Origin of the sequence: Streptomyces sp. NPDC001507, from assembly GCF_042894765.1 — a bacterium.
Taxonomy (GTDB): domain Bacteria; phylum Actinomycetota; class Actinomycetes; order Streptomycetales; family Streptomycetaceae; genus Streptomyces.
In genome coordinates this window covers 397,502-453,948 of the sequence record NZ_JBIAVV010000002.1, presented here as the reverse complement: position 1 = coordinate 453,948, position 56,447 = coordinate 397,502, and the positions used below count along the sequence as shown (strand labels likewise).

The window sequence follows — 56,447 nt, the reverse complement described above, 5'->3', positions numbered from 1 at the left end:
CCCTGCGCCTGGTGTCGGTCGCCGCCGACCCCTCCCGGTTCCCGTACATCGCGCCGCCGAACTGGGTGAACGTCGTCGTCAACGTGCTCAGCACCCTCCTCTTGCTAGCCGTCCTCTACGCCGCCTTCCGCTCCCGCCGCGCCGTCGACCCGATCACCGAGGACGACGAGAAGCAGCTGCGGGCCCTGCTGGAGCGGCACGGCGAGCGGGACTCGCTCGGTTACTTCGCGTTGCGGCGGGAGAAGAGTGTCGTGTGGTCGCCGACCGGCAAGGCGGCGGTCGCGTACCGGGTGGTGGGCGGGGTCTCGCTCGCCTCGGGGGATCCGATCGGGGATCCGGAGGCGTGGCCTGGGGCCATCGTGCCGTGGCTCGGCGAGGCGCGGGCGCACGGGTGGATCCCGGCGGTGATGGGGGCGAGTGAAGAAGCGGGGACCGTGTACGCGCGGCACGGTCTGGACGCGCTGGAACTCGGCGACGAGGCGATCGTCGAGGTCGCCGAGTTCACGCTGGAGGGCCGGGCGATGCGGACCGTCCGGCAGGCGTACAACCGGGTCGGGCGGGCCGGGTACCAGGTGCGGATCCGCCGGCACGAGGACATCCCGGCGGACGAGATGTCGTACCTGGTCCGGCATGCGGACGACTGGCGGGACGGGGCCACCGAGCGCGGTTTCAGCATGGCACTGGGGCGGCTCGGGGACGCCCGGGACGGGCGGTGCGTGATGCTGGAGTGCACGGACGGGGCCGGTGAGCTGCGGGCCCTGCTCTCCTTCGTGCCGTGGGGACCGGGCGGGCTGTCCCTCGATCTCATGCGGCGGGACCGGGACTCCGACAACGGGCTGATGGAGTTCATGGTCATCGAACTGCTCCGGCGGGCCGGGGAGATCGGGATCACGCAGGTCTCGCTCAACTTCGCGATGTTCCGCTCGGTCTTCGAACGTGGCGCGCGGCTCGGCGCCGGGCCGGTGCTGCGGCTGTGGCGGTCCCTGCTGAGCTTCTTCTCCCGGTGGTGGCAGATCGAGTCCCTGTACCGGGCGAACGCCAAGTACCGGCCCATCTGGGAGCCCCGGTTCCTGCTCTTCGAGAAGAGCGCGGACCTTCCGCGCATCGGCCTGGCCTCGGCGCGCGCCGAAGGGTTCCTGGAGGCTCCGGGGCTGCCGAAGTGGGTGCATCGCAGGCACCTGGACACGCAGCGAGGAACGCAGGGATGAGGGCCACCTGATGACGCCGCTCGCCCGCTGGGCCCGCGTCGAGTGGGGGCTGCTGTACGCCACCGTGCGCGGCCCGCTGGCGAAGCGCCGGCTGCGGGCGGTGCCGATGACGGTGGGGGCGGTGTGCCTGACCGCGCTGCTCCAGTTCGCGCAGAACCAGTCGTGGGGCTACGGCTTCGTGCAGGGCGTCGGTGCGGTGCGCGCCGCCGGCCCCCTCTGGGCCTCCCTGCTGCGCACTCCCCTGTCGCTGTTCGTGCCGGCCCTGGACCTGCCGGTGTGGGGCGCGCTGACCCAGGTCCTGGTGGTCTTCGGCATCGCCGAGGTGTGCCTGGGCTGGTGGCGGACCCTGGCCGTCGCGTACGTGGCGACCCTCGCCGGCACCCTGTACGCGCGGACGGGCATCGCGATGGGGCCGCACGGTCCGCTGGGGCTGCCGGCCTCGGACGCCCGGGTGGTGGACACCGGCCCCTCGGCCGCCGTCGTCGGGCTCGCGGTCTACCTGGGCTGGCGGTACGGCGCCTACGTCACCGCCGGCGCGGTGGCGGCCGCGATGGCGGTCGAGGTGGCGCTGAAGGACAACTTGGCCGGGAAGGAGCACCTGGCGGCGATCGCGGGGACGGCGGCGCTGTGCGCGGCGGTGCCGGCGGGACGGCGGCTGTGGCACCGGTGGCGGTGGCGGTGGCGTCACCGGCGGCCGGGGTCCGGTCCGGGTCCGGGCCCGTGGCCGGGGAGTCGCAGCGGTTCGGGGCGGTCGGGTTTGCCGCCGATCCAGTCCTGAAGGGTCAGGCTGAGCCGGGACCAGCGCCGGTCGTGGTGGTAGGTGCGCAGCCGGGCCTTGGCGCGGGCGCGCGGCCGGTTGCCGTAGAAGCGGCGGGCCCAGGCCGAGCCGGGGCGGGCGAGCCGGGCGGCGCCGACGATCGCGACCAGCGGGACGATCACCCCGAAGATCGCGGTGCGCGTCTTGCCCTTGCTCAGGGCGACGAGGGAGAAGGCGAAGTTGGCCACGACGTTCGCGATGACCGTCCCCCGGTCCTGGAGTTCGCCCGGCGAGAGGTCGTTGACGCCGAACGGCGAGAAACCGGCGAGCAGCAGCCCCACCAGCGCGGCCGTGATGACGACGGCCTCGACGCTCTTGCGGCCCTCCTCGGTCCAGTAGACGTCGCCGAGGTGCAGGATGAGCGCGAACTCGTCGAGGACGAGCCCCGCGCCGATCCCGAAGACGATCGCGGCCAGGGCCGCGCCGAGGCCGTTGCGGGAACTGGCGACCGCGCCGAAGCCGCCGATGACGACGAGGACGACGCCGGGGACCACGTGGTGGATGTGCAGACCGCCCGCCCGTACGTTGCCGAACGGGCCCTTGCCGGCGCGGATCAGCCTGGTGATGACCCGGGTGACCACGAAGGTCAGGACGAAAGCGGTCAGGGCGAGCAGCAGCGGGAGTTTGCCCGGCTCGACGATGTTCCGCTCCAGCCAATGTCCCATGTGCGCACTTTATCCCTGGCGGGGACCCGCGCCTGGAGTCGAGCCCGGAGTGCGGCCGGGCGGCGGCTTCCTGACCACCAGGTAACCTGCGCCGGTGGCTGTGACCTCTGCGACTCCCTGGCTGGACGGCGTCCGCTTCGCCTTCGGCACCCTCACCGTCTTCCCCGTGAAGGTCACCCGCTGGGACCGGGAGGCGGCTCGCGGAGGCATGCTGTCCGCCCCGCTCGCCGGCCTCGCGGTCGGCGCCTGCGCGGGGGCGGTCGGCGCGCTCGTGCTGGCGGCCGGGGCGAGCGCGCTGCTGGCCGCGGTCGCCGCCGTCGCCGTACCGGCCGTGCTCACCCGGGGGCTGCACCTGGACGGCCTCGCCGACACCGCCGACGGCCTGGGCAGCGGCAAGCCCGCCGAGGACGCCCTGCGGATCATGAAGCAGTCGGACATCGGGCCGTTCGGGGTCGTCACCCTCGTCTTCGTCCTCCTCGGACAGGTGGCGGCGCTGGCCCAGGCGTACGGCGACGGGTGGCAGCGCGGTGCCCTGGCGGCCGTCGTCGCGGCGACGGTGGCCCGGCTGGCGCTGACGCTGGCCGCGGTGGACGGGGTGCCGGCCGCCCGTCCCGAGGGGCTGGGGGCGGCGGTGGCCGGGGTGGTGCCCAAGGTGGGGGCGACCGTGGTGACGTTCGCGGTGATGCTGCTGGCGGCGGGGGCCGGGGCGCTGGTGGGGGCGGGCGACAGCCTGCGGGCGCTGCTCGCGGTGGTGGTGGCCGAGGCCGCGACGGACGGGCTGCTGCGGCACTGCCGGCGCCGGTTCGGCGGGGTGACCGGGGATGTGTTCGGGGCGCTTGCGGAGACGGCGGCGACGGCGGCGCTCGCGGTGTTCGCGCTGGGCGGCGGCTGACGAGGGCGGGCGCGCCTTGTCCGCCTCGATGAACGGCTTCAGGTCGTCGCACCCGCCGTACCGGGCGCACCGCTCGACGCCGGGGACCGCCCGGACACCGAGGCCCGGTGCGGGAAAGTGACTACGACCCCGCCCCCAGGTGAACACCCGCAGGAATGAGCGAACGCATGCACACGCGTAGGCTCGTCCCGGGTGTTCGCCGACGCGGGGTGAAGGCCCCGGTCGCAACGCGGCCCGAGGGCACTCCTCAGGGTCGCTTCCCGGGCCCGGTCGACCCACCCGCTCGGCCACTGCAACTCAACATCGGAAGCGAGATTTCACCACCGTGACTGCTCTCACTCTCAGCACCGCAGCGGCGCCCGGCCTCCGGGCCGACGCGATCGTGATCGGTGTCGCCAAGGGCGCCAAGGGCCCGGTCGTCGCCCCGGGCGCCGAAGCCGTGGACACGGCCTACGACGGCAAGCTGGCGGCCGTCCTGGAGACCCTCGGAGCCTCGGGTGCCGAGGGCGAACTGACGAAGCTGCCCGCCCCGGCCGGCTTCAAGGCCCCGCTGGTCATCGCGGTGGGACTGGGCGCCGAGCCCGGCCCGGACGCGGAGTACGACCCCGAGGCGCTGCGCCGGGCGGCCGGTGTCGCCGCCCGCGCCCTGACCGGGGCCAAGAAGGCGGCCTTCGCGCTGCCCGTCGAGGACGCCGCCGCCGTGGGCGCGATCGGCGAGGGCGTGCTGCTCGGTGCCTACTCCTTCGACACGTACAAGGACAACGGTGCCGGCACCGGCAAGAGCCTGAAGGCGAAGAACGACCGGGCGCCGCTCGCCGACGGCGTGCTGCTCGGCGGCAAGCCGCGGGACGCCGCCCACAAGGCGGCCCTGGCCCGCGCCACGGCCGTCTCCGAGGAGCTCAACCGGGCCCGCGACCTGATCAACACCCCGCCGAACGACCTCACGCCGGCCGCGTTCGCGGCGATCGCCCAGGGCGCGGCCAAGGAGCACGGCCTCAAGATCCAGGTGCTCGACGAGAAGGCGCTCGCCAAGGACGGGTACGGCGGCATCCTCGGCGTCGGCGGTGGCTCGGCGGCCACCCCGCGGCTGGTGAAGCTGTCGTACACGCACGCCGACGCGGACAAGCACCTCGCGTTCGTCGGCAAGGGCATCACCTACGACTCGGGCGGCATCTCGCTCAAGCCGGCCGGCCACAACGAGACGATGAAGTGCGACATGAGCGGCGCGGCGGCGGTGTTCGCGGCCGTCGTGGTGGCGGCGCGGCTCGGCCTGCCGGTCAACGTGACCGGGTGGCTGGCGCTGGCCGAGAACATGCCGTCGGGCACCGCCGTGCGCCCCGGTGACGTGCTGCGCATGTACAGCGGCAAGACCGTCGAGGTGCTCAACACGGACGCGGAGGGCCGGCTGGTGCTCGCCGACGCGCTGTGGGCGGCGTCGGCGGAGCAGCCGGACGCGATCGTGGACGTGGCGACGCTGACCGGCGCGATGATGCTGGCGCTGGGCAGCCGGACGTTCGGGATCATGTCCAACGACGACGCGTTCCGCTCCGCGGTGCACGAGGCCGCGGAGGAGGTGGGCGAGCCGGCCTGGCCGATGCCGCTGCCGGAGCACCTGCGCAAGGGGATGGACTCCCCGACCGCCGACATCGCGAACATGGGCGAGCGGATGGGCGGCGGGCTGGTCGCGGGGCTCTTCCTGCGCGAGTTCGTGGGCGAGGGGATCACCTGGGCGCACCTGGACATCGCGGGACCTGCCTTCAACGAGGGGGGCGCCTTCGGCTACACGCCGAAGGGGGGCACGGGGTCCGCGGTGCGGACGCTGGTGCGGCTGGCCGAGCTGACGGCCGAGGGTGACCTGGGCTGACGTCGGTTTTTGTGGACGGGACCTCGCACGCGGGTAGGGCGGGGTCCCGTCGCCCATTGACTCGGTCCGGTCCGTCGCCCGGCGACTGCGCGTGGTTCGTCGCTGGTCGCGCAGTTCCTCCCCCAGCCTTCGGCCGGGGGTACCCCCAGCGCCCCTTGCGGGGCGCTGCGTGTGGTGTCTCACACCCCAGCCCCGCGTCTCGTTCACCTCCGACAAGTGCGAAGATGGGGCTCGGCAGGACAGGGCCCCACCCACAGGGCCGAAGAAGAGCGGCCGGACACCAGCCGCCGACCGGTCACTGGAGACCGGCGTACGGCGCACATGCATGGAGGACGTGACGTGGCGAACGACGCCAGCACCGTTTTCGACCTAGTGATCCTCGGCGGTGGTAGTGGCGGTTACGCCGCGGCCCTGCGCGGGGCGCAGCTGGGCCTGGACGTCGCCCTGATCGAGAAGGACAAGGTCGGCGGTACCTGCCTGCACCGGGGTTGCATCCCCACCAAGGCCCTGCTGCACGCGGGCGAGATCGCCGACCAGGCCCGCGAGAGCGAGCAGTTCGGCGTCAAGGCCACCTTCGAGGGCATCGACGTGCCGGCCGTGCACAAGTACAAGGACGGCGTCATCGCCGGTCTGTACAAGGGCCTGCAGGGTCTGATCGCCTCGCGCAAGGTGACGTACATCGAGGGCACCGGGCGGCTGTCCTCCCCCACCTCCGTGGACGTCAACGGCCAGCGGATCCAGGGGCGCCACGTGCTCCTCGCCACCGGCTCCGTGCCGAAGTCGCTGCCGGGCCTGGAGATCGACGGCAACCGGATCATCTCCTCCGACCACGCCCTCGTCCTGGACCGCGTGCCGAAGTCCGCGATCATCCTGGGCGGCGGTGTCATCGGCGTCGAGTTCGCCTCCGCCTGGAAGTCCTTCGGCGCCGACGTCACCGTCGTCGAGGGCCTCAAGCACCTCGTCCCGGTCGAGGACGAGAACTCCTCCAAGCTTCTTGAGCGCGCCTTCCGCAAGCGCGGCATCAAGTTCAACCTGGGCACCTTCTTCTCGAAGGCCGAGTACACCGCCGACGGTGTCAAGGTCACCCTCGCCGACGGCAAGGAGTTCGAGGCCGAGGTCCTGCTCGTCGCCGTCGGCCGCGGCCCCGTCTCCGCCGGTCTCGGCTACGAGGAGCAGGGTGTCGCCATGGACCGCGGCTACGTCCTGGTCGACGAGTACATGCGGACGAACGTCCCGACCATCTCCGCCGTCGGTGACCTGGTCCCGACGCTCCAGCTCGCGCACGTCGGCTTCGCCGAGGGCATCCTGGTGGCGGAGCGCCTGGCCGGTCTGAAGACCGTCCCGATCGACTACGACGGTGTCCCCCGGGTCACGTACTGCCACCCGGAGGTCGCCTCCGTGGGTATCACCGAGGCCAAGGCCAAGGAGATCTACGGTGCGGACAAGGTCGTCGCGTTGAAGTACAACCTTGCGGGCAACGGCAAGAGCAAGATCCTCAACACCGCGGGCGAGATCAAGCTCGTCCAGGTGAAGGACGGTGCCGTGGTCGGCGTCCACATGGTCGGCGACCGCATGGGCGAGCAGGTCGGCGAGGCCCAGCTGATCTACAACTGGGAGGCCCTGCCCGCCGAGGTCGCCCAGCTCATCCACGCCCACCCGACGCAGAACGAGGCGCTCGGCGAGGCCCACCTGGCCCTGGCCGGCAAGCCCCTCCACTCGCACGACTGACCCTCGGTCGACCAAGCGACGACTCAGACTTCCGCAATTCGTAAGGAGCAACCGAAACCATGGCGGTTTCCGTAACCCTTCCGGCGCTCGGCGAGAGCGTCACCGAGGGCACCGTCACCCGCTGGCTGAAGGCCGAGGGTGAACGCGTCGAGGCCGACGAGCCGCTGCTCGAAGTCTCGACCGACAAGGTCGACACCGAGATCCCGGCCCCCGCCTCGGGTGTGCTGGCCTCGATCAAGGTCGCCGAGGACGAGACGGTCGAGGTGGGCGCCGAGCTGGCGATCATCGACGACGGCACCGGCGCGCCCGCCGCCGCTCCGGCCCCGGCCGCCGAGCCCGCCGCTCCCCCGGCTCCGGCCGCCGAGGCCCCCGCCCCGGCCGCGGAGGCCCCCGCTGCCCCCGCCCCGGCCCCCGCTGCCGCCGCCCCCGCCGCTCCGGCCGGTGGCGCGTCCGGTACGGACGTGGTCCTGCCCGCGCTCGGTGAGTCCGTCACCGAGGGCACCGTCACCCGCTGGCTGAAGTCGGTCGGCGACTCCGTCGAGGCCGACGAGCCGCTGCTGGAGGTGTCCACCGACAAGGTCGACACCGAGATCCCGGCGCCCACCTCGGGTGTGCTGCTGGAGATCACGGTCGGCGAGGACGAGACCGCCGAGGTCGGGGCCAAGCTCGCCGTCATCGGCGCCCCGGGTGCCGCTCCGGCGGCCGCGCCCGCCCCGGCCGCTCCGGCCCCGGCGCCCGCCGCTGCTGCCCCCGCCCCCGCGGCTCCGGCTCCGGCCCCCGCTGCGCCGGCCCCGGCGCCCGCCCCGGCCGCTCCGGCTCCGGCGCCCGCCGCCGCTGCCCCGGCTCCGGCCGCCCCGGCTCCGGCCCCCGCGCCGGCCGCCGCCCCCGTCACCCCGGCGCCGGCTCCGGCCGCTCCGGTCGACGAGGGTGCCTACGTCACCCCGCTGGTGCGCAAGCTCGCCGCGGAGAACGGTGTCGACCTGGGCTCCGTCAAGGGCACCGGCGTCGGCGGCCGCATCCGCAAGCAGGACGTGCTCGCCGCCGCCGAGGCCGCGAAGGCCGCCGCTGCCGCTCCGGCTCCCGCCGCTGCCGCCCCGGCCGCCGCCGCTGCCAAGAAGGCTCCTGCCCTGGAGGTCTCCCCCCTCCGCGGCCAGACCGTCAAGATGACCCGCATCCGCAAGGTCATCGGCGACAACATGGTCAAGGCGCTGCACGAGCAGGCCCAGCTCTCCTCGGTCGTCGAGGTCGACGTGACCCGCCTGATGCGCCTGCGCACCCAGGCCAAGGACTCGTTCGCGGCCCGCGAGGGCGTCAAGCTCTCCCCGATGCCGTTCTTCGTCAAGGCCGCCGCCCAGGCGCTGAAGGCCCACCCGGTCATCAACTCCCGGATCAACGAGGCCGACGGCACCATCACCTACTTCGACACCGAGAACATCGGTATCGCGGTGGACTCCGAGAAGGGCCTGATGACCCCGGTCATCAAGGGCGCCGGCGACCTCAACATCGCCGGTATCGCCAAGGCCACGGCCGACCTGGCCGGCAAGGTCCGCGCCAACAAGATCACCCCGGACGAGCTGTCCGGCGCGACCTTCACCATCTCCAACACCGGCTCGCGCGGCGCGCTGTTCGACACGATCATCGTGCCGCCGAACCAGGTCGCGATCCTCGGCATCGGTGCCACGGTCAAGCGTCCGGCGGTCATCGAGACGGAGGACGGTACGGTCATCGGCGTCCGCGACATGACGTACCTGACCCTGTCCTACGACCACCGCCTGGTGGACGGCGCCGACGCGGCCCGTTACCTGACGGCCGTCAAGGCGATCCTGGAGGCGGGCGAGTTCGAGGTCGAGCTCGGTCTCTGATCCCCAGCGGGTTCCACGGTGCCCCGTCCGGATTTCTTCCGGGCGGGGCACCGTCGTCTCTCCAGGCAGCATGTAAGTCTCGTCTCACCTGCGCGAAAGCGCCCCCGTGCGCCTCTCCCGAAAGACGGTCCGGCCTTATTGTCTAAACGTCAAACGCCCTTAAGGAGCTCTCATGACCGCGCCCGTCGTCCACTCGCTGCGCGAACAGATCCGCGAGCACATCGTGGAGGGGATCGTCAGCGGGCGCTGGAAGCCGGGCGAGCGGATCGTGGAGCGGCGGATCGCGACGGAGCTGGAGGTCAGCCAGACGCCGGTCAGGGAGGCGCTGCGCGAGCTGGAGTCCCTCCGTCTCATCGAGTCGGCGCCGAACAAGGGCGTGCGGGTGCGGAACCTGACGGCGGCCGACCTGGAGGAGAGCTACCCGGTGCGGGCCGGCCTGGAGGCGATCGCGGCGGAGCTGGCGGCGGAGCGGCTGGCCGAGGACTGCTCGGCCCTCGAACCGCACGTGGCGGCCCTGTACGACGCCGACCGGAACGCCGACGGCACGGCCCAGGTCCGCCACACGGTCGGCTTCCACCGCGAACTGGTCCGGGCGGCCGGCAACTCGGTGCTGCTGCACACCTGGGAGGGCCTCGGCATCGAGGTCTTCACGGCCCTGTCGATCCGCTGGCTGGGCACGGTCCAGCAGTCGTACGCCGAGGAACACGAGGAACTGGTCGCCGCCTTCCAGCGCCGCGACCCCCGCATCGCCGACATCGTCAAGTCCCACGTCCTGGGCTGCGCCCCGAGACCGTGAGCCCACAGCGCCCCCCGAAGGGGCGCGGGGAAAGGGGCGCGGGGAACCGCGCGACCAGCCACGACGGCGCAGCACCAGGCCGACAACCGCCGCCCGCAACGGCGCGGCGGAAATGGGATAGCCGCAGCCCCGGCCCACACAAGAGCGCTTCCCCGCTCAAACACCGCCTCACCTGCGCAAACGTCGGCTGGATCACGTCACCCGGTGCCATCGCCGAAGGCACCCCGTGCCGACTTTCTCGGAATCGAGAGGTTTTGCCCTTGTAACCTTTGATCGATCATCGATCAGGGAGTTAGAGTCACCGACGGGCTCGCACCCGGGCCCTTCGCCCTGTCCTGCCAAAGACCAAGGGCACCCCCGAAGAACCCCTTACCGATGAGGGAACCCCCTTCGACTGAGGAAGGCGGCGACATGACCGACCCCCAGGCCATCCAGCCGAGCGCGCTCGACCAGCTCCCGGACCGGGACCCGGAGGAGACCGCCGAATGGCAGGCCTCACTGGACGCCGTGGCCAGGGAGGCGGGGCCGCACCGCGCCGCATACCTGATGCGCCGCACGCTGGAGCGCGCCGAGGCGGACGGCGTCGCGCTGCCGAAGCTGCTGGAGACCGACTACCTCAACACCATCCCCACCGCCGCCGAGACACCCGTCCCCGGCGACGAGGAGATGGAGCGGAAGATCACCGCGTGGAACCGCTGGAACGCGGCCGCGATGGTCACCCGGGGCAGCAAGCACGGCGTCGGCGGCCACATCGCCACCTTCGCCTCCGCAGCCTGGCTCTACGAGACCGGCTTCAACCACTTCTTCAAGGGGAAGGAGGGGGACGGCTCGGGTGACCAGCTGTACATCCAGGGCCACGCCTCCCCCGGCATCTACGCCCGCGCCTTCCTCGACGGCCGCCTGACCGAGGCGCACCTCGACAACTTCCGCCAGGAGGCCGGCGGCAACGGCCTCCCGTCGTACCCGCACCCCCGCCGCCTGCCCTGGCTGTGGGAGTTCCCGACGGTGAGCATGGGCCTCGGCCCCCTGTCGGCCATCTACCAGGCCCGCTTCAACCGCTACCTGACCGCCCGCGGCATCAAGGACGTCTCGTCCTCGCACGTCTGGGCCTTCCTCGGTGACGGCGAGATGGACGAGCCGGAGTCCACGGCCGCCCTCGCACTCGCCTCCCGCGAGGGTCTCGACAACCTCACCTTCGTCATCAACTGCAACCTGCAGCGCCTCGACGGCCCGGTGCGCGCGAACTTCAAGATCGTGCAGGAGCTGGAGGCCCAGTTCCGCGGCGCCGGCTGGAACGTCGTCAAGTCGCTGTGGGGCAGCGCCTGGGACGAGCTGTTCGCGCTCGACACCACCGGCGCGCTGGTACGGCGGCTGCGCGAGGTACCCGACGCGCAGGTGCAGACGTACCAGACCCGCGACGCCGCCTACATCCGCGCCGACTTCTTCGGCAAGGACCCGGCGCTCGCCGAGATGGCGAAGCTGCTGAGCGACGACAAGATCATCGAGTGCTTCCACCTCTCGCGCGGTGGTCACGAGGCACGCAAGGTGTACGCCGCGTACAAGGCCGCCGTCGAGTTCAAGGGCGCGCCGACCGTGATCCTGGCCCAGACGGTCAAGGGCCACACCCTCGGCGAGGGCTTCGCGTCGAAGAACGCCAACCACCAGATGAAGAAGCTGACGGTGGACGAGTTCAAGACGATGCGCGACCTGCTGGAGCTGCCGATCCCGGACAGCGCCTTCGCCGACGGGGTCGTGCCCTACGGCCACCCGGGCGCCGACTCCCCCGAGATCCGTTACCTCCAGGAGCGCCGCGCCGCCCTCGGCGGTCCCGCCCCGGCCCGTCGCACCCACGCCCTGGCGCCCCTGCCGGCCCCCGCCGACAAGGCGTTCGCCTCCTTCGACAAGGGCTCCGGCTCGCAGAACGTGGCCACCACCATGGCCTTCGTCCGGCTCGTCAAGGACCTGGTCCGGGACAAGGAGACCGGGAAGCGCTGGGTGCCGATCGTCCCCGACGAGGCGCGCACCTTCGGCATGGAGAGCCTGTTCCCGTCGCTGGGCATCTACTCGCCCAAGGGGCAGACGTACGAGCCGGTCGACCGTGACCAGCTGATGTACTACAAGGAGGCCAAGAACGGCCAGATCCTCAACGAGGGGATCACCGAGGCCGGTTCGATGGCCGACTTCATCGCCGCGTCCACCGCGTACGCGACGCACGGCGAGGCGATGATCCCGTTCTACATCTTCTACTCGATGTTCGGCTGGCAGCGGACCGCCGACCAGATGTGGCAGCTCGGCGACCAGCTCGGCCGCGGCTTCCTCGTCGGCGCGACGGCCGGCCGCACCACCCTGACCGGCGAGGGCCTCCAGCACGCCGACGGCCACTCCCCGGTGATCGCCGCGACCAACCCGGCCGCGCTGTCGTACGACCCGGCGTTCGCCTACGAGATCGCGACGATCGTCAAGGACGGCCTGCGCCGCATGTACGGCGAGCCGGCGCCGGGCGAGGACCCGAACGTCTTCTACTACCTGACGGTCTACAACGAGCCGCTGCCGCAGCCCGCCAAGCCGGCCGGGCTCGGCATCGACGAGGGCATCGTCAAGGGCCTGTACCGCTTCAACACGGCGGAGTCGGCCGGGCTGTCCGCGCCGGCGAACGCCCCGCGCATCCAGCTGCTCGGCTCCGGTACGGCGATCCACTGGGCGCTGAAGGCGCAGCGGCTGCTCGCCGAGGACTGGGGCGTGGCCGCGGACGTCTGGTCCGCCACCTCCTGGACGGAGCTCCGCCGGGACGCCATGGAGGCGGACGCGGCCCTGCTGCGCGGCGAGGAGCGGGTGCCGTACGTCCGCCAGGCGCTGCACGGCGCGGAGGGCCCGGTGCTGGCCGTGTCCGACTACATGCGCCAGGTCCCGGACCAGATCGCGCAGTGGGTCGAGCAGGACTGGTCCTCCCTCGGTGCCGACGGCTTCGGCCTCTCCGACACCCGGGACGCGGCCCGCCGCCACTTCGGTGTCGACGCCGAGTCGGTCGTCGTGGCGGCCCTGGCCCAGCTGGCCGGGCGCGGCGAGGTCAAGGCGACCGCGGTGAAGGAAGCACGGGAGCGCTACGGGCTCTGAGCCGTTGACGGGGTGTCGCACGGCGGGGTGACGGTGGATAACAATCCGCCGCACTCCGCGTGCGCCCCCGGCGCCCAGGCACGATGCTGGACCCGTGATGGACGAGACGGAGTTCTGGGAGCTGGTCGACAGCACCCGCGAGGCCGCCGAGGGCGACCCCGAGGAGCAGGCCGACCTGCTCGTGGAGCGGCTGCTCCAGCTGGAGCCCGATCTGGTCCTGGACTTCGCCCGGCACTTCGAGGCCCGCTACAACCGGGCCTACCGCTGGGACCTGTGGGGCGCCGCCTGGGTGCTCCTCGACGGGGCCAGCGACGACGCGTTCGACTTCTTCCGGTGCTGGCTCATCGCCCAGGGCCGGGAGGTCTTCGAGGGCGCCCTGCACGACCCGGACTCCCTGGCGGACCTGCTGCCCGACTTCGACGAGGAGATCGACGGCGACGGCGAGGAGCTGGGATACGCGGCGGACGAGGCGTACGAGCAGCTCACCGGGACGGTGGCGCCGGACCTCGGCATCGCACCCGCGCCCTCCGAACCCGAGGGCACCCCGGTCGACTTCGAGAACGGCCAGGTGCTCGCCGAGCGGTTCCCCAGGCTGTGGGACCGCTTCAAGGCATAGGGCTGCTCAGGCCGCGGTGCGGCGGCGGGTCGCGTCGGACGGGATGTAGGCCTGGGTCTGCTCGGCCTTGACCGCGTGGTGCATCGGCGCCGCGTTGGCCTGGTCGAGGGCGGACGCGGTGACCGCGGCCGGGCCGAGGACGACCGTCGCGACCGCGCACACCACGGCCCAGGGACCCCTGGACGACCAGGCCCGACCGGCCTTCTCCGTGGCCTGCGTACGGCCTTCGGCACGGGCTTCGGTACGGGCATCGGCACGGGCTTCGGTACGACTGCTGTTCATGATCCCCGCCTCCAGTCGGCTGCTGATGTCCCTGACGGTAGGGGGCGGGGATCTGAACGGCCTGCGTGCCGCCTATGGCGTTCCTGTGGGCGCCTTCGCGGGTGGTCCGAGGGCGCTCGCCGGAGGCGTTTCCATGAGTGTGCGCAGCGGGGTTCCCGGGAGGGCCCCCCTGCCCTGCAGCCGGGCCGCCGTCTCCCTGATCTCCGGGAGACGGTCGGTGAGGGCGGCTCCTGGGCAGTTGGTGCGGTAGCCGTCCTGGTGGCCGGCAACGGCGGGCAGGGCGACGGTGGTGCCCTCCCGGTACCGGCTGAGGCCGTTGCTGGAGACCAGCCGGGCGGTGCCGCGCGGGTCGACGTCGGCGAGCCCGAGTTTCCAGGCGGCGACGGCGGCGATCGCGTCGGTCATGGCGCGCGGCACGGGTACCCCGGCGGTGAAGGTGCCGAGGGCGGCGATGCCTGCGGTGCGGTGGTTGAAGCCCTGGGTGTGCGCGCCGGTGACGGCCCGGTCCGCGCCGCCCGCGCGGCCCTCGTAGATGGTGCCGCACCGGTCGACGAGGAAGTTGTAGCCGATGTCGTCCCAGGCGCGGTCGCCGGTCTGGCCGGTGTACAGGCGGCGGATGATCTCGGGGGTCTGCGCACAGGAGTAGCCGTTGGGCGAGTCGGTGTGGTGCACGAAGACGGCGACGACCTGGTCGTCGTAGCGGGGCGGCGGCTGGGTGCGGCGCACGGAGGCGTCCAGCCAGGCCGAGCGCGGCACGATGGGCGGCCGGGGCGCCCGGTAGCGGGTGGCGGGGCTGGCGGGCGCGGGCGCGGCCAGGTGGATCGCTACGGGCCGGTCGGCGCCCTGGTCGCAGAGCACCAGGACGAGGGCCGCGGCGAGGCCGGGCAGGCAGCCGAACAGTGTCAGGGCGGTGATCCGGGTGCGCCGCCCCGCTCTTGGGAAGACACGCATGACAATCACTCTCGGGGTGATCGACTGCGCCCGCGATGTGTGCTGTGCCACCTGGTGGAACCATCGTCCTGGTCCGGGGCGTTTCAGGGGGTACACGTGCGCGTGGCCGGTTCCCGGGGCCCCGGGCGCGTGAACTGATCACTGGACCTGTCCCGACCGTATTAAGGGCACCGAGAGAAAGGCGGCTCAGTGGACCTGCTCGACCTGGTGCTCGTACTGGTGGTCCTCGTCTACGCGGCGTCCGGTTACCGGCGCGGGCTGGTGGCCGGCTGCGTGTCGCTGGCCGGGTTCGTGGGCGGCGCGGTGATCGGCGTGTGGGTGCTGCCGTGGGTGATGGAGCTGGTCACGCGCGGGACGGCGACGGCGACGGTGGTCGCGGTGCTGACGGTGCTGGTGCCGGCGGTGGTGGGGCACGAGCTGGCCGGGCGGCTGGCGCTGCGGCTGCGCCGCGAGCTGGACGAGGGGCCGCTCCGGGTGGCCGACGGGATAGGCGGCGCGGTCGCCAACTCGGTGGCGGTGCTGATCGTGGCCTGGGTGGCGGCGAGCGTCCTCGGCGCGTCCTCGTCGCCCGCGGTGACGACGGCGATACGGGACTCGAGGCTGCTCGGCGCCGTGCAGGACACCATGCCGGACACCACGCCCGCCTGGTTCTCGCGGGCCACCTCGGCCCTGACCGAGGCGGGTTTCCCGCAGGTCTTCAACCCGTTCGAGAACGAGTCGACGGCCCGGGTCGCCAAGCCCTCCGGGGACAACGTCACGGCGGCGGCGACGAACGCGGCCAAGCGCAGCACGGTCAAGATCGAGGGCTCCTCCGGCACCCAGGGCCGCGAGGGCAGCGGCTTCGTGTTCGCGCCGGAGCACGTGATGACCAACGCGCACGTGGTGGCCGGCATCGACAACCCGAGCGTGCGGATCGGCGGGGTCGGTCCGTCGTACGACGCGCAGGTCGTCCTCTTCGACCCCGACCGGGACGTGGCGGTGCTGTACGTGCCGCACTTGCGGGCTCCGGTGCTGAAGTTCGACACGAGCGCGGCGCGCGGGAACTCCGCGGTGGTGGCCGGCTATCCGCAGGACGGCAACCTGAACCTGCAGGCGGCCACCGTGGCGAACACGGTGCAGGCCACCGGCCAGAACATCTACAGCGACGCCACGGTGACCCGGGAGATCTACTCGATCCGCTCCACGGTCCGCCCCGGCAACTCCGGCGGCCCGCTGCTGACCACCGGCGGCAAGGTGTTCGGCGTGGTGTTCGCCCGCTCCACGTCCGACGACGAGACGGGGTACGTGCTGACCGCCGACGAGGTGGCCACCGACGCCGGGCGCGGCGCGCACGCCACCTCGCCGGTGGACACGGGCGAACTGATCACGTCCTGATCACGTCCTGACGGTCACGTCCTGACGGTCACGTCCTGACCGTCACGTCCTGACCGTCACAGCGCCCGGCCCATGATCACGTCGTCGACGTACTCGCCGTCCAGGAAGAACTCCCCCGGCAGCACGCCCTCGACGGCGAAGCCCTCCGACTCGTAGAGCCTGCGGGCCGGGGCGTTGTGCCCGAGGACGCCGAGCCGGATCCGCCGGGCGCCGCGGCGGCGGGCCTCCTCCATCGCCGCCCTCAGCAGCGCCCGTGCCACGCCCCGCCCGCGGGCCTCCTCGGCGACCGCGAGGCCCTGGATCTGCCGGACGTGCGCGTTGGAGGCGATCTTGTAGGCGAGGCCGAGGCGGACGTAGCCGACGATGCGCCGGTCGACCTCGGCGACCAGGGTGTCCTCGGGGACGTGCCGCTCGCCGAAGAAGGGGTCGTACGGCGGCTGCGGCCGCGGCAGGACCGCGTGCTGGTAGGACCAGGTGGCGCGGTCGAGGGCGGAAAGCTCCTCGTCGTCGTCGGGCAGGGCGGTGCGTATGTACGGTTGCGGCATGCGGTCACCCTAAGTCGGCCGGCACCGGGGCCCCACGGGTTTTCCCGCGTCCTTCCCGGCATGCTGGGACCCATGGAACGTTCTCGTATCGCGGTGGCCGGCGCGTCCGGCCTCATCGGCAGCGCCCTGGTGCGGTCCCTCCGGGCGGACGGGCACGAGGTGGTCCGCCTGGTGCGGCGCGGCGCCCACGGCGCCGGAGAGGTCTGCTGGGATCCCGGCGGGCAGTACGTGGACACCGCGGGGCTGGCGGGCTGCGACGCGGTGGTGAACCTCGCCGGGGCGGGGATCGGCGACCGGCGCTGGACGGCCGCCTACAAGCAGGAGATCCGGGACAGCCGGGTGCTCGGCACCGCGGCGCTCGCGGAGGCCGTGGCGGCGATGCCGGAGCCGCCGCGGGTGTTCGTGAGCGGCAGCGCGATGGGCTTCTACGGCGACACCGGCGACCGGGTCGTGGACGAGGACGCGCCGCCCGGGGACGGGTTCCTGCCGTCGCTGTGCGTGGAGTGGGAGGAGGCGGCGGCCCCGGCGCAGGAGGCGGGCGTCAGGACGGTGTTCACGCGCACGGGACTGGTGGTGGCTCGCGGCGGCGGGGCGTGGGGCCGGCTGTTCCCGCTCTTCAAGGCGGGGCTGGGCGGCCGGCTGGGGGACGGCCGGCAGTACTGGTCGTTCATCGCGCTGCACGACGAGGTGGCCGCGATCCGGTTCCTGATGGAGACTGAGGGTCTGTCGGGGCCGTTCAACCTCACCGCGCCCCACCCCCTGACGAACGGTGAGATCACGGCGGCGATGGCCCGGGTGCTGCGCCGCCCGGCCCTCTTCCCGGTGCCCTCTCCGGTGCTGCGCGCGGCGCTCGGCGAGATGGCCGGGGACGTGCTCGGCAGCCAACGGGTGGTGCCGAAGCGGCTCCTGGAGTCTGGGTTCACCTTCGCGTTCCCGGGCATCGAGGACGCGATCCGGGCGGCCTGACGGTCCCTGTGACCGTATGCGACCGGCGTGCGACCGTGCCCTGTTCATGCGCGACTGTCCTTGACCGATCACGGCCCTAACCTCGACCCGAACTCGGGTATCCCCGGAGCTTGTTGGGGGCATCACGTCTCCACCGGACGCGCAATCGAGGAGGGGCCTCGTGCATGAGCCCGCGTACCAGGCGGACGTCGTCGTCGTGGGAGCCGGTATCGCCGGACTCTCCGCGGCTCATCGGCTGAACAGCGCAGGAGTAACGACCGCGGTCCTGGAGGCCGCCCCTTACGTCGGCGGACGCATGTCGACCGAGAAGGTGGACGGCTTCCGGCTCGACCGGATCGGGCAGCTCCTGTCCACGTCCTATCCGGAGCTGCGCCTCGCCCCGGGACTGGACGCCCTGGTTCTGCGCCGGTACGCGCCCGGCGTGCTGCTGCATCGCGACGGGCGCAGGCACCGGGCCGGCGCTCCGGCGGGCGGCGGGAGCGCGAGGGGCGCACTGTATGCCGTGCGCGCCCTGGCAAGCGCCCCCAGGGGCGGCTCGCCGGTGGCGCCGCCGCGCTCGACCGCGCCGATGGGCGGTGCCGTCGACCAGGCCCGCCTGGTCGCGGCACTGGGCCGCATCGCCACCACGCCCGTCGAGCGCATCCTCGCCCGCCCCGAACTCCCCGCCGCCCACGCCCTCGCGGAGCGCGGGGTGCCCACCCGCACGATCGACGGCTTCCTGCGGCCGCTGCTCGCGGCCCTCCTCTGCGACCCCGGGCTGACGACGTCCAGCCGGTGCGCGGACCTCGCCCTGCGCTCCTTCGCTAGCGGGCGGCTGTGCCTGCCGGAGGGCGGCGCCGAGGTCCTCCCCGACCTCCTGGCCCGCGCCCTCCCGGCCGGCACCGTGCACACCGGCGTACGGGTCACCTCGGTCTCCACCACCTCGGTGAAGACGGCCGAACACGGCGAGATCCGCTGCCGGGCGGTCCTGCTGGCCACGGACGCGAGGGCCGCCGCCGAACTGCTCCCGGGCCTGCGCGTGCCGGACTTCCACCAGGTGACGGTGGTCCACCACACCACGGACGAACCGGTGACCCTCACCACCGGCACGTCCCTCCTCCTGGACGCCGACCGGGGCGGCCCCGTCTCCCACACGTCCGTCGTCAGCAACGTCGACCCGAGCCGGGCCCCCCAGGGCCGCGCCCTGATCTCCTCGACCGTCCTCGGCCCACCCCCCTCGGACATCGACACCGCCGTCCGCATGCATCTCACCCGCCTCTACGGCACGTCCACCCGCCGCTGGGAGACCCTCGCCGTCCACCACACCCCCGAGGCCATCCCCGCCATGCGCCCCCCGCACGACCTCCGCCGCCCCGTCCGCCTCCTCGCCGGCCTCTACGTCTGCGGCGACCACCGCGACACCAGCACGGTCCAGGGAGCCCTCCACTCAGCCCACCGAGCAACCGCCGCCATCCTGACCGACCTCGGCACCTCACCCTCCATGAACACCGCAGAACCCACACAACGCCGAGCCGCATGACGCGCCCCTGAGGGGCCGCCGCACAGCGCCCCCTTGGGGGCGCGAGGAACTGCGCGACCAGCCACGACGACGCGGCACGGGACCCACGTGCGGCCGATCATCGCTGCGGCGGAAAAAAGGGGCGGCACCCGGCGCCCCCTCAGGGGCGCGGGGAACTGCGCGACCAGCCACGACGACGCGGCACCGGACCCACGACCGAAGCCCGCAACGGCGGGCCCGGCACCGCCGGACAACAGCGTCGTGGCTGATCACCGTTGCGGTGGAAGAGGGCAGCCACAGCCCCGCCCTGCAGACCGTCGGCCGCAGGCCCGCGCAGCGGACCCGCAGGGCGTCAGTTCATTGCGGCGACCTTCTCCCGGTATCCCTTCACCGGCGCCGCGTCCTTGTACGGCTCGAGGCGGCGTTCGAAGTCCTTGACGTACTCGATCGCGCGGACCGAACGCATCTCCGCCGCCGCCCCCGCCGCCTCGACGCCCAGCGCGCACGCCTGGTCGAGTTCGCCGAGGCCCAGGCGGGCCGTGGCGAGGACGACGCGGCAGAAGAGGCGGCTGCGGGCGTAGGAGGGCGCACGCAGCTGCAGCGAGCGCTCGGCGTGCTGCGCGGACGCGCGGAACTGCTGGAGATCCCGGTGGCAGTGGCCGAACTCGTCGGCCAGCTGCGCCTCGTCGAAGAAGCGGGCCCAGTAGGGGACCTCGTCGCCGGGACGGGCCGTCTCCAGGGCGCGTTCGGCGCGGACGAGCGCGCCCGTGCAGGCGCGCACCTCCCCGAGCACCCCGTGGGCGCGCGCCTCGGCCGCGTGCAGCAGGGCCTGGACGATCGGCGGCGCGCTCGTGCCCACCCCCTGCTGGGCGACGCGCGCGAGCTGCACCGCCTCCCGGCCGTGGCCGAGGTAGACCGCCTGGCGGCTCATGGTGACGAGGACGTAGGAGCCGTAGGACCGGTCCCCCGCCGCCTGGGCGAGCCGCAGCGACTGGACGAAGTAGCGCTGGGCGAGCCCGTGCGCGGCGATGTCGTACGACGTCCAGCCCGCGAGCCGGGTCAGGTCGGCCGCCGCCCCGAACAGCCTGCGGCCGGTCTGCTCGCCGTACGTGCCGCGCAGCATCGGCTCGCACTCGTGCTCCAGGTACCGGACGAGAGCCTGCCGGGCGTGGCCGCCGCCGTACTGGTCGTCGAGGGAGCGGAAGAGCTCGCCGACCGAACGGAGCGCGGCGATGTCGCCGCCGGTCACCTTCTGGCCTGGCCCGCGTTCGGCCTGCCCGCGCGGGCGCACCGGTGCGAGCGGCACCGGCCTGGGCAGGGCGGGCCGGGTCTGCGCCGGCACCCGGACGGTGCCCGCCGGTGCCGGCGGCTCGCCGCGGGCCACCTTGTCGTCGGCGCGGCCGATCAGCCAGTCCCGGCTGGGGACGACCAGCCCGGCCGGGGTGAAGGCGATCTTGCGGAGCTCCGCGTGGCTGCCGGAGTCCTTGCGCCACAGCCCGCTGACGATGTCGACGGCCTCTTCGGGGGTGGCCGCGAACTCCAGCCCGGCGTAGACCGGGGCGCAGGCGTCGAGGCCGAGGTCCTGGGCGGTGAGCCGGCGGCCGAGGCGCCGGGTGAAGACCTCGGCGATCAGGGCGGGGGTGGTGCCCCGGGGCTGCTGGCCGCGCAGCCACCGGGTGACCGATGTCTTGTCGTATCTGAGATCCAGCCCGTGTTCGAGTCCGAGTTGGTCGACGCGCCGGGCCAGACCCGCGTTGGAGAACCCCGCTTCTGCGATGAGCGCGGCGAGCTGGCGGTTGGGGGTGCGCTGCGCGGGTCGGTCCGTCATCTGGGGTGCGGTCTCCTGCCTTCTGGCTCAGCTCGGTCGCTTGTGCCCGGATTGCCGGTGAGCAGCCCTTTTGGCGCTCGTGGACGGCGCGAATGTAGCGGAGAGTGAGCAGTCGATCGCACATCTCGACGTTCATTCATCCGATCGTGTGAGAATTGGCCCCGGGGCTGACGCGCGACGGGCGGACGTACAGTGGCTTGGGCGCGTTACGCGCCTGACGCACTTATCGCCTTATCGCCGAGGGAGGCGCTTGCCGTGAGTGAGTTGCGGTTCGTCCGCATGGGGTTCGGCGCGGACGCCGTCGAGTACCAGGAGGCCTGGGACGAGCAGCGCCGGGTGCACGCGGCGCGGTTCGCCGACGAGGTGCCCGACACGGTCCTGCTGCTCGAACACCCCCCGGTCTACACGGCGGGCCGCCGCACCGCGGACAACGAGCGGCCGCTCGACGGCACCCCCGTCATCGACGTGGACCGCGGCGGCAAGATCACCTGGCACGGCCCCGGCCAGCTGGTGGGCTACCCGATCCAGAAGCTCCCGCGCCCGGTGGACGTGGTCGCGCACGTACGGCGCCTGGAGGAGGCCCTGATCCGCGTCTGCGCCGAGTTCGGCCTGGAGACCACCCGGGTCGAGGGGCGCAGCGGCGTGTGGGTGCTCGGCGACCCGGTCGAACAGCGCCCGCAGGCCCTCGGCGAGCTGTCCCTGGACTTCGACCCGCGGCTGACGGACGAGGAGTTCGACCCGCGCCTCAACGGCCCGGAGTACGCCCCGTCCAACGCCGGCCAGCGCCGCGAGGACCGCAAGATCGCCGCGATCGGCATCCGCGTCGCCAAGGGTGTGACCATGCACGGCTTCTCGTTCAACGTGAACCCGGACAACAAGTGGTTCGACCGGATCATCCCGTGCGGGATCCGGGACGCAGGCGTCGCCTCCCTCGCGGCCGAACTCGGCCGGGACGTGACGATCGAGGAGGTGCTGCCGGTGGTGGAGCGGCACCTGAAGGACGTCCTGGAGAACGCGGATCCGAAGCCGAGGGTGATCGAGAAGGCACCGGCGGCATAAACCGGCCCGGCCGGCACTTGAGGACGAGGGGCACATAAACAGCCCGTCCGGCGCTTGAGGACGAGGCCGTTCAGGCCGAAGCGGGGGTCCGGGGGCGGCAGCCCCCGGCAAGGCCAGCATCCTCACCGGGCAACAAATCAACGGGCGTACCCTTGGGATCGCCGAAGAATCAATCGCTAGGGAGCCGGTCGTGTCCGCAGTCTCACCCGACGGACGCAAGATGCTGCGCCTGGAGGTCCGCAACAGCCAGACCCCCATCGAGCGCAAGCCCGAGTGGATCAAGACCCGGGCGAAAATGGGCCCCGAGTACACGAAGATGCAGAACCTCGTGAAGAGCGAGGGCCTGCACACGGTCTGCCAGGAAGCCGGCTGCCCGAACATCTACGAGTGCTGGGAGGACCGCGAGGCGACCTTCCTCATCGGCGGCGACCAGTGCACCCGGCGCTGCGACTTCTGCCAGATCGACACCGGCAAGCCCGAGGCGCTGGACCGCGACGAGCCGCGCCGCGTCGGCGAGTCCGTGGTCACCATGGACCTGAACTACGCGACCATCACCGGCGTCGCCCGCGACGACCTGGCGGACGGCGGCGCCTGGCTGTACGCGGAGACGGTCCGCCAGATCCACGCGCAGACGGCGGAGCGCGAGGCCGGCCGCACCAAGGTCGAGCTGCTCGCCCCCGACTTCAACGCGGTCCCCGAGCAGCTGGCCGAGGTCTTCTCGTCCCGCCCCGAGGTCTTCGCGCACAACGTCGAGACGGTGCCCCGGATCTTCAAGCGGATCCGCCCCGGCTTCCGCTACGAGCGCTCGCTGAAGGTCATCACCGAGGCCCGTGACTTCGGTCTGGTCACCAAGTCCAACCTCATCCTCGGCATGGGCGAGACCCGCGAGGAGGTCTCCGACGCGCTGCGCCAGCTGCACGAGGCCGGCTGCGAGCTGGTCACCATCACGCAGTACCTGCGCCCGAGCGTCCGGCACCACCCCGTGGAGCGCTGGGTCAAGCCGCAGGAGTTCGTGGAGCTGAAGGAGGAGGCCGAGCAGATCGGCTTCTCCGGTGTCATGTCCGGCCCGCTGGTGCGGTCCTCGTACCGCGCCGGCCGCCTGTACCAGATGGCCGTCGAGAAGCGTGGCGCGTTCGTCGCCGCGCAGGCGGTCTGAGGGCGGCCGTAACAGGGCCGCCGCCGAGCGTGTGAATTCACGCACAAACTATTACTGACCAGTAGTGACCGAATGGACGCGGTCCTGACCGTCCTCGCTGATGAGGGCGTACGTCAGGACCGCGTCAGCGTTCCGGGCCTGCGCATCAAGGTTTCATTGGCGTTTGACCGGTCGGTCACGCCCTGGTAACACCGAACAGTGACCCTGGTATCACAGCACGTACACCCACCTCGAGGGGGGACCTCCACCATGCAGGCCGCGCCCGTTCGCGCCACCGCGATCCCGTCCTTCACCGACGCGCTGCGCGCAGTCGAGTCGCTGCTCATGAGCGGCGGCCAGCGCACCGCGCGCCAGAACGCCTGGACCTCCGTGCTGGAGGACCGCCGTCGCGCCAAGGACCGGGTCGAGGCCCAGCGCTTCCTCGAGCAGGCCGCCGGCCGCTCCTGACGCCCTTCCGTGGCCCTTGTCGGGACACTGCCGTCGTAGGCACTCCCGGGGCCACGTAGACTTCGGGGCATGGCGAGGAAGGAACCCGCAGCGGACGCTGCGAATGCGGGACGACTGAAGCAGATCGTCCTGACGTACAAGATGACCCGCAAGGCCGACAAGGTGATCGGTCTTGTACTTGCGGGTGTCGGTCTCGGCACCCTTGCCGTCTTCCTCGTGATCGGCTTCCTGATCGGACACCCGGTCTATCTGGGCATCCTGGGCCTGCTGCTCGCCTTCCTCGCGACGGCGATCGTCTTCGGCCGGCGGGCCGAGCGGGCGGCCTTCGGCCAGATGGAGGGCCAGCCGGGCGCCGCGGCCGCCGTCCTGGACAACATCGGGCGGGGCTGGACGACGACGCCGGCGGTTGCGATGAACCGCAGCCAGGACGTGGTGCACCGGGCGGTCGGCAAGGCCGGCATCGTCCTGGTCGCCGAGGGCAACCCGAACCGGGTGAAGACCCTGCTGGCCGCCGAGAAGAAGAAGATGGCCCGGATCGTGGCCGACGTGCCGGTGCACGACGTGATTGTGGGCACGGGTGAGGGCCAGGTCGAGCTGAAGAAGCTGCGGACCACGATGCTGAAGTTCCCTCGCGTGCTGACGGGGCCCCAGGTGACGACCACGAACGACCGGCTGCGGGCGATGGGGGACCTGATGTCCAACATGCCGTTGCCGAAGGGACCGATGCCGCGGGGCATGCGGATGCCGAAGGGTGGGCCTCGGGGGCGGTAAGCGGCAGTAACCACGCCTACGAGCTCGGGCGCGGCGGTTGCGTTGGCGACTGCCGCGCCTTCGTGGTTTCTCGCGCAGTTGCTCCCCCGGCCTTCGGCCGGGGGCCCCAGCGCCCCTACGGGGGCTCATGACACGCCGCCGAACGGAGCATCCGGCCGCTTATCGGGTCATCTGCTCCTAACCTGCCGGATGTGACAAAACGCCATATTGCATACCTCGCGTGCAGCGCCGCCCTGTGCGGCTCCCTCCTCGGTGCCGCTCCGGCGACCTCCTCGCACGGCGTTCTGACCGTGCACCCGGGCGAGTCCATCCAGAAGGCGGTCGACGCCGCCGAGCCCGGTGACACGGTCCTGGTACTGGCCGGCACCTACCACGAGAGCGTCAAGGTGACGACGCCCGGCCTCACCCTGCGCGGCATGGGCCCGGACACCGTGCTCGAACCGGTCAAGAAGTCCAAGAAGTCCAAGAAGGCCATGAAGGCCATGAAGGCCATGTCCGGCGCGAAGAAGACCGCCGTGAAGTCCTGCGCCGAGATGGGCAACGGCATCTGCGTGGTCGGCGCCAAGAAGCAGCCCGTCGAGGACGTGACCATCGCCCACATGACCGTCACCGGGTTCTCCCGGACCGGTGTCATGGCCGTGGGCACGGCCAACCTGAACGTGCACGGCGTGGCCGCCGTGAAGAACGGGCAGTGGGGCCTCGCCGAGGAGCGCGCGGTCCACAGCGTGTACCGGAACAACGTGGCCCGGGACAACGGCGACGCGGGCATCTTCCTCGCCAACTCCGTCACCGCGGAGAAGGGCGCCGTCGACACGTTCGGCACGGTCGTCGAGCACAACCTCCTGGAGAACAACCGGATCGGCGTCACCGTCCGCCGGCTGCGCAACCTCACCGTCTCCGACAACTCGGTCACCGGGAACTGCGCGGGCGTGTTCGTCGTCGGCGACGAGAACAAGCCGAAGGCCGGGAACCTGACCGTCGCCGACAACCAGGTCGTGAAGAACAACAAGTACTGCAAGAAGACCGCCCGGCTGTCCTTCCTGCAGGGCTCCGGCATCGTGCTGACCGGCGCCGAGAACACCCTGGTGACCGGGAACACCGTCACCGGCAACTCCGGCAAGTCGCCGCTGTCGGGCGGTGTCGTGGTCTTCAAGAGCTTCGTGGGTGTCACCAGCGACAAGAACCAGGTCACCCGCAACAAGCTGTCGGGCAACTCCCCCGCCGACCTGGTCAACCAGGAGGCCAGCAAGCACGGCAACGCCTTCAAGGACAACACCTGCAAGAAGTCCAAGCCCGCGGGTCTGTGCTGACCTGACGGCCCTGCGACACCCCACACGGAAGGAAGGCGGCACATGACCGCACCAGCACGCGACCTCTCGGCGTCGGCCAAGGAGCCGGCGGAGGACGCTCCGCCGCCGTCGATGCGGCTGCGCGAGCTCGTGTTCGGGGCGGCCTGTGCCGCCGCCGTCCGCGCGGCCGCCCGGCTGCGCGTCGCCGACGCGCTCGGGGACGCCCCCATGACCGTGGAGACCCTGGCCTCCGCGGTGAAGACGGACCCGAAGCCGCTGCGCCGGCTGCTGCGCGCCCTGTCCTGCTACGGCGTCTTCGCCGAGCGGCCGGACGGGACGTTCGCCCACACCGAGACCTCACGGCTGCTGCGCGAGGACGACCCGCACAGCCTGCGCTACATCGCCATGTGGTGCACCGAGCCGTGGACCTGGGACGCCTGGCCGAAGCTCGACGAGGCCGTGCGCAGCGGCCGCAACGTCGTCGAGGACCTCTACGGCAAGGAGTTCTTCGTCTACCTGAACGAGGACGCGCCGGAATCGGCGGACGTCTTCAACCGCGCGATGACCACCTCCAGCGAGCAGTCGGCCCGTGAGGTCGCCGCCCTGCTCGACCTGTCCGGCAGCCGCTCGGTCGCGGACCTCGGCGGCGGTCAGGGGCACGTGGTGGCCTGCCTGCTGGACAAGTACCCGGCGATGAAGGGCTACCTGCTGGACCTGCCCAAGGTGGTGGAGAAGGCCCTGCCCCGGCTGCGCGAGGGCGGTGACCTCGCGGACCGGGCGCGGGTGGTGCCCGGTGACATCCGGGAGGCCGTGCCGGTCGACGCGGACGTCTACATCATCAAGAACATCCTGGAGTGGGACGACGAGTCCACCGCGCGGCTGCTCGCCAACGTGGTCGCGGCGGGCGGGCCCGGGGCCCGGGTCGTGGTGATCGAGAACCTGGTCGACGACACCCCGTCGATGCGGTTCAGCACCGCGATGGACCTGCTGCTGCTCCTGAACGTCGGCGGGGCCAAGCACACCACCGACTCCATGGTGCGGCGGCTGGGCGAGGCGGGCCTGAGCGTCAACGACATCCGGCCGGTCAACCCGTACCTGCACGCCTTCGACTGCACGGTGCCCGCCTGAGCCGGGCGCCCCGGAACGCGCCGGTGCCGGGCCCGCGTCGTGCGCGGGTCCGGCACCGTTGGCGTACGGCGGTACGCGGGGTCATGCGCCGCCGTCGCGCTCCCAGAGGTAGAAGCGCTGGGCCATCGCGTCCTTCGGGGAACGCCAGGTCTCCGGGTCGTACGCGCTGACGTACGCCGTGAGACGCTCGCTGATGTCCCGGAACTCGGGGTGCGAGGTGACCTTCGCGATGGCCGGTCCCGGCTCGCGCTCGGACTCGACGAGGTGCATGTACACATCGCCGAACTGGAAGAGGCTGCGCCGGACCACCCCGACGAGGTGCGGCAGCTCTCCCCGGTCGGACTCCGCGAACACCTTCGCGATGTCGGGCGCGGAGCCCGGTGCCATACGGGCGACGATCAGGGCCTGGTGCACGTGTCTCTCCGTTCCTGTCTTCCTGGCGGCCGGCTCAGTCGGCGAGGGCCGGGTCGGGGCGCCGGCCGGTGGCGGCCTTCTCGATCTTGTCCCGGATCAGGGCCATCTGGATCTTGGAGTTCTTGTTGATGTTGTCGGTCATCCAGTCGTCGTCGACGGGGGCCTCCGGCTTCATCGCGAAGTCCTGGGTCCAGACCATCCGGGTACCGGCGGGCACCTCCTCGTACTGCCAGAGGATGTCCATGTGCGCGAACGGGCCGGTCTCGACCCGGCGGGCCTTGACGCGGAGGTTGCGGCGGTCCGCCTCGCGCTCCGAGACCCAGCTCCACACCTTGCCGTTCTCGTCGGGGTGCATGGTCAGCCGGAAGGTGACCTTCTTCCCGTCGTCCTCGAGGATCTCGGCGCTGGCGTACTCGCTGAACAGCTGGGGCCAGTTGGCCACGTCGTTGGTCATGTCCCAGACCAGGTCGACGGGCGCGGCGATGGTGATCTCGTTCTGGGTGTGTCCGGTCATGTCAGGCTCCCGCGGGCATGGCGCTGTTGACGAGGTCGAGGAACTGGCGGGGCGTCTTGCACCGCTCGGCGTCCACCGGCATGGGCACGCCGTGCCGGTTCTCCAGTTCGCCGACGATGCCGAGCAGGCCGAGCGAGTCGACGCCGAGGACGTCGAAGCCGCTGTCGGCCCGGTCCTGGAGGTCCGCCGGGGAGACGGTGACGCCGGCGGCCTTCTTCATGAGTTCGGACAGTTCGTCCACGGTGATGCTCATAGCAACTCCTTCTGCTTCGCTGCTGGGCAGCTGGTGTGTTCGACTCACTCGGCCGCGCCGTGGCGCAGCACGAGCGCCGAGTTCGACCCCATGAGGCCCCGGCTGAGCACCAGTGCCGTGCGTGGCCGCGCGGCCCGCGCGCTGCCGGTCACGAGGTCGAGGTCGTGGCAGATGTCGTGGACACCCGGGGTCGGCGGGATCAGACCGTGTTCCATGGCGAGCACCGCGGCGGCGGTGTCCAGGACCGGGGCGGCGCAGTAGCCCCGGCCGATCCCGGTCTTGGGCGCGGTGACCGGCACCCGCCTGCCGTGCGCGCCGAGGACGTCGGTGATGGCCAGCGCCTCCGCCCGGTCGGCCTCCGGCACGCCGAGGGCGTCGGCGAAGACCACGTCGACCTCCTCGGGGGCACAGCCGGCCTCGGCGAGCGCCCCGCGGATCGCCTGGGCGAGCCCGGCCCGGGACTCGGCCCAGCGGGAGGCCCCGGTGAAGGTCGACGCGTGGCCGTCGAGGGTGGCCCGGACCGGCAGTCCGCGTCGGCGGGCCGAGCCGGTGTCCTCCACGACGAGCATGGCGCCGCCCTCGGCCGGCACGAACCCGCAGGCCTGCTCGGTGAACGGGCGGTAGGCGCGGGTGGGATCGGCCTCCCGGCTGAGCTCCTCGTAGCCGAGCTGGCAGACCACCGAGTACGGAGCTATCGGTGCCTCGGTGGAGCCGGCCACGATGACGTCCGTGCCGCGGCGGACCGCGCGGGCCGCGTGGGCGAGGGCGTCCAGGCCGCCGGCCTCGTCGGCGGCGACCACCGAGCAGGGGCCCTTGAAGCCGCGCCGGATGGAGATCTGGCCGGTGCTGGCCGCGTAGAACCAGGCGATGGACTGGTAGGGGCCGACGAACCGGCTGCCCTTGCCCCAGAGCTGCTGGAGCTCGCGCTGGCCGAACTCGCCGCCGCCGGAGCCGGCCGCGGTGACCACGCCGATGTCGAACGGCGATTCGTCGGTGTCGGCGCGGCCGAGCCGGGCGTCCTCCAGTGCCAGGTCGGCCGCGGCCATCGCGAAGTGCGTGAAGCGGTCGGTCTGGACGATGAGGCGTTCCTCGACGGCGGCCGCCGGGTCGAAGTCGCGGACTTCTCCGGCCACCCTCATGGGCAGGTGCTCGCAGCCGTCGCGGGTCACCTTGTCGAGGACGTTGCGTCCCTCCTGGACGGACTTCCAGAAGGTCTCGGTGCTGGTTCCGTTGGGCGCGACGACACCGATGCCGGTGACGGCCGCCCGTCGAGACCGGGGTTCGCTCATCGTGTCCGTCCTCTCTGCCGGGTCAGGATCACCGCGGACTGGAAGCCGCCGAACCCGCTGCCCACGGACAGGACGCCGTTCAGGCTCCGTTCGCGGGCGACGCGCGGTACGTAGTCGAGGTCGCACTCGGGGTCGGGGGTCTCGTAGTTGGCGGTGGGCGGGACGACCTGGTGGGCCAGGGCGAGCACACAGGCGACGACCTCGATGGCGCCGATCGCGCCGAGCGAGTGACCCACCATGGACTTGATGGAGCTCATGGGCGTGCTGTACGCGTGCTGCCCGAGGGCCTTCTTCACGGCGGCGGTCTCGTGGCGGTCGTTCTGCCGGGTGCCGGAGCCGTGCGCGTTGACGTAGTCGATGGCGGTGGGGTCGAGGCGGGCGTGGTCCAGGGCGGTCTCGATGGCGCGGGCCATCTCCAGGCCCTCGCTGGTGAGACCGGTCATGTGGTAGGCGTTGCCGAAGGTGGCGTAGCCGTCGAGCTGGCAGTAGACGTGCGCGCCGCGGGCCTTGGCGTGTTCCAGCTCCTCCAGGACGAGCACCGCGCCGCCCTCGCCCATGACGAACCCGTCGCGGCGGTTGTCGAAGGGGCGGGAGGCGTGCTCGGGGTCGTCGTTGTTCGGGGAGGTGGCCTTGATCGCGTCGAAGCAGGCCATGGTGATGGGTGAGATCGGGGAGTCCGAGGCACCGGCGATGCAGATGTCGGCGCGGCCCTCCTGGACGGTGTGGAAGGCGTAGCCGACGGCGTCCAGGCCCGAGGTGCAGCCGGTGGAGACGGTCTGGACCGGACCCTGGGCGCCGAATCGTTCCGCCACCGCGGAGGCGAGCGTGCTCGGGGAGAACGCCCGGTGCAGCTGGGGCTGCGCCTGCCGGTGGTCCACGTCCCAGCGCCGGCCCGCTTCGCTCACCAGGACGTAGTCGTGCTCGAGACGGGTGGTGCCACCGACCGCCGTACCCAGGGAGACCCCGATCCGCCAGGGGTCCTCCCGGCCGAGGTCGAGACCGGAGTCCCGGACCGCCTCGTCTCCGGCGACCAGGGCGAACTGTATGTACCGGTCCGCCCGCTCGATCTCCCCGGCGTCCAGGCCGTGCGCCGCCGGGTCGAAGTCGCACTCGGCGGCGATCCGCGACCTGAGGCCCGAGGGGTCGAAGAAGGTGATGCCGCGCGTCGCGGTCCGGCCCGAGGCGAGCAGATCCCAGAACGCCGGTACGCCCACACCCCCCGGAGCGACGATGCCTATGCCCGTAACCGCCACGCGCCGGGTCACGACCGGACCTGCCCCACGGCGACGGCTTCCGTCTCCTCCGTGTCGACGTGGCCCAGGGCCGGGCGCGGGGCCAGCGGACCGAGGTGGAAGACGATCCGGGCCTCGACATCGCCCACGTTGCGGAAGCGGTGCTTCATGTTGATGGGGATCATCAGCCCCTGCTCGGGCCGCAGCGGGTGCGGTTCGCCGTCCAGGTCGACCTCCATCTCGCCGCAGACGACGTACACGAACTCCTCGGAGTACGGGTGGTAGTGCTCGGCGATGCGGTCGCCCGGCTGCACGATGGCCACACCCATGAAACCGCTGGTGGAACCCACCGTGGCCGGGGTGAGCATGGCGCGCAGATCGCCGCCGCGCCGGGTGTTTGGCTCGATCTCGCCGAGGTCCACGATCTTGGGAATGGGCTGCATGTCTGCGTTCCTCCGTGGGGGTGATGCAACAGGGAAGGGTCAGGCGTCAGGCGTCCGGGGAGCGGCGGTCGGTGAGGAGCTGCATCCGCACCGCGTCGCCGTCCAGCAGGGCGGTCAGCGCGTGGGCCGGGGTGACGTCCACGGGTGTGCCGGACCGCTGCTCGACCAGGCGGACGACCACGTCGTCGCGCTGGAAGACCGTGCTGTGCAGCACCGGGCTCGCCGGGTCCTCGGCCGCGGCCTCGTCCTGCTGCGCGAGCAGCTCCGCGAGCCGCATCCCGCAGCCCGGGCGGGCCGGGTAGTACAGCGCGTGCCGCTCGCCCTCGGCCAGCTCCTCGGCGCTGACGTGGTGGACGGCCGGCAGGGCGGCCCGGGTGAAGAAGACCCGGGCGGACTCCTGGTCGTTGAGGTCGCGCTCCTGCTCCAGGTAGGGGTTGATGGCCTCCTCGACGGCCCGCACCTCGGGCTGCCGGGCGACGTGGCGCAGGGCGGCCATCAGGTCGCCGCGCACCTCGATGGCCCGCACGACCCGGTTGCCGTGCATGAACAGGGAGGTGCGGCAGAGCCGGGTGGAGTCGTCGACCTTCGCCTCGGGCGAGGCGTAGTCCGCGAGGATCTTCGCGACCTCGGCCTCACTCCCCGGGGTGACCGTGAAGGTGAGCGCGTGGCGGATCACGCCGTCGCCCATCCGCGGCTGGGCCTGCAGGACACGGACGGCGTCCGCCGCCGGGCCGCCGGTCTCCCGTACGACCTGGAAGCGGAGCGAGCGGGTGTCGCGGACGCAGTTGTGCAGCGGCTTCACCATCTCCACGTGCTCCTCGCTGTTCACCCAGGCGAGGAACGGCGGGGCGCTCTGCCACTCGCTGGTGATCAGCCACTGGGAGGGGTTCTCGATCGACTGGCAGAGCTGGTCGCTGACGTGGCCGGGAACCTGGGCGACCTGGTTGCACAGCTGCTCGTAGGCCTCCAGGAACTGCTGCTGTGCGCCGTCGTAGACGTCCACCAGCAGGACGACCCGGAGCCGGGAGCCGTCGAAGACGGACTGGGAGACCCGTGTCGAGACCGGGCGGGTCGTTCGGGTCGGCTTTGCCGAAACCTTTTCCGAGATCGTCGTCATGCTTCGCACATCTCCTTCGCTTGGCAGCGGCCTGCGCCTTCGCCGATGACGCGGCGTCAGCGCTTCTTGATCCTGTGCCGGTCCTCCGAAGCGCGCGACTCGCGTGAACCAGGTGGGTGATTGAGTCCGCGGAACCCCTCCCGAGGGGGCCCGGACGGGGCATGGACGTTGCAACGCACCTGCCGCACCAACACCCGCCTCTGGAGTGCCCGATGCACCAGAAAACCGATCACCAGGTCCCCGTCCTCGTGGTGGGCGGCTCCCTCGTGGGCCTGTCCATGTCCCTCTTCCTGGGCCGACTGGGCGTCCGCCACATGCTCGTCGAGAGACACGCCGGGACCTCGATCCATCCACGCGGCCGGGGCAACAACGTGCGGACGATGGAGCTGTTCCGGAGAGCGGGCATCGAGCCGGACATCAAGGCCGCGGCCTCCCTCCTCGCCGACAACCACGGCATCCTGCAGACCCCGACGCTGGTCGGCGACGCCGGCGACTGGCTGTTCAAGGAGATCGACCCGGGCGGCGGACTCGCCAGGTTCAGCCCCACGGGCTGGTGCCTGTGCAGCCAGAACGACCTCGAACCGGTGCTCCGCCGGGCGGCCGAGTCGCTCACCGGCGAGCTGCGCTACTTCCACGAGCTGGAGTCCTTCGAACAGGACCCCGAAGGAGTGACGGCGTACGTCCGCGACCGTGACTCCGACCGGATGTACACCGTCCGCGCGGACTACCTGGTCGCGGCCGACGGCCCGCGCTCCCCGGTCCGCGGCCGGCTCGGCATCGGCCAGACGGGCCCCGGTGACCTGTTCGCGAACGTCAGCATCACCTTCCGTTCCAAGCTGCTGCAGAACACGGTCGGGGACCGCCGCTTCATCTGCTGCTACCTCACCGACCCGGAGGCGGACGGCGCCCTGCTCCCCGTGGACAACAAGGAGCGCTGGGTGTTCCACGCGCCCTGGCACCCCGAACGCGGCGAGACCCTCGACGAGTTCACGGAGGAGCGGCTCACCCGGCACATCCGCCGCGCCGTAGGCGTCCCCGACCTCGACGTCGAGGTCACCGGCCGGGCGTCCTGGCGGGCGGCCGAACGGGTCGCGGAACGCTACGCCGACCGGCGGGTCTTCCTGGCCGGCGACTCCGCGCACGAGATGTCCCCGACGGGGGCCTTCGGCTCCAACACCGGCATCCAGGACGCCCACAACCTCGCCTGGAAGCTGGCGGCGGTCCTGGACGGCTGGGCCGGCCCCGGGCTCCTCGACTCCTACGACGCCGAGCGCCGCCCGGTCGCCCTCGCCACCAGCGCCCGCGCCTCCGCCCGGTCCGTGGAGCACAGCCACCCCGGCTTCGCGCCCGCCCCCGGCGTCGGCGCCGACCGGCGCGGCGGCATCCTCAACATCGTCCTCGGCTACCGCTACCCGAAGGGCGCGGTCCTCGGCACCGACCCGGACCAGCCGCTGGTACCCAACGGGATGAACCTCACCGGCCAGCCGGGCAGCCGGGCCCCGCACCTGTGGCTGCGCCGGGAGGGGGAGCGGGTGTCCACGCTCGACCTGTACGAGCGGTCCATGGTGCTGCTGAGCGACGCGGAGTCGGCGGCCGGCGCCGCCTGGCACGCGGCCGCCCGGCGGATCGCGGACACGGAGCGGCTGCGGCTGGACACGTACCGGATCGGGGTGGCGGGCGATCTCGTGTACGACACGGAGGAGGGCGACGGCGGCTGGACGGCCGCGCACGGCACGACACCGGACGGCGCGGTACTGGTACGGCCGGACGGTTTCGTGGCCTGGCGCTCGGAAGGCGCCGTACCCGACCCGGAGGGAGAGCTGCGGGAGGTACTGGCACGGGTGCTGCGGAGGAGGTGAGCCGGGGTGGGGGGGCCGGGCGGGGGTGGGGACGCTTACCGGCGCTTGCAGGGTGCCGCCGCGCCCACCCGTGCCGCCCTGCGGCACGCCTGCCCGCGGCTATGTAGTCCTCACATACGGACCTCTACGGTCTTCGCCAGCCGGTCGTGCAGCCCCCTGCCGTCCCGGTCCCAGACCAGTGCCGGGATCGCGAGGCACAACAGCACCGTGCGGGCCAGGGCGCGCAGCGGCTGCACCCGGCCCGTCCCGACGCCGACCACCCGCAGCCGGAACAGCCGCTTGCCCGGCGTGAAGCCGAGCGTACCGACCGTCAGAATGCCGAGGACGAGGAAGACGAGGAGGGCCCAGTTGCCGGTAGCAGGGGTGTAGCCGTCGGTGATCAGGCCGTATGCGATCAAGACGCACAGCGCCCAGTCCACGACCAGCGCCCCGAGCCGCCGCCCGGGGCGGGCGATGGAGCCCGGCCCCTCCTCCGGCAGACCGAGCTGCTCGCCCCGGTACCCGAACTCGGCGCCCGCGTCCTCCATGGCCGCGCGGGGTCCGGAGAGCCACGATCCGATTGCTTGCCTGTTGTCCACCCGTCCACGGTACTGGGCCCGGCCGGGACCCTGGGGCGGCGGGGTGGCACGGGCTACGGTGGAACCGAGGTCGGTTAACTTCAGCGAAACAATTGGGTCACGCCCGAGAAATCACCCGTCCCTAGGGTCGAGGACAACGTGTGCCACCGCACTGGCCGCACGAACGAACTACCACCCCGGCACGGGAACGGCCGGGAGTAGGAGGAGCTGGATGTTCCAGAACGCCGACGAGGCCAAGAAGTTCATCGCGGACGAGGACGTCAAGTTCGTCGACGTCCGTTTCTGCGACCTGCCGGGCGTCATGCAGCACTTCACGGTGCCCGTCGAGGCGTTCGACCCGGACGACGAGCTCGCCTTCGACGGATCCTCGATCCGCGGTTTCCAGGCGATCCACGAGTCCGACATGGCGCTGCGCGCCGACCTGTCGACGGCCCGGGTGGACCCCTTCCGCCGGGACAAGACACTCAACATCAACTTCTTCATCCACGACCCGATCACGGGCGAGCAGTACTCCCGCGACCCGCGCAACGTGGCGAAGAAGGCGGAGGCCTACCTCGCGTCGACCGGTATCGCGGACACCGCGTACTTCGGTCCCGAGGCCGAGTTCTACGTCTTCGACAGCGTCCGTTTCGCCACCTCGGCGAACGAGAGCTTCTACCACATCGACTCCGAGGCGGGTGCCTGGAACACCGGCGCGCTCGAGGACAACCGTGGTTACAAGGTCCGCTACAAGGGCGGCTACTTCCCGGTCCCGCCGGTCGACCACTTCGCCGACCTGCGCGCCGAGATCTCCCTGGAGCTGGAGAAGAACGGCCTGAAGGTCGAGCGCCAGCACCACGAGGTGGGCACCGCCGGCCAGGCGGAGATCAACTACAAGTTCAACACGCTGCTCGCGGCCGCCGACGACCTGCAGCTCTTCAAGTACATCGTGAAGAACGTGGCCTGGCGCAACGGCAAGACCGCGACCTTCATGCCGAAGCCGATCTTCGGCGACAACGGCTCGGGCATGCACGTGCACCAGTCGCTGTGGGCCAACGGCGACCCGCTGTTCTACGACGAGGCCGGCTACGCGGGCCTGTCGGACACCGCCCGCTACTACATCGGCGGCATCCTCAAGCACGCCCCGTCCCTCCTCGCCTTCACCAACCCGACGGTGAACTCGTACCACCGCCTGGTCCCGGGCTTCGAGGCCCCGATCAACCTGGTGTACTCGCAGCGCAACCGCTCCGCCGCGATGCGTATCCCGATCACGGGTTCGAACCCGAAGGCCAAGCGCGTCGAGTTCCGCGCGCCCGACTCCTCCGGCAACCCGTACTTGGCCTTCTCGGCGCTGCTCCTCGCGGGCCTGGACGGCATCAAGAACAAGATCGAGCCGGCCGAGCCGATCGACAAGGACCTCTACGAGCTGGCTCCCGAGGAGCACGCGAACGTCGCCCAGGTCCCGACCTCCCTCCCGGCCGTCCTCGACTCCCTGGAGCGCGACCACGAGTTCCTGCTCGCCGGTGACGTCTTCACGCCCGACCTGATCGAGACGTGGATCGACTTCAAGCGCACCAACGAGATCGCCCCCCTCCAGCTGCGCCCGCACCCGCACGAGTTCGAGCTGTACTTCGACGTGTGACAGACGCCGCTTCGGCTGTTCGACGCCCCCGTTCCGGTTTCTCGGGACGGGGGCGTCGTCGTATCGTGCGTCGGTACTGATGTTCGAGACGGGGGAATCGGGATGGACGAACAGGGCGATGAGGAGCGGGAGTTCGATCTGCGGTGGGCCGGGGAGGCCGAGCACAAGGAGCCGTCGGCGCGGGCGCGGATGCTTGCCGCCCGCTGGAGGGAGAATCCGCCGGGACCGGTGCCGTTCCGGCCGGATCCGGGACCGGTGGGGCCACGGCGGTCGTCCTGGGTGTCGACGGCGGTGGTGCTGGGGTGCGTCGCGGCGGTGATCCTGCTGCTGGGGTACCTGCAGACGCGGGCTCCGTACTAGGAATCCGGCCGCGTACGCCTGTTCGTCTACCATCGCCCGGACGGCAGGCGGAACGGAGTGCGGGGATGCGTGGGGAGTTCGGGGACGGCGCGGCCGTGGCGGTGCGGCTCGCCGAGGGGGCCGCGCCCGGTGACGTGATCGACGGTGCCGATCCGGTCGGCTGGCTCGCCCTGGACGCCGGTGCGCGGTCCTGGCTGCTGCGTGACGCGCTGCCGGGCCGTGCCGAGCTCACCGGCGAGCACCGGAACGCGCTCACCGAGTCGCGGGCCGCGCTGGCCCTCTGCCACCGGGACGGCCGGATCAGAGAGGCGGCGCTGGAGACGGCGGCGGGTTTCCCCACGCTGCTGCCGCTGGTCGTCATCCGCTGTGCGGACTGGGTCGCGCCGGTGCGGGAGCGGGCCCGGCAGCTGCTGTGCGCGACCCTCGACGCGGACGCCGCCGTCTCGCTCGCGCCCCTGATCCTGCTCGTCGGCCGGCGCGGGCGCGGCGCCTTCGGCGTCGAGGTGCTCGGCGACGTCCTGCGGGGAGCGTCCCACGAGCAGCTCGGGCGGCTGTGCGCCGACGGCGACCGTACCGTCCGGCGCTTCGCCCACCGCCTGGCCGTGGCGGAAGGGAAGCTGTCCGCCGCCGAGCTGGCACGGGCCGCCGCCCGGGACCCCGACCCCGCCGTCCAGACCCTCTGCGCCGAGGCCGCGGTGGCCCTCGTACCGGAGGGTGCGCCCGCCGCCGACGTGCTCGGGCCGCTGCTGGCCGCGCGTGGGCCACGAGTGCGGTCGATCGGGGTGACGGCGCTGCGGCGGGCCGGGCGGCCAGAGCGGGCGGCGGACTTTCTCGCCGACCGGTCCGGCGCCGTACGCGCCTGCGCACGGTACGTGGTCCGGCAGTACGGCACCGACCCGCTGCCCTGGTACCGGCGCCGGGTCGCCGCCGCCGGTGACCCGGCGCTGCCGCCCGGCGCGGTCATGGGGCTGGCCGAGTGCGGAGAGCGGGCGGACGCCGGGCTGCTGGCGCCGCTGCTCGCCCACCCCTCCCCCGGCGTGCGGGCGGCCGCGGTGGCCGGGTCGCGGATCCTCGACGTGACGGACGTGCCACGGTTCCGGGAGCTGCTCGACGACCCGGCTCCGGGCGTGGTCCGGGAGGCGACCGTGACCCTGCTGCCGTCCGCCGGGGCGCTGGACGCCGGGTGGCTCATGGACCGGCTGGCGGCCGGGCGGCCACGGCACGCGCGGGTCGCCGCCTTCCGGCTGCTGGACGCGCGGGGCGGACTCGTGCGGCTGCGGGCCGCGGTCGCGCTGCTCGACGACCCGGACGTGAAACTGCGGGGCTGGGCCGAGCGGTCCGTCCAGCAGTGGCACCCGACGCCGGACGTGCCGCTCGGCTCCGAGGAGGTGGCGGCGTTGCTGGACCGCGGACGGCACCTGTTCAGCGAAGGGGTGCTGACCAGGCGCAAGCGGGAGGCCGGCGTACCGGGCTGAGCCTTTGCCGCTACTAGGGACGTTCGGAACCTCCTCATGGGTCGGCGCAGGTGCACACTGGACAGCGGGACGAGTGCCTGACTGCGGGGTGAGGCAAGATGCAGAGCCGCTTCCGGAGCGACCGCCGGCTGACCGTGCGGATGACGGTCACGCTGTTCCTGCTCGGGTTGTTGTACGTCGGCTTCGTTGCCGCGTTGATCGTGTTGCTGAAGTCGTGGCTGCTGGTCGTCGTGCTGGTGGGCGCGATGTTCGTGGCGCAGTTCTGGTTCTCCGACCGGATCGCGATGTTCGCCATGCGCGGGCGGGTCGTGGAGCGGGAGGAGTATCCGGAGCTGCACGCCGTGGTGGACCGGCTGTGTGCGATCGCGGACATGCCGAAGCCGGTCGTCGCCGTCTCCGAGATGGACATGCCGAACGCGTTCGCGACCGGGCGGAATCCCGATCACGCGGTCGTCTGTGTGACCACGGGGCTGCTGCGGCGGCTGGAGCCCTCGGAACTGGAGGGCGTACTGGCACACGAGCTGTCGCACGTGGCGCACAAGGACGTCGCCGTGATCACGGTCGCGTCGTTCCTGGGGGTCATCGCGGGACTCATCGTGCGGTTCGCGTTCTACTCGCAGCTCTTCGGCGGAGGCCGGCGGGACCAGAACACCGCCGCCGTGTTCGCCGCGATCATCGGGGTCTCCGCGGCCGTGTACGCGATCAGCTTCCTGCTGATCAGGGCGCTGTCCCGGTACCGGGAGCTCGCCGCCGACCGGGCCGCCGCCCACCTCACCGGCCGGCCCTCCGCGCTGGCGTCGGCGCTCACCAAGGTCTCCGGCGACATCGCCCGGATCCCGACCAAGGACCTGCGCACAGCCCAGGCCTTCAACGCGTTCTACTTCACCCCGGCGACCGGCAAGGAGCCCGGCATCGAGCGCATCTTCTCCACTCACCCGACCCTGGAGCAGCGGCTGGAGCAGCTGGGGCGGATCTCGGCGGAGCTGGGTGAGGCGGCTACGCCCGGAAAGGCCGGGTGAGCATGGGCTTCCTGGACATCCTGCTGGGCCGTACGAAGCCGGTCGCGCCCGATCTCGACCAGCTGTTCGCGCTGCCGTCGGCGGCGGTGACGCTGGAGGCGGCGGCCGGGTTCCGGCCCACCGGCGGGGGTGCGGTGTGCTTCGCCACCGTGGAGGGCGCGGCCTTCGAGCAGACCCACCGGGAGGTCCAGGCACTCCTCGACGCGGACACGGACCGCGGCGGGGTTCCGGTGGAGCTGCACGAGGACGACTACGGGTACTCCTGGCTGGTCTCGCAGCGCTCCCCCGAGCAGCTTCCGCAGCTGGTCAACGACCTGCACGCGGTGAACAGCTCGATGGAGGTCAACGGCTTCGGCCCGCAGCTGCTCTGCTCCCTGGCCGCCTTCGAGGACGAGCGCGGGCGCCGGCTCGCGCTCGTCTATCTCTACAAGCGGGGCACTTTCTACCCCTTCGCGCCGCTGCCCGGTTCCGGTCAGCGGCGCGACAGCGCACTGGAGTTGCAGGTGAAGGCGGCGCTCGCGAACGACCTGCGGATCGAGCAGGACCTCAGCCGCTGGTTCCCGGTCTGGGGCGCCCCCGGCCTGTGACCGGCCGAGGGCACCCGCGGCCCGTTTACTTCCCCTTCTCCTTCTGCTGGCGCCGGAACTCCAGGGGGCGCTCGCGGCGGTAGCGGCGCTCCCACTTGGCCTGCTGGTCGCGGCGGTCGCGGTACGTCTTGTAGTCGCCGGCCATGCCCCCGCCCCCGCCGGACGAACCGCCCGACGAGGAGGCCGACGACGAGCCCCGCCCGTACTGCACGTACAGGAAGAGCAGGGCGACGGCGGCAAGCCACCAGTTGTGGTTGCCGAATCCGAGGATGACCAGAACGACGGTTCCGGATAGGACGATGGTGCCCATGACGGGCCTCCGTGGCGTGGTGTGGTGTGAGCGGTCGACGGATCCGACGGCACGCGGGGGACGGGCGGCCGTCCATCGGTGCGCGGCAGTGTAGTCCCGAGTCCCGGGGGCGCGGCCTGCCCTTCGGAAAGCGGTGGTCGACCACTCCGCAACGCCTCTCCAGCGTAGGGAGCCGCTCACTCGGCGTGCATCCCGTTTTCGTGCGTGCACGCGTGGGCGCGGCCGTGGGAGTGAGCGGCATGGCTCAACTCATCTGCTTCCCCCACGAGTACGACGGCGAGCGGCTCAGCGGGGTCCGGTACGCCCGCTTCGAACTCCCGGACGCGGAACACCGGCTGGGCCTCTGGTTCCGGGACCACCCGGACGTCCGGCGGGAGTTCGTCACGCTGCTGCTGAAGCGGCACGGCTGCCCCGGAACGGCCGCCTCAGACCCCGGGCGCCGCCAGGACGCCCGCCGTCACGCTGCTGATCGCAGTGAAAGGGAAAGGGAGGAGCCGGGGCGCCCGCATGCGGGGTCCGACGAACAGGTGGTTGTCAGTGGCGTCGGGCAGGATGCGGTCAGGACAGTCCACGGGGAGGTCGGCATGAGCGGCGGGCGGCGGCACATCGGGGTGGCGGAGCGGCGGGCCCGGCTGGCGCTGCGCCACCGGCTGGCGGGCCCGGCACGGGCGACGACACCGGAGGAGGTCGCCGAGGCGCTGGTGGCGCTGCACGGCTCGGATCCGGCGACGGTGTACCTGGCGGCGGGGGCGCGGCTGGCCGACGCGGCGAAGACCGTGCCGGAGACGGAGCGGGCCTTGTACGAGGATCGCACCCTGGTGCGGATGCACGGCATGCGGCACACGGTGTTCGTCTTCCCCGCGGACCTCACGGCGGTGGTCCACGCCTCCACGGGCCTGACGGTGGCCGCCCGCGAACGCGCCGCGCTGCTGAAGGACATGGCGCGGGCCGGTGCCCCGGACGCGGCCTGGCTCGCGGACGTCGAGTCCTCGACGCTGGCCGAGCTGGCCCGGCTCGGGCAGGCGACGGCGTCGGAACTGGCGGCCGCCGAACCACGCCTGCGCGAGCAGTTCCCGTACGCCGCAGGCAAGAGTTACGAGGGCGTCCACACCGTCTCGACGCGCCTGCTGAGGGTCCTGGGCGTCGAGGGCAAGGTGGTGCGGGGCCGCCCGCTGGGCTCCTGGACGTCGAGCCAGTTCCGGTGGGCGGCGGCGCCGGAGCATCCGGAGCTGGACCCGGCCGAGGCCCAGGCGGCCCTGCTGAACCGCTGGCTGCACGCCTGCGGTCCGGCCACGGAGGCGGACCTCAAGTGGTGGACGGGGTGGCGGGTGACCGAGGTCCGCCGGGCGCTGACCGCGATCGGAGCGGAGCCGGTGACCCTCGACGAGGACGACACGGGGTACGTGACCGCCGGCGACCTCCCTGCGGTCACCGGGCCGTCCCGTCCCTGGGCGGCCCTCCTCCCCGCCCTCGACCCGACGGCCATGGCATGGCAACGGCGGGACTGGTACCTGCCGCCGGAGCTGCGGCCACTGCTCTTCGACAGAAGCGGCAACGTCGGGCCGACGGTGTGGTGGAACGGTCTGGTGGTGGGCGGCTGGGCGCAGCGCCGGGACGGCGAGATCGTCTGGCGGATCCCCGATCCGGGCAACCGGAGAGAGGCCGAGCAGGCGGTCGCGGCGGAGGCGGAACGGCTGCGGGGCTGGGCGGGAGCCGCGAGGGTGACGCCACGGTTCCGGACACCGCTGGAACGAGAGCTGAGCGGATGAGGCCGGGGGGACCCCCAGCGCCCACCCGTGCCGCCCCAGCGGCACGACTGCCCGCAGCTATGTAGCTGACGCGACTGCAGCGCCCCGTAAGGGGCGCTGGGGGCACCCCCGGCCGAAGGCTGGGGGAGGAACTGCGCGACCAGCGCCCACCGGCCCGCAGCCGGACTACAACGGCCGTCCGTTGATGCGGGGGCCTGGGGCGGCAGCCCCCAGTCGCCAAGCGCCGGGCGCCGCATGAAACACACGGCACCCGGCACCACCGGCTCACCGTGAATATCGCATCAAGGCCCGCACCATGTGGCATGTCGTGTCCGACGGCGGGTGGATCCCGATGCTCTCCGCCGTGCTCCGTATCGTCTCGTTGCGCGCCTGGCCCGGCGCGTAGACGCCGGAGTCGAGCAGGGCGATGGCGAGGCGCATGGCCTTCAGGCGGCGGTTGTGGGTGACGTACCACTCGCGTGGCCGCCCGGCCGGCAGCGGACGCTTCTCCGCCGGCGCGTACGGCGAGTCGAGCAGCACCGCACGCTTCGCGGTGGACTGGGTCGGCAGGGACTTCGGCTTCGGCTTCAGTGCGGCAGCGGGCACGGGCATCCTCCTGTCGCGGTCGGAGCGCCCCCGGACCTCCCGGCGACCCTCTCGAACACTGCGTCCAGTGTACCGTCCGGCACTGACAACGATACAGCCCGAAAAGGCGCCGAACTCCCAGGTGGATGCAGGTTTTTCAGATGGGACGCGATGGGCGTGAGGGGTCCTCACGACACCCTCCAAAATTCGAACAGAGCCGTCCTGGACGAGGGCTCGCGTACCGTTCCCCGCATGGAGATCTGGATCAACCCCGCCTGCTCGAAGTGCCGCAGCGCGATCGGCCTGCTCGACGCCGAGGGGGCCGACTACACCGTCCGCCGCTACCTGGAGGACGTACCGACCGAGGACGAGATCAGGGCCGTACTGGAGCGGCTCGGGCTCGAACCGTGGGACATCACCCGCTCCCAGGAGGCGGTCGCCAAGGAGTTGGGGCTGAAGGAGTGGGCACGGGACGTGGGCGCGCGCGAGCGGTGGATCACGGCCCTCGCCGAGCACCCCAGGCTCATCCAGCGACCGATCATCACCGCCGACGACGGCACGGCGGTGGTCGCCCGCACCGACGAGGCGGTACAGGAAGCGCTGGCCAGGAGCAAGAGCTGAACAGCCCTCAACTCCACTGTGACGCAGGTTACTTCAGTGACTCCGGTAACCGCTGAGTAACGGCGTTCGGTATCTCGTACCTACCGACGTACGCTCCCCCACCCCCTTTGAGGAGGCGCGCATGTCGCGTAGGAGAACTCTCGGCGCCAAGAAGACGATCGCACTGCTGGTCGGCGCCGCAGCCGTGGCCGGCGGCGGGGCCTTCGTCCTGGCGTCCACCTCGAACGCCGCACAGCCCTCGCAGGGCGCGAAGACGCTGTCGTCGGCCGCCGACTCGACCGTCTGCTCGGGGCTGGCCACGGCCCTCGGCAACAACCAGAAGTTCATCGCGGACCAGAAGGCGAACCCGGACGCACAGTCGTCGGCCCGGATCGCCAACCGCGAGGCGGTCATCGCGCAGATCAAGGTCCAGCAGAAGGCGTCCGGTTGCGTCGTTGGGGAGTCGGCTCAGGGCTCCCAGGCGGCGAGCGGGACGCAGACGGGCCAGACCGGGCAGACCGGGCAGACCGCCACGGCGGCGCCGTCGCAGAGCGCGGCCACCGGCAACACCGGCAACACCGGCGGTGCCGCCTCCGGCCAGCAGGTCTGCAAGGGCTCCACGGTCACCCTGTCCGGCGAGGCCGGCGCACCGGCCGCCTCCAGCAACCAGTTCCCGGCGGGGACCACGCTGAAGGTCACCAACCTGGACAACAACAAGTCCACCACGGTGAAGGTCACGTCGGTCTCCGGCAGCTGCGTGCTGCTCAACAACGCGGCCTTCGAACAGGTCCGGGAGCCCGGCAAGTTCCTGATCCGCCGCGCGCTGATCGAGAAGGTCGGCTGACCGGAGACACGAACCGGGGCTCGGCCGCCGGCTTTTACGGAGGGAAGGCCGGCGGCCGCCGCGAAGGGGCGGGCACGGTGCCCGAATTGGGCTCCGTACCCCGCCCGCCCCGCTCCCACAACGTGAGTCGCACCACAGAACCACCAGGTAACACCGGGTTCACATTCGAGCAATGATCGGGAAATCGCCTGTTGACAGGCTGCCGGGCAACACCGAGGCGCCCCAGTGCCGTAGCGCCACTGCACCCGCAAGTGCGCCCGACCCACCCCGAAGGATGTGGCCCGTGACCTTCAAGGCTGAGTACATCTGGATCGACGGCACCGAGCCGACGGCCAAGCTGCGTTCGAAGACGAAGATCATCGCGGGCGCCCCCGCCGGTCTCGACGCGCTGCCGATCTGGGGCTTCGACGGGTCCTCCACGAACCAGGCCGAGGGGCACTCCTCGGACCGTGTGCTGAAGCCGGTCTTCACCTGTCCGGACCCGATCCGCGGCGGCGACGACGTCCTCGTCCTGTGCGAGGTCCTGGACATCGACTTCACCCCGCACTCCTCCAACACGCGCGCCGCACTGGTCGAGGTCGCCGAGAAGTTCGCCGCGCAGGAGCCGATCTTCGGCATCGAGCAGGAGTACACCTTCTTCGACGGCTCCCGTCCGCTGGGCTTCCCCGAGGGCGGCTTCCCGGCCCCCCAGGGCGGCTACTACTGCGGTGTCGGCGCCGACGAGATCTTCGGCCGCGAGATCGTCGAGGCACACCTCGACAACTGCCTCAAGGCGGGCCTGGCCATCTCCGGCATCAACGCCGAGGTCATGCCCGGCCAGTGGGAGTTCCAGGTCGGCCCGGTCTCCCCGCTGGAGGTCTCCGACCACCTGTGGGTCGCCCGCTGGCTGCTCTACCGCACCGCCGAGGACTTCGGCGTCTCCGCCACCCTCGACCCGAAGCCGGTCAAGGGCGACTGGAACGGCGCCGGCGCGCACACCAACTTCTCCACCAAGGCGATGCGCGAGGGCTACGACGCGATCATCACCGCGTGCGAGTCGCTCGGCGAGGGCTCCAAGCCGCTCGACCACGTCAAGAACTACGGCGCGGGCATCGACGACCGTCTGACCGGCCTGCACGAGACCGCCCCGTGGAACGAGTACTCCTACGGCGTCTCCAACCGCGGTGCCTCGGTCCGTATCCCGTGGCAGGTCGAGAAGGACGGCAAGGGCTACATCGAGGACCGCCGCCCCAACGCCAACGTCGACCCGTACGTCGTGACCCGGCTGATCGTCGACACCTGCTGCACCGCCCTGGACAAGGCCGGCCAGGTCTGATCCGCGGACGACTCTCCCGAAGGGGCGCCCACCGTGACGGTGGGCGCCCCTTCGGCGTGCCGTCGTCGTGCCGTCGTCATGGCGTCGCGTCAAAGAAGCGTCCAAGCAGTGAGAGGAGGGTCCTGTTTCCCGGCCGTGTCTGCTTCAATAGGCCCATGGCCAGCTTCCAGAAGTGCAGCGCGACGGGTCGCCAGGACCTTGAGCCGTTCTGGCCTTCTCGTCAGCACCACGACTTCGACCGGGTGTGTTGCCGCGCGACGAACGCGCGGGCCCTCTAAAGCCGTACACCCCGGCCTTCGGCCAGCGCGGAACGCAGTACGTCCCCGCGGCGCGCCCGACCACGAATCGCGGCCGTCGCCCTCGACCGACTGACTCCTCGCGCGAAAGAGCTGACGTCTCATGGCGACCACTCGTTCTCTCTCCCCCGCCTCCCCCCTCGGCGCCTCCTCGCCCGGCCGCCACCGGCTGCGTGCCGTCGACCGGGACGAGGTCGTGGACATGGCGGAGCTGCTGCCGCCGGGCGCCACCTGGCTGCCCGCTCCGCAGCACGCCCTGCCCACCCTGCCGGGCCAGCCGCCGATGATCGGCTACCTGGTGCTGGTCCCGGCGGACCAGCAGCCGCCCTTCCTGCCGGTCGCCGTACCGGACCCGCAGGAGCCGGCCGCGGAACCCGCCGCCGGGACCCGGCCGCTCGTCACCGTGGACACCGTGGAGCGCACCGCCCAGGTCGACGGACGTGACCTCGACCTCACCTACCTGGAGTTCGAGCTGCTCGCCCACCTGGTGGCGTATCCGAACCGGGTGCACACCCGCGACCAGCTGGTCACCACGGTCTGGGGCTACGGCCATGTCGGCGACGGCCGCACGGTCGACGTCCATGTCGCCCGACTGCGCCGCAAGCTCGGCGCCGAGCACCGCCGGGCGATCCAGACGGTCCGCCGGGTGGGATACAAGTACACCCCGCCGACGGGCCGCTGACGGACGGCAGCCGGGCGCCTGACGGCCGCTCCGCCCTCGGCTGAACCCTCTTACATCCGGCGTTCCCCGGGGGCACGATCAACGGCATGAGGCTTCTGGTGCTGGGCGGTACGGAGTTCGTGGGGCGGGCGGTCGTCGAGGCCGCGCTCGGGCGCGGCTGGGAGGTGACCGTCTTCCACCGGGGCAGCCGCCGGCCCCCGGCCGGAGTGCGGTCGCTGCACGGCGACCGCACCGCACCCGACGGCCTCGCCGCGCTCGCTGACGGCACCGAGTGGGACGCGGTCGTGGACACCTGGTCGGCCGCGCCCCGGGCGGTGCGGGCGACCGCGCGGCTGCTGCGGGGCCGGGCCGGACGGTATACGTACGTGTCGAGCTGCTCGGTGTACGACTGGCCGCGCCCGGCCGGGTACGCCGAGGACGCGGCCCTGGTGACGGGGGCCGCGGCCGACGCGGCGGCGACCGAGTACCCGCAGGACAAACTGGGCGGTGAGCTGGCCGCCGTGGAGTCCTTCGGCGCGGACGACTCGGTGCTGGTGCGGGCCGGGCTGATCCTCGGACCGTACGAGAACGTCGGCCGGCTGCCCTGGTGGCTGAGCCGGATCGCCCGGGGCGGGCCGGTGCTGGCGCCCGGACCGCGCGATCTGCCCGTGCAGTTCGTGGACGCCCGCGACCTCGCCGAGTGGGCCCTCGGAGCGGTGGAACAGGGCCTGTCCGGGCCGTACAACCTGGTGAGCCCGCCGGGGCACGCCACGATGGGCGAACTGCTCGAGGCGTGCCGCCGGAGCACCGGCTCGGACGCGGAGCTGCGGTGGACCGATGCGGAGACGGTCCTGGCGGCCGGGATCGAGCCGTGGACGCAGCTGCCGGTGTGGGTGCCGGCGGGTAGCGAGCTGCACGACGGTGTGCACGGGCTGGACGTGTCGCGGGCGGTGGCGACGGGGCTGCGGTGCCGGCCGGTGGGAGAGACGGTGGCCGACACGTGGGGGTGGCTGCGGGGCCTTGACGGTGCCGCGCCGGTGCGGGCGGGGATCGGGCTCGACCCCGCTGTCGAGGCGCGGGTGCTCGGCGCTTCGTTGGAGGGACCGTGATCAGTCTGCGGGCCGGCGGGGGCTGGTCGCGCAGTTCCCCGCGCCCCTGAAGGGGCGTCAACCGGCAGCGTCCTCAAGGGGCGCGGGGAACTGCGCGACCAGCCACGACGGCGCCGCGGTCGGCAGACGGCAGGTCGCGGGGTGTATCCAGCACCACCCCCTGACATGGGGCTTCGGGCCAGTGACCCCCGCTCGTGCGGTCGGAGAGACTGACGGCATGACGACGAACACAGACAGCAGGGGCTTTCGGGCCAGGGCCCGGGAGACCTTGCTCGCCGCCGTGCGCGGGCTGGTGCTGGCGTTGGTGATCCTGCCGGTCTCGGTGCTCTGCTTCGCGCTGGCCGCGGTGTCGGTCGCGCTGATCCCGATCGGGATCGGGATCGTCACGACGCCGTGGATCCTGGGCGGGATCCGGGACGTGGCGGACGTGCGGCGGCGGCTCGCGTACGAGTGGTGCGGGGTGCGGATCCGGTCGGCGTACCGGACGCTCCCGGCGGACGCCAACCCGTGGGCCAGGACCTTCGGGATGCTGCGGGACCCGCAGGTCGGGCGGGACGTGCTGTGGCTGTTCGTCGACATGACGGCCGGGTTCCTGACCGCGCTGCTGCCGGCGGTGCTGCTGTTCTATCCGTTCGAGGGGTTCGCGGTGGCGGCCGGGCTGTGGCGGGTGGTCGCGGACGGTGAGACCTACTGGTACGGCTTCGTGCCGGTCGACGGACAGGCCACCGCCCTCGCCGCCGCCGCGCTCGGCGCCGTCGTCCTCGTCGGCGCCTTCCGCTACACCCCCGCCCTGCTGACCGCCCACTTCCGCCTCACCCGCGCGGTCCTCGACCCCGGGAAGGGCGAACTCGTCGAGCGGGTGCGGGTGCTGACCGAGACCCGCAAGGACGCGGTGGACGCCTCGGCGGCCGAGCTGCGCCGGATCGAGCGGGACCTGCACGACGGGGCGCAGGCCCGGCTGGTGGCCATGGGCATGGACCTCGGCACGATCGAGATGCTCCTGGACAAGGACCCGGAGAAGGCGCGGCAGTTGCTCGCACAGACCCGGCGGGCGTCCGTGGAGGCGCTGGGCGAGCTGCGGGACCTGGTGCGGGGCATCCACCCGCCGGTACTGGCCGAGCGCGGGCTCGGGGACGCCGTACGGGCGCTGGCGCTGCGGCTGCCGGTGCCGACCGAGGTGACGGTGGAGCTGCCGGGGCGGGCGGACGCGCCGGTCGAGTCGGCCGCGTACTTCGCGGTGAGCGAGGTGCTGACCAACGCGGTCAAGCACTCCGGGGCCGACCGGATCTGGGTGGACCTGCACCACGTGCCGGACGGCGGCGGCATGCTGCGGATCTCCGTCACGGACCACGGCCGGGGCGGCGCGGTGGTCGGGGCCGGGTCGGGGCTGGCCGGGGTGGAGCGGCGGCTGGGTACATTCGACGGCGTCCTGGCCGTCAGCAGCCCCGCCGGCGGTCCCACCATGGTCACGATGGAGATTCCGTGCGCGTTGTCCTAGCCGAGGACCTGTTCCTGCTCCGCGACGGGCTGGTCCGGCTGCTGGAGGCCTACGGCTTCGAGATCGCCGCCGCCGTCGAGTCCGGTCCCGAACTCGACCGTGCGCTGGCCGAGTTGCGGCCGGACGTGGCCGTGGTCGACGTCCGGCTGCCGCCCACCCACACCGACGAGGGACTGCAGTGCGCGCTCCGGGCGCGACGGGACCGGCCGGGGCTGCCGGTGCTGGTGCTCTCCCAGCACGTGGAGCAGCTGTACGCGCGCGAGCTGCTGGCCGACGGCAGCGGCGCGGTGGGGTACCTGCTGAAGGACCGGGTGTTCGACGCGGAGCAGTTCGTGGACGCCGTACGGCGGGTCGCGGCGGGCGGCACGGCCATGGACCCGCAGGTGATCCAGCAGCTGCTGTCCCGGCGGGCCGACGACCGGCCCCTGGGGGGGTTGACACCGCGGGAGCTGGAGGTCCTGGAGCTGATGGCGCAGGGCAGGTCGAACGCGGCGATCGCCGGACAGCTCGTCGTCACGGAACGGGCCATCGCGAAGCACACCTCCAACATCTTCACCAAACTGGGACTTGAGGTGTCGGACGACGACAATCGGCGCGTCCTCGCGGTGCTCGCGTACCTGGACCGCGACCGCTGATTTTCCAGAAACCGCCCTGCTCAAACGGCAGTTGTGCCCCAAGTGCGTAACAAGTTTCTGATGAATTTGTGAGACGCCTGAACACGCCTGAGACGGGCTGCGTATGAAAGGACGCCGCTTCACTCCTGTCGGGCGCCTCGATGCCGCCCCGCAAGGAAGGTCTGAGGAGTTCCATGGGACGCAACATACGCAAACGCCGTTCGCCGCTGACCGTCAAGGTCGTAGCCGCATCGGCGGCTGTCGCACTCGGCGGGGGCGGGCTGCTCTATGCGCAGATGAACGCTTCGGCTCACGAGTCGAACAACTCGGCGCAGAACTACACGAAGGCCGCCTCCGCGACGGTGGCGACCATCTCCTGCCCGGACGTCGGCCAGAAGCTGACGAACGTGCCGGCGCAGGCGAAGATGGGGGTGGCGAGGGAGCTGGCGAACCTCGACAAGCAGATCACCGAGGCCTACTCCCGGCTCGCCTCCACGCGCCAGGCGCAGGCGAACGACGCCAACTTCGTGCAGAACGCGATCGTCGGCCCCCTGAAGGAGAAGCGGGCGGCCACGATCGACCGGATCAGGATCGACATCACGCGGGTCGGCGGCCAGTTCAACAGCGCGCTGTCGCAGCTCGCCGCCTGCACCACGCAGACCGCCAACCAGACCACCGCCGGACAGGGCAACAACAACGGTGGTCAGAACAACAACGGCGGCCAGAACAACAACAACGGGAACAACGGCCAGGCCAGCGCCGCCCCGAGTGCCAGCGCCAGCACCCCGGTCGACGTCGGCGCCGGCGGGCAGGCCGGCAACGGGCCGTCCGCGGCCGACTTCGTGGACATCACGAAGGTCGCGCCGAACGTCCTGGCCAAGCCGCAGAACACCGGCCAGGCCTCGACGGGTTCCTTCACCACCCGTTGCGGTACGAACCAGAACAAGAACCACAACACCGACAACGTCATCGTGGCGCCCGGCGTGACCAACGGCGCGCACCACGAGCACGACTACGTCGGCAACCAGAAGGTCAACGCGTTCTCGACGAACGACTCGCTGCTGGCCGCCCCCTCCAGCTGCCAGAACCAGAGTGACCTCTCGGCGTACTACTGGCCGGTCGTGCGTGAGCAGGACGGCTCGCAGGAGTTCGACGCGAACGCGCTCGGCGGTGGCAAGGAAGGCAACGTCGGCAAGATCATCACGCCGGTCAAGGCGCAGATCAAGTACGTCGGCAGCCCTGCCAGCAAGGTCGTCGCGATGCCCCAGTTCCTGCGCATCATCACCGGTGACGCCAAGACCACCACGAACGGTCTGGCCAACGCCAACGCGCACTGGAGCTGCACCGGCTTCGAGAACAAGGTCCAGCTGACCCAGCAGTACCCGATCTGCCCGCAGGGCAGCCAGGTGGTGCGGACGTTCGCCTTCCAGAGCTGCTGGGACGGCGTGAACATCGACAGCGCCAACCACCGTACGCACGTGGCCTTCGCGGACCCCGCGAGCGGTGTCTGCCCGAACGGCTTCAAGGCGATCCCGCAGCTGACCATGCGCCTGGTGTACAACCTGGCCCAGCCGAGCATCGTGAACGGCCAGGTCAAGAACGCCTACGCCGTGGACGGTTTCCCCGAGCAGCTGCACAAGGCGGCCACCGACCACGACGACTTCATCAGCGTCACCAAGAACAACCTGGCAGCCACGATCGCCAACTGCATCAACACCGGCAAGAAGTGCTAGTGAGCAGTAGCTAGCCGGCGGCACCGGGGCCGGTAGCACGAAGCGGGCGGTGGGATTCTCCCACCGCCCGCTCTCGTATGTGCCGATCGGCTCACGAACCTCAGCCGGTGTGCTTGCTGTGGTCGACCCCGATCTCCTCCTCGCCGCCCAGCGTGGTCTGCAGCGCCTTGACGACCTTGTCGGTGCCGACGGCGACCCACTTGCGGCCGACGAGGTAGAAACCGCCGTAGTCCTTCGCGTCGTTGATCCACTCGCGCTGGCCGCGGTCGGTGGCGAAGGTGGCGAAGACGAACTTGCCGGCGGAGACCTTGCAGATCGCCTGGCGGACCTCGTCGGAGTCGATCTGCATGTCCGGGGTGCACTTCACCTTGGCGGCCAGGCTCTCCAGGCTGCCGGTGGCCGTCACCGGGATGGTGGTCTCCGCCTTGCCGTCGCCGGATCCACAGCCCGCCAGCGCCAGTACGGCCACGGCGCCGGCCACGGCGAGCATCGGTCGGGTCGTCCTCATCTGTTCCTCCGGTCGCGTTGCCGGCCCCGGGTGCCTGCAGGGGGCCCGTCCCCTTCGATACGGCTGCGGGCCGCGAAGCACTCACATCGGCCCCCGTCGGCCCGCGTCGCCGCGGACACCGCAGTGTCACCCGGGTGGCGGTGACCAACCAACGGTTCGCTCGTTCTCCAGGACGTGCAGTCACAGGATGTAGCCCAGCGTCACGCAGCCGCCTCCGCCGGAGCCCCGCATCCGGCCGTCGATGTCGAGCAGGCCGAGGCCGCGCTCGTCGAGCACTACCCCCGCCTGGTCCGGCTCGCCTACCTGGTGCTGCCGCCGGGGCTCGCGCGCGGCCGCCGCGTCCTGACCGCGCACGCCCTGGTCCAGCGGGCGCTCCCCCGGGGCCGTCAGCAGGTCCCGGTGGTCCCGGCCCAGTCGAACGGGCGGCAGACCGACCCCGGGTACTCCCTGGTCCGCCTCGAGGTGGTGCGGACGGCGCTGGAGGCGGGCCGGCCGCTGCGGCCCACCGCCTGGCCGAAGCGCGCCCAGCTGCCGCCGCTGCTCCCCCAGGTGTGGGGCCTGAGGCTCTTCCCGCGCTCCGGCGGCGCCGACGAACTCGCCCTGGACCAGCGGCTCGCCGCCCTCTCCGCCCCGGCCCGCGCCGCCTACGCGCTGCGCGGCCTCGAACAGCTCCCCGACGGCGACGTGCGCGGGCTGCTGCGGGCCGCGGGGGTCGAGCACCCCGAGGGCGCGCTCGCCGAGGCGAACGGCGTCCCGGCCGAGTATCCGCTGCTCGACTCTCCCGAGTTCGACCCCTGTTCCCTGCAGGCCCGGCCCACCGACCTGATGCGCCGCCGCCGGCACACCAAGGCCGCGCTCGCCGCCGCTGCCGCCCTCGCGGTCTGCGGGGCGCTGGTCGGGCTGCCGGGCGGCGGCTGGGGCGCCGACGGCGCGGCCGCCCCGGTGTACGCGCAGAACCCGGCCGCGCAGGCCGCCCTGGACCCGGCCCGGCTGACGAAGGTCCCGGCCACCGCCTGGAAGACCGCCGCGCGCACCGACTTCTCCGTCTGGCCGGCCCGCGGCGCCCTCACCGGCGACACCGCGCTGCTGCGCCGCGCCCTCGCCGTCTGGGCCCGCCCCGGCGACACCGTCCGCGTCTCGGCGACCCCGGGCACCCAGACCGGCGGCCCGGCCGGACCGCCCCAGCTGCTCTACGCGGGCGTGGTCGACAGCGCCCGGGTGGTGATCTTCTACGACGGTCTGCGGATCGCCCGCTACGCCGAGCCGAAGGACGGCACCCAGGGCGCGGCCCTGGACTTCGCCCGTGCGGACGGCGCGGCCGGCGTGGAGGCGAGCGCCCTGGTGCTCGGCCGCTCCGACGGCAACGTGCGCTATCTGACCGCCCCCTGGGTGACCAGGGCGGCCGAGCGGGACCTGACGAAGCCGGACGGCGGGGTGCTGGACCTCGGGCTGACCGGAGGGGTGACCGGGCCGCTGGCCAGCCCCGCGCTGCAGCAGGGGACGTGCACGTCCTGGAACGTGCTCCAGCTGACCGACGCCCAGGGTGTGCACGTCTCGGCCGACCTGGGCGAGCTGATGCCGGCCCGGCTCACCGCCGGGCGGCCCGGCAAGGCCGGCGAGGTCTCGGGGGCGACGGCGCTGCGCGACTGGGCGCCGTTCGCCTGCTCGCTGGCGGCGGAGCGGTCGGCCGGGGTGCGCAGTGTCAACGCGTGGGCGTTCGCCGAGCAGGAACTGCCGGACGCCGCCGGCAGCGGGTCGTGGGTGTGCACGCGCACCGAGACCTGGCGGGGCGACGGGACGGTGTCGCTGGCCCAGTTCCGGACACCGGGCAGCCGGTACGGGGCGGTCGCGGCCAGGGGCGCCGACGTGACGGCCTGTGGTCCGCGCGATCCGCACGTGCTGGCCGGGGTGTTGTGGAAGTCCGGCGGCGGCGAGTGGTACCTGCTGGCCGCGGGCAGCCGCGACACCGCGTCGGTCCGGGCGACCGGCGGGGTCACGGCGTCGGCACAGGGGACCCAACTGGTGGCCGAGACGAAGCAGGGGGCGCAGGCCGAGCTGTCGGGGACGCTGGAGGACGGGAGCGCGATCAGCGGACTGCGGTGAGCGAGCACCGCCGGAGAGCCTTGCTGACGTTCGCGTAAACAAGGTGGGTCAGGGGTCTTCTCAGGCCATCTACCCGTCAGTACATTGACGCCATGTCCAACAAGCAGCCGCAGCCGGTGCAGTCCGAGCACATCGCGCTCAAGGCCCGCAACGTGTCCTTCGCCTGGAAGGACACCCCCCTGCACTGGGTGCCCGGCGATCCCTTCGCGACGCACACCATCAACGTGCTGCACCTGCTGCTGCCCGCCGGCGAGCGCTGGTTCGTGCACGTCTACAAGCAGGTGCTGCCGCTCATCCGCGACGAACGGCTGCGCGCGGACGTCGTCGGGTTCATCGGGCAGGAGGCCATGCACTCCCAGGCCCACGACGAGGTGCTGCCGCACCTCAGGGAGCAGGGGCTCGACCCGACGCCGTACACCGCGCAGGTCGACTGGTTCTTCGAGAAGCTGCTCGGCGACCGGACCCTGCCGCCCGGGAAGGCCAGGCGCTGGTGGCTGCTCGAACGGGTCGCGCTGATCGCGGCCATCGAGCACTACACCGCCTTCCTCGGCGACTGGGTGCTCAACGCCGGGGAACTGGACCGGCGCGGCGCCGACCCGATGATGCTGGACCTGTTGCGCTGGCACGGCGCCGAGGAGGTGGAACACCGCTCGGTCGCCTTCGACCTCTTCACGCACCTCGACGGCGGCTACCGGCGCCGGGCACGGACCTGGGCGACGGCGTTCACGGCGATCGTGTTCCTGTGGCAGCGCGGCGCCCGCTTCTTCATGGCGAACGATCCGACGCTCGACGAGGGCCGGGCCCGGTTCCGGGACTTCTACCTGGCCGGCCGGCGCGGCACGCTGCCCGCCACCGCAGACATGCTGAAGTCGATCCCGCGCTACCTCAGCCGCACCTACCACCCCTCCCAGGAGGGCTCCACCGAGCAGGCCGTCGCCTACCTGGCCTCCTCCCCCGCCGCGCTCGCCGCCGAGCGGGAGGGCAGGTGATGACGCCGAGGCTGCGGACCGTCGTCGCCGTCGCGGGCACCGCGCTGCTCGTCAGGCGGGCCCTGCGCCGCCGCATCGAGGCCTCTCCGCTGTGGCCGATGCCGGCCCTGGACCCGCCGACCTCCGGGCGGCCGCGCTCCCGGGCGCTGCGGCTCCTGGTCGCCTCGCACCGGACGGTCGCCGACGGGGTCGTCCAACTGCGCCTGGAGGGCGACCGGTTGCCCCCGTGGCAGCCCGGCGCCCATCTCGACGTGGTGCTGCCGTCCGGGCTGGTGCGGCAGTACTCGCTCTGCGGGGACCCGGCCGACACCTCCTCGTACACGATCGCCGCCCGGCTGGTCGCGGACGGGCGGGGCGGCTCCCGGGAGGTCCACGAGCAGGTCGTGGCGGGCATGGAGCTGGAGGTGCGCGGACCGCGCAACCGTTTCCCGCTCGTCGAGGCCGCCTCGTACGTGTTCGTGGCCGGGGGCATCGGCATCACGCCGATCCTGTCGATGGTGCGGGCGGTCCCGGAGGGGGTGGCGTGGCGGCTGCTGTACTGCGGGCGGACCCGCGGGTCCATGCCGTTCCTGGACGAGCTGGCCGGGGACGAGCGGGTCACCGTCGTCACGGAGGACGAGGACGGCCGCCCGGACCTCGACGCGCTGGCCGTCCCGGAGGGCGCGGCGGTCTACTGCTGCGGTCCGGAGGGGCTGATGTCGGCGATGCAGGAGCGGTTCCCGGCGGTCCGCCTCGAACGTTTCGCGCCGCGCACCGAGACCGGCGGCAACCACGCCTTCGAACTCGAACTCCGGCGCAGCGGGCGGACGCTGACGGTGCCGGCCGACTCGTCCGTGCTGGCCGCGGTGCGTGCGGAGCTGCCGGACACGCCGTACTCCTGCGCGCAGGGGTTCTGCGGGACCTGCCAGCAGCGGGTGCTGGAAGGGGAGGTGGAGCACCGGGACGAGCTCCTCACGGACACGGAGCGTGCCGACTCGATGCTCATCTGTGTATCGCGGGCCCGAAGTGGGAGACTTGTGCTGGATCTGTGAACACCCGTGAAGGGTCAGGTCCGTGGGAGGCCGGATCCGATCGGTAAGGTGTTCGCATGACAACCGGGGTACGCCGCAGGATGGGAGTCGAGGAGCGGAGGCAGCAGTTGATCGGCGTCGCCCTCGAACTGTTCAGCCGTCGCTCGCCCGACGAGGTCTCCATCGACGAGATAGCCTCGGCCGCGGGCATCTCGCGGCCGCTGGTCTACCACTACTTCCCCGGCAAACTGAGCCTGTACGAGGCCGCGCTGAAGCGGGCCTCGGAGGATCTCGCGGGCCGCTTCCACGAGCCGCACGAGGGGCCGCTCGGGGCCAGGCTGCTGCGCGTGATGCGCCGCTTCTTCGACTTCGTCGACGAACACGGGCCCGGCTTCGCCGCGTTGATGCGCGGCGGCCCCGCGGTCGGCTCCTCGGCGACCAACGCCCTCATCGACTCCGTACGGCAGGCCGCCTACGAGCAGATCCTCTCCCACCTCGACATCACCGAGGCACCAGCCCGCCTGGAACTGGTCATCCGCTCCTGGATCTCGCTCGCCGAGTCGACGGCCCTGATCTGGCTCGACGGGCGGCGCATCCCGCGCGCCGAACTGGAGGTCCAGCTCGTCCACGACTTCGCTGCGCTGACGGCGGTGAGTGCGGCGTACGACGAGGAGATGACGGCGCTGGTGAAGCGGATGGTCCAGGGAGAGCCGACCGACGGCCCCTTCGCCGACCTGGCCGCCCGCCTGATCGCCCTGGCGGGCTAGGCCTGCCCGTTCTTCGGCTGCGGCACGGTGGGGGCCGTTCGCGCAGTTCCCCGCGCCCCTGCTTTTCAGGGGCGCGGGGAACTGCGCGCCCCCCCGGCCCCCCCCCCGCCCCCCCCCGCCCCCACCCCGCCGCCGCCCCC

Annotated in this window: 53 protein-coding genes (1 of these 53 cut by a window edge); 37 read left to right on the top strand and 16 right to left on the bottom strand. The window is 72.1% G+C overall.

The genetic code is table 11. From position 1 onward, the window contains the following. Positions 1-1,208: the 3' portion of a phosphatidylglycerol lysyltransferase domain-containing protein gene (locus ACFY0K_RS08205; protein ID WP_390639145.1), read on the top strand. 589 nt of this gene lie to the left of the window's left edge; only the last 1,208 of its 1,797 coding nucleotides appear in the window; the start codon falls outside the window, past its left edge; its stop codon occupies positions 1,206-1,208. Between the two features lie 10 nt (positions 1,209-1,218). After that, on the top strand, positions 1,219-1,986 hold the full coding sequence (locus ACFY0K_RS08200) for a hypothetical protein (protein WP_390639144.1): 768 nt from the start codon (positions 1,219-1,221) through the stop codon (positions 1,984-1,986). Here the strand turns inward: ACFY0K_RS08200 and ACFY0K_RS08195 are convergent. After that, a complete protein-coding gene (locus tag ACFY0K_RS08195) occupies positions 1,893-2,690 on the bottom strand; it encodes a hypothetical protein (RefSeq protein WP_390639143.1) in 798 nt (265 codons plus the stop codon). The two genes, ACFY0K_RS08200 and ACFY0K_RS08195, sit on opposite strands and share 94 nt — an antisense overlap. A gap of 94 nt (positions 2,691-2,784) precedes the next feature. On the opposite strand from ACFY0K_RS08195, the gene ACFY0K_RS08190 reads away from it, so the two are divergent. From ACFY0K_RS08190 to ACFY0K_RS08160, 7 genes are all read left to right on the top strand, one after another. Next, positions 2,785-3,582: an adenosylcobinamide-GDP ribazoletransferase gene (locus ACFY0K_RS08190; RefSeq protein ID WP_390639142.1), complete on the top strand. Its 798-nt coding sequence runs from the start codon at positions 2,785-2,787 to the stop codon at positions 3,580-3,582. Between the two features lie 325 nt (positions 3,583-3,907). After that, positions 3,908-5,446, top strand: coding sequence for a leucyl aminopeptidase (locus tag ACFY0K_RS08185; RefSeq protein WP_390639141.1), 1,539 nt, complete (start codon positions 3,908-3,910; stop codon positions 5,444-5,446). 339 nt (positions 5,447-5,785) lie between these two features. Further along, a complete protein-coding gene (gene lpdA, locus ACFY0K_RS08180) occupies positions 5,786-7,174 on the top strand; it encodes a dihydrolipoyl dehydrogenase (RefSeq protein WP_351954553.1) in 1,389 nt (462 codons plus the stop codon). 59 nt (positions 7,175-7,233) lie between these two features. Further along, positions 7,234-9,036 (top strand): 2-oxoglutarate dehydrogenase, E2 component, dihydrolipoamide succinyltransferase, encoded by a 1,803-nt coding sequence (gene sucB / locus ACFY0K_RS08175; protein WP_390639140.1) that lies wholly within the window; start codon positions 7,234-7,236, stop codon positions 9,034-9,036. A gap of 172 nt (positions 9,037-9,208) precedes the next feature. Next, positions 9,209-9,832: a GntR family transcriptional regulator gene (locus tag ACFY0K_RS08170; RefSeq protein WP_351954555.1), complete on the top strand. Its 624-nt coding sequence runs from the start codon at positions 9,209-9,211 to the stop codon at positions 9,830-9,832. A gap of 411 nt (positions 9,833-10,243) precedes the next feature. Beyond that, a complete protein-coding gene (gene aceE, locus ACFY0K_RS08165; RefSeq protein ID WP_390639139.1) occupies positions 10,244-12,946 on the top strand; it encodes a pyruvate dehydrogenase (acetyl-transferring), homodimeric type in 2,703 nt (900 codons plus the stop codon). A 97-nt stretch (positions 12,947-13,043) separates the two neighbouring features. Continuing rightward, entirely contained in the window at positions 13,044-13,562 is a 519-nt protein-coding gene (locus ACFY0K_RS08160) for a DUF4240 domain-containing protein (RefSeq protein WP_351955041.1), read from the top strand. 6 nt (positions 13,563-13,568) lie between these two features. Here ACFY0K_RS08160 and ACFY0K_RS08155 read toward each other — a convergent pair whose 3' ends face one another. Both ACFY0K_RS08155 and ACFY0K_RS08150 read right to left on the bottom strand, forming a co-directional pair. After that, positions 13,569-13,844 carry a hypothetical protein gene (locus ACFY0K_RS08155; protein ID WP_390639138.1) on the bottom strand — a complete coding sequence of 92 codons (276 nt, stop codon included), beginning with the start codon at positions 13,842-13,844 and terminating at the stop codon, positions 13,569-13,571. A 72-nt stretch (positions 13,845-13,916) separates the two neighbouring features. Continuing rightward, positions 13,917-14,795 carry a peptidoglycan recognition protein gene (locus tag ACFY0K_RS08150; protein WP_390639137.1) on the bottom strand — a complete coding sequence of 293 codons (879 nt, stop codon included), beginning with the start codon at positions 14,793-14,795 and terminating at the stop codon, positions 13,917-13,919. A gap of 189 nt (positions 14,796-14,984) precedes the next feature. Here ACFY0K_RS08150 and ACFY0K_RS08145 point away from each other — a divergent pair, with 189 nt between their 5' ends. Then, positions 14,985-16,169, top strand: a complete 1,185-nt coding sequence (locus tag ACFY0K_RS08145; RefSeq protein ID WP_390639136.1) for a MarP family serine protease — start codon at positions 14,985-14,987, stop codon at positions 16,167-16,169. A 56-nt stretch (positions 16,170-16,225) separates the two neighbouring features. Here the strand turns inward: ACFY0K_RS08145 and ACFY0K_RS08140 are convergent, their stop codons facing one another. Continuing rightward, complete coding sequence (locus ACFY0K_RS08140) at positions 16,226-16,714, bottom strand: GNAT family N-acetyltransferase (RefSeq protein ID WP_351954560.1); 489 nt, start codon at positions 16,712-16,714, stop codon at positions 16,226-16,228. A gap of 72 nt (positions 16,715-16,786) precedes the next feature. On the opposite strand from ACFY0K_RS08140, the gene ACFY0K_RS08135 reads away from it, so the two are divergent. Both ACFY0K_RS08135 and ACFY0K_RS08130 read left to right on the top strand, forming a co-directional pair. Then, a complete protein-coding gene (locus ACFY0K_RS08135; protein ID WP_390639135.1) occupies positions 16,787-17,680 on the top strand; it encodes a TIGR01777 family oxidoreductase in 894 nt (297 codons plus the stop codon). Positions 17,681-17,840: 160 nt separating this feature from the next. Then, entirely contained in the window at positions 17,841-19,199 is a 1,359-nt protein-coding gene (locus tag ACFY0K_RS08130) for an FAD-dependent oxidoreductase (RefSeq protein ID WP_390639134.1), read from the top strand. Between the two features lie 331 nt (positions 19,200-19,530). Here the strand turns inward: ACFY0K_RS08130 and ACFY0K_RS08125 are convergent, their stop codons facing one another. Next, positions 19,531-21,006, bottom strand: coding sequence for a regulator (locus ACFY0K_RS08125; RefSeq protein WP_390639133.1), 1,476 nt, complete (start codon positions 21,004-21,006; stop codon positions 19,531-19,533). 255 nt (positions 21,007-21,261) lie between these two features. Here ACFY0K_RS08125 and lipB point away from each other — a divergent pair, with 255 nt between their 5' ends. The 6 genes from lipB (at position 21,262) to ACFY0K_RS08095 (ending at position 26,856) form a co-directional block, all read left to right on the top strand. Next, positions 21,262-22,065 carry a lipoyl(octanoyl) transferase LipB gene (gene lipB, locus ACFY0K_RS08120; protein WP_390639132.1) on the top strand — a complete coding sequence of 268 codons (804 nt, stop codon included), beginning with the start codon at positions 21,262-21,264 and terminating at the stop codon, positions 22,063-22,065. Between the two features lie 190 nt (positions 22,066-22,255). Then, positions 22,256-23,221: a lipoyl synthase gene (lipA, locus tag ACFY0K_RS08115; protein ID WP_366364417.1), complete on the top strand. Its 966-nt coding sequence runs from the start codon at positions 22,256-22,258 to the stop codon at positions 23,219-23,221. A gap of 249 nt (positions 23,222-23,470) precedes the next feature. Further along, on the top strand, positions 23,471-23,668 hold the full coding sequence (locus ACFY0K_RS08110) for a hypothetical protein (RefSeq protein WP_181806529.1): 198 nt from the start codon (positions 23,471-23,473) through the stop codon (positions 23,666-23,668). Positions 23,669-23,737: 69 nt separating this feature from the next. Continuing rightward, positions 23,738-24,439 (top strand): DUF4191 domain-containing protein, encoded by a 702-nt coding sequence (locus ACFY0K_RS08105; RefSeq protein ID WP_390639131.1) that lies wholly within the window; start codon positions 23,738-23,740, stop codon positions 24,437-24,439. 191 nt (positions 24,440-24,630) lie between these two features. Further along, positions 24,631-25,749, top strand: coding sequence for a nitrous oxide reductase family maturation protein NosD (locus ACFY0K_RS08100; protein ID WP_390639130.1), 1,119 nt, complete (start codon positions 24,631-24,633; stop codon positions 25,747-25,749). 42 nt (positions 25,750-25,791) lie between these two features. Beyond that, positions 25,792-26,856, top strand: coding sequence for a methyltransferase (locus ACFY0K_RS08095; RefSeq protein WP_390639129.1), 1,065 nt, complete (start codon positions 25,792-25,794; stop codon positions 26,854-26,856). An 81-nt stretch (positions 26,857-26,937) separates the two neighbouring features. Here the strand turns inward: ACFY0K_RS08095 and ACFY0K_RS08090 are convergent, their stop codons facing one another. Genes ACFY0K_RS08090 through ACFY0K_RS08060 form a run of 7 tightly spaced genes read right to left on the bottom strand, consistent with a single transcriptional unit; the run spans position 26,938 to position 32,118 of the window. Next, positions 26,938-27,270 carry a TcmI family type II polyketide cyclase gene (locus tag ACFY0K_RS08090; RefSeq protein WP_294009530.1) on the bottom strand — a complete coding sequence of 111 codons (333 nt, stop codon included), beginning with the start codon at positions 27,268-27,270 and terminating at the stop codon, positions 26,938-26,940. Between the two features lie 34 nt (positions 27,271-27,304). Continuing rightward, positions 27,305-27,784 (bottom strand): SRPBCC family protein, encoded by a 480-nt coding sequence (locus ACFY0K_RS08085; RefSeq protein ID WP_351954569.1) that lies wholly within the window; start codon positions 27,782-27,784, stop codon positions 27,305-27,307. Position 27,785: 1 nt separating this feature from the next. Further along, a complete protein-coding gene (locus ACFY0K_RS08080) occupies positions 27,786-28,037 on the bottom strand; it encodes an acyl carrier protein (RefSeq protein ID WP_089101200.1) in 252 nt (83 codons plus the stop codon). A 44-nt stretch (positions 28,038-28,081) separates the two neighbouring features. After that, positions 28,082-29,326, bottom strand: a complete 1,245-nt coding sequence (locus ACFY0K_RS08075) for a ketosynthase chain-length factor (RefSeq protein ID WP_390639128.1) — start codon at positions 29,324-29,326, stop codon at positions 28,082-28,084. Next, positions 29,323-30,591, bottom strand: a complete 1,269-nt coding sequence (locus ACFY0K_RS08070; protein WP_390639127.1) for a beta-ketoacyl-[acyl-carrier-protein] synthase family protein — start codon at positions 30,589-30,591, stop codon at positions 29,323-29,325. The genes ACFY0K_RS08075 and ACFY0K_RS08070 overlap by 4 nt, the downstream gene beginning before the upstream one ends. Next, positions 30,588-31,001 carry a cupin domain-containing protein gene (locus tag ACFY0K_RS08065; RefSeq protein ID WP_351954572.1) on the bottom strand — a complete coding sequence of 138 codons (414 nt, stop codon included), beginning with the start codon at positions 30,999-31,001 and terminating at the stop codon, positions 30,588-30,590. The genes ACFY0K_RS08070 and ACFY0K_RS08065 overlap by 4 nt, the downstream gene beginning before the upstream one ends. Positions 31,002-31,047: 46 nt before the next feature. After that, positions 31,048-32,118 (bottom strand): SchA/CurD-like domain-containing protein, encoded by a 1,071-nt coding sequence (locus tag ACFY0K_RS08060; protein WP_390639126.1) that lies wholly within the window; start codon positions 32,116-32,118, stop codon positions 31,048-31,050. Between the two features lie 212 nt (positions 32,119-32,330). On the opposite strand from ACFY0K_RS08060, the gene ACFY0K_RS08055 reads away from it, so the two are divergent. Next, complete coding sequence (locus ACFY0K_RS08055; protein ID WP_390639125.1) at positions 32,331-33,977, top strand: FAD-dependent oxidoreductase; 1,647 nt, start codon at positions 32,331-32,333, stop codon at positions 33,975-33,977. 110 nt (positions 33,978-34,087) lie between these two features. Here the strand turns inward: ACFY0K_RS08055 and ACFY0K_RS08050 are convergent, their stop codons facing one another. Continuing rightward, a complete protein-coding gene (locus ACFY0K_RS08050) occupies positions 34,088-34,555 on the bottom strand; it encodes an RDD family protein (protein WP_351954575.1) in 468 nt (155 codons plus the stop codon). 211 nt (positions 34,556-34,766) lie between these two features. Here ACFY0K_RS08050 and glnA point away from each other — a divergent pair, with 211 nt between their 5' ends. The 5 genes from glnA (at position 34,767) to ACFY0K_RS08025 (ending at position 39,617) form a co-directional block, all read left to right on the top strand. Next, complete coding sequence (gene glnA, locus ACFY0K_RS08045; RefSeq protein WP_351954576.1) at positions 34,767-36,176, top strand: type I glutamate--ammonia ligase; 1,410 nt, start codon at positions 34,767-34,769, stop codon at positions 36,174-36,176. 102 nt (positions 36,177-36,278) lie between these two features. Then, entirely contained in the window at positions 36,279-36,536 is a 258-nt protein-coding gene (locus ACFY0K_RS08040) for a hypothetical protein (RefSeq protein ID WP_390639124.1), read from the top strand. Between the two features lie 65 nt (positions 36,537-36,601). Next, the gene (locus tag ACFY0K_RS08035) at positions 36,602-38,011 is read left to right on the top strand and encodes a hypothetical protein (protein WP_390639123.1); all 1,410 of its coding nucleotides are present in this window, start codon (positions 36,602-36,604) and stop codon (positions 38,009-38,011) included. A gap of 98 nt (positions 38,012-38,109) precedes the next feature. Then, positions 38,110-39,030 (top strand): zinc metalloprotease HtpX, encoded by a 921-nt coding sequence (gene htpX, locus ACFY0K_RS08030; protein ID WP_390639122.1) that lies wholly within the window; start codon positions 38,110-38,112, stop codon positions 39,028-39,030. Positions 39,031-39,032: 2 nt separating this feature from the next. Then, positions 39,033-39,617 (top strand): hypothetical protein, encoded by a 585-nt coding sequence (locus tag ACFY0K_RS08025; RefSeq protein ID WP_388710928.1) that lies wholly within the window; start codon positions 39,033-39,035, stop codon positions 39,615-39,617. Between the two features lie 25 nt (positions 39,618-39,642). Here ACFY0K_RS08025 and ACFY0K_RS08020 read toward each other — a convergent pair whose 3' ends face one another. Then, positions 39,643-39,927, bottom strand: coding sequence for a hypothetical protein (locus ACFY0K_RS08020; RefSeq protein ID WP_293991219.1), 285 nt, complete (start codon positions 39,925-39,927; stop codon positions 39,643-39,645). A gap of 584 nt (positions 39,928-40,511) precedes the next feature. Here ACFY0K_RS08020 and ACFY0K_RS08015 point away from each other — a divergent pair. After that, positions 40,512-41,696 (top strand): winged helix DNA-binding domain-containing protein, encoded by a 1,185-nt coding sequence (locus tag ACFY0K_RS08015; RefSeq protein ID WP_390639464.1) that lies wholly within the window; start codon positions 40,512-40,514, stop codon positions 41,694-41,696. A gap of 264 nt (positions 41,697-41,960) precedes the next feature. Here ACFY0K_RS08015 and ACFY0K_RS08010 read toward each other — a convergent pair whose 3' ends face one another. Continuing rightward, positions 41,961-42,281, bottom strand: a complete 321-nt coding sequence (locus ACFY0K_RS08010) for a hypothetical protein (protein WP_352353944.1) — start codon at positions 42,279-42,281, stop codon at positions 41,961-41,963. Between the two features lie 231 nt (positions 42,282-42,512). On the opposite strand from ACFY0K_RS08010, the gene ACFY0K_RS08005 reads away from it, so the two are divergent. From ACFY0K_RS08005 to ACFY0K_RS07970, 8 genes are all read left to right on the top strand, one after another. Beyond that, on the top strand, positions 42,513-42,881 hold the full coding sequence (locus ACFY0K_RS08005; protein ID WP_388597059.1) for an arsenate reductase family protein: 369 nt from the start codon (positions 42,513-42,515) through the stop codon (positions 42,879-42,881). A 121-nt stretch (positions 42,882-43,002) separates the two neighbouring features. Beyond that, complete coding sequence (locus ACFY0K_RS08000) at positions 43,003-43,704, top strand: hypothetical protein (RefSeq protein ID WP_351954585.1); 702 nt, start codon at positions 43,003-43,005, stop codon at positions 43,702-43,704. A gap of 283 nt (positions 43,705-43,987) precedes the next feature. Then, positions 43,988-45,019 carry a glutamine synthetase gene (gene glnII / locus ACFY0K_RS07995; protein WP_293991202.1) on the top strand — a complete coding sequence of 344 codons (1,032 nt, stop codon included), beginning with the start codon at positions 43,988-43,990 and terminating at the stop codon, positions 45,017-45,019. 399 nt (positions 45,020-45,418) lie between these two features. Continuing rightward, entirely contained in the window at positions 45,419-45,997 is a 579-nt protein-coding gene (locus tag ACFY0K_RS07990) for a winged helix-turn-helix domain-containing protein (protein ID WP_390639121.1), read from the top strand. 86 nt (positions 45,998-46,083) lie between these two features. Next, entirely contained in the window at positions 46,084-47,085 is a 1,002-nt protein-coding gene (locus ACFY0K_RS07985; protein WP_390639120.1) for an NAD-dependent epimerase/dehydratase family protein, read from the top strand. A 217-nt stretch (positions 47,086-47,302) separates the two neighbouring features. After that, positions 47,303-48,583, top strand: a complete 1,281-nt coding sequence (locus ACFY0K_RS07980) for a sensor histidine kinase (protein WP_390639119.1) — start codon at positions 47,303-47,305, stop codon at positions 48,581-48,583. Beyond that, positions 48,568-49,218 (top strand): response regulator transcription factor, encoded by a 651-nt coding sequence (locus ACFY0K_RS07975; protein ID WP_351954589.1) that lies wholly within the window; start codon positions 48,568-48,570, stop codon positions 49,216-49,218. Before ACFY0K_RS07980 ends, ACFY0K_RS07975 begins: the two co-directional genes overlap by 16 nt. Before the next feature lie 173 nt (positions 49,219-49,391). Beyond that, positions 49,392-50,930: a DUF1996 domain-containing protein gene (locus ACFY0K_RS07970; protein WP_390639118.1), complete on the top strand. Its 1,539-nt coding sequence runs from the start codon at positions 49,392-49,394 to the stop codon at positions 50,928-50,930. A 100-nt stretch (positions 50,931-51,030) separates the two neighbouring features. Here ACFY0K_RS07970 and ACFY0K_RS07965 read toward each other — a convergent pair whose 3' ends face one another. Next, a complete protein-coding gene (locus tag ACFY0K_RS07965) occupies positions 51,031-51,438 on the bottom strand; it encodes a hypothetical protein (RefSeq protein ID WP_390639117.1) in 408 nt (135 codons plus the stop codon). Positions 51,439-51,612: 174 nt separating this feature from the next. Here ACFY0K_RS07965 and ACFY0K_RS07960 point away from each other — a divergent pair, with 174 nt between their 5' ends. The 4 genes from ACFY0K_RS07960 (at position 51,613) to ACFY0K_RS07945 (ending at position 56,307) form a co-directional block, all read left to right on the top strand. Continuing rightward, complete coding sequence (locus ACFY0K_RS07960) at positions 51,613-53,541, top strand: hypothetical protein (protein WP_390639116.1); 1,929 nt, start codon at positions 51,613-51,615, stop codon at positions 53,539-53,541. A gap of 92 nt (positions 53,542-53,633) precedes the next feature. Beyond that, the gene (locus ACFY0K_RS07955) at positions 53,634-54,530 is read left to right on the top strand and encodes a metal-dependent hydrolase (protein ID WP_390639115.1); all 897 of its coding nucleotides are present in this window, start codon (positions 53,634-53,636) and stop codon (positions 54,528-54,530) included. Further along, positions 54,530-55,561 carry a PDR/VanB family oxidoreductase gene (locus ACFY0K_RS07950; protein ID WP_390639114.1) on the top strand — a complete coding sequence of 344 codons (1,032 nt, stop codon included), beginning with the start codon at positions 54,530-54,532 and terminating at the stop codon, positions 55,559-55,561. The genes ACFY0K_RS07955 and ACFY0K_RS07950 overlap by 1 nt, the downstream gene beginning before the upstream one ends. Positions 55,562-55,617: 56 nt before the next feature. Further along, positions 55,618-56,307 (top strand): TetR/AcrR family transcriptional regulator, encoded by a 690-nt coding sequence (locus tag ACFY0K_RS07945; protein WP_351954595.1) that lies wholly within the window; start codon positions 55,618-55,620, stop codon positions 56,305-56,307. Positions 56,308-56,447 lie beyond the last annotated feature (140 nt).

Excerpts from the sequence above, each read along its gene's own strand:
- ACFY0K_RS08200 (WP_390639144.1), top strand. The coding sequence starts at position 1,219 with ATGACGCCGCTCGCCCGCTGGGCCCGCGTCGAGTGGGGGCTGCTGTAC.
- ACFY0K_RS08195 (WP_390639143.1), bottom strand. The coding sequence starts at position 2,690 with ATGGGACATTGGCTGGAGCGGAACATCGTCGAGCCGGGCAAACTCCCG.
- sucB (WP_390639140.1), top strand. The coding sequence starts at position 7,234 with ATGGCGGTTTCCGTAACCCTTCCGGCGCTCGGCGAGAGCGTCACCGAG.
- ACFY0K_RS08170 (WP_351954555.1), top strand. The coding sequence starts at position 9,209 with ATGACCGCGCCCGTCGTCCACTCGCTGCGCGAACAGATCCGCGAGCAC.
- aceE (WP_390639139.1), top strand. The coding sequence starts at position 10,244 with ATGACCGACCCCCAGGCCATCCAGCCGAGCGCGCTCGACCAGCTCCCG.
- ACFY0K_RS08160 (WP_351955041.1), top strand. The coding sequence starts at position 13,044 with ATGGACGAGACGGAGTTCTGGGAGCTGGTCGACAGCACCCGCGAGGCC.
- ACFY0K_RS08155 (WP_390639138.1), bottom strand. The coding sequence starts at position 13,844 with ATGAACAGCAGTCGTACCGAAGCCCGTGCCGATGCCCGTACCGAAGCC.
- ACFY0K_RS08150 (WP_390639137.1), bottom strand. The coding sequence starts at position 14,795 with ATGCGTGTCTTCCCAAGAGCGGGGCGGCGCACCCGGATCACCGCCCTG.
- ACFY0K_RS08140 (WP_351954560.1), bottom strand. The coding sequence starts at position 16,714 with ATGCCGCAACCGTACATACGCACCGCCCTGCCCGACGACGACGAGGAG.
- ACFY0K_RS08135 (WP_390639135.1), top strand. The coding sequence starts at position 16,787 with ATGGAACGTTCTCGTATCGCGGTGGCCGGCGCGTCCGGCCTCATCGGC.
- ACFY0K_RS08125 (WP_390639133.1), bottom strand. The coding sequence starts at position 21,006 with ATGACGGACCGACCCGCGCAGCGCACCCCCAACCGCCAGCTCGCCGCG.
- ACFY0K_RS08110 (WP_181806529.1), top strand. The coding sequence starts at position 23,471 with ATGCAGGCCGCGCCCGTTCGCGCCACCGCGATCCCGTCCTTCACCGAC.
- ACFY0K_RS08105 (WP_390639131.1), top strand. The coding sequence starts at position 23,738 with ATGGCGAGGAAGGAACCCGCAGCGGACGCTGCGAATGCGGGACGACTG.
- ACFY0K_RS08095 (WP_390639129.1), top strand. The coding sequence starts at position 25,792 with ATGACCGCACCAGCACGCGACCTCTCGGCGTCGGCCAAGGAGCCGGCG.
- ACFY0K_RS08085 (WP_351954569.1), bottom strand. The coding sequence starts at position 27,784 with ATGACCGGACACACCCAGAACGAGATCACCATCGCCGCGCCCGTCGAC.
- ACFY0K_RS08080 (WP_089101200.1), bottom strand. The coding sequence starts at position 28,037 with ATGAGCATCACCGTGGACGAACTGTCCGAACTCATGAAGAAGGCCGCC.
- ACFY0K_RS08075 (WP_390639128.1), bottom strand. The coding sequence starts at position 29,326 with ATGAGCGAACCCCGGTCTCGACGGGCGGCCGTCACCGGCATCGGTGTC.
- ACFY0K_RS08065 (WP_351954572.1), bottom strand. The coding sequence starts at position 31,001 with ATGCAGCCCATTCCCAAGATCGTGGACCTCGGCGAGATCGAGCCAAAC.
- ACFY0K_RS08060 (WP_390639126.1), bottom strand. The coding sequence starts at position 32,118 with ATGACGACGATCTCGGAAAAGGTTTCGGCAAAGCCGACCCGAACGACC.
- ACFY0K_RS08055 (WP_390639125.1), top strand. The coding sequence starts at position 32,331 with ATGCACCAGAAAACCGATCACCAGGTCCCCGTCCTCGTGGTGGGCGGC.
- glnA (WP_351954576.1), top strand. The coding sequence starts at position 34,767 with ATGTTCCAGAACGCCGACGAGGCCAAGAAGTTCATCGCGGACGAGGAC.
- ACFY0K_RS08040 (WP_390639124.1), top strand. The coding sequence starts at position 36,279 with ATGGACGAACAGGGCGATGAGGAGCGGGAGTTCGATCTGCGGTGGGCC.
- ACFY0K_RS08035 (WP_390639123.1), top strand. The coding sequence starts at position 36,602 with ATGCGTGGGGAGTTCGGGGACGGCGCGGCCGTGGCGGTGCGGCTCGCC.
- htpX (WP_390639122.1), top strand. The coding sequence starts at position 38,110 with ATGCAGAGCCGCTTCCGGAGCGACCGCCGGCTGACCGTGCGGATGACG.
- ACFY0K_RS08025 (WP_388710928.1), top strand. The coding sequence starts at position 39,033 with ATGGGCTTCCTGGACATCCTGCTGGGCCGTACGAAGCCGGTCGCGCCC.
- ACFY0K_RS08020 (WP_293991219.1), bottom strand. The coding sequence starts at position 39,927 with ATGGGCACCATCGTCCTATCCGGAACCGTCGTTCTGGTCATCCTCGGA.
- ACFY0K_RS08015 (WP_390639464.1), top strand. The coding sequence starts at position 40,512 with ATGAGCGGCGGGCGGCGGCACATCGGGGTGGCGGAGCGGCGGGCCCGG.
- ACFY0K_RS08005 (WP_388597059.1), top strand. The coding sequence starts at position 42,513 with ATGGAGATCTGGATCAACCCCGCCTGCTCGAAGTGCCGCAGCGCGATC.
- ACFY0K_RS08000 (WP_351954585.1), top strand. The coding sequence starts at position 43,003 with ATGTCGCGTAGGAGAACTCTCGGCGCCAAGAAGACGATCGCACTGCTG.
- ACFY0K_RS07990 (WP_390639121.1), top strand. The coding sequence starts at position 45,419 with ATGGCGACCACTCGTTCTCTCTCCCCCGCCTCCCCCCTCGGCGCCTCC.
- ACFY0K_RS07985 (WP_390639120.1), top strand. The coding sequence starts at position 46,084 with ATGAGGCTTCTGGTGCTGGGCGGTACGGAGTTCGTGGGGCGGGCGGTC.
- ACFY0K_RS07980 (WP_390639119.1), top strand. The coding sequence starts at position 47,303 with ATGACGACGAACACAGACAGCAGGGGCTTTCGGGCCAGGGCCCGGGAG.
- ACFY0K_RS07970 (WP_390639118.1), top strand. The coding sequence starts at position 49,392 with ATGGGACGCAACATACGCAAACGCCGTTCGCCGCTGACCGTCAAGGTC.
- ACFY0K_RS07965 (WP_390639117.1), bottom strand. The coding sequence starts at position 51,438 with ATGAGGACGACCCGACCGATGCTCGCCGTGGCCGGCGCCGTGGCCGTA.
- ACFY0K_RS07955 (WP_390639115.1), top strand. The coding sequence starts at position 53,634 with ATGTCCAACAAGCAGCCGCAGCCGGTGCAGTCCGAGCACATCGCGCTC.
- ACFY0K_RS07950 (WP_390639114.1), top strand. The coding sequence starts at position 54,530 with ATGACGCCGAGGCTGCGGACCGTCGTCGCCGTCGCGGGCACCGCGCTG.
- ACFY0K_RS07945 (WP_351954595.1), top strand. The coding sequence starts at position 55,618 with ATGACAACCGGGGTACGCCGCAGGATGGGAGTCGAGGAGCGGAGGCAG.